The 49,467-nt window shown below is 64.9% G+C and carries 40 protein-coding genes (1 of these 40 only partly in view); 28 read left to right on the plus strand and 12 right to left on the minus strand.

Annotated elements, in window-relative coordinates; genetic code table 11:
• The 6 genes from MUB52_RS17100 to MUB52_RS17125 form a co-directional block, all read left to right on the plus strand.
• On the plus strand, nucleotides 1-383 hold the final stretch of the coding sequence (locus tag MUB52_RS17100) for a carbohydrate ABC transporter permease (RefSeq protein ID WP_263845458.1). The gene continues 511 nt to the left of window position 1, outside the view; 383 of the gene's 894 nt are visible here — the last part of the coding sequence; its start codon lies beyond the left edge, outside the window; it ends in the stop codon at nucleotides 381-383.
• Nucleotides 384-539: 156 nt separating this feature from the next.
• Nucleotides 540-830: a GIY-YIG nuclease family protein gene (locus MUB52_RS17105; RefSeq protein ID WP_263845459.1), complete on the plus strand. Its 291-nt coding sequence runs from the start codon at nucleotides 540-542 to the stop codon at nucleotides 828-830.
• Between the two features lie 105 nt (nucleotides 831-935).
• Nucleotides 936-1,208 carry a DUF2160 domain-containing protein gene (locus MUB52_RS17110; protein ID WP_263845460.1) on the plus strand — a complete coding sequence of 91 codons (273 nt, stop codon included), beginning with the start codon at nucleotides 936-938 and terminating at the stop codon, nucleotides 1,206-1,208.
• Between the two features lie 74 nt (nucleotides 1,209-1,282).
• Nucleotides 1,283-3,010, plus strand: coding sequence for an ABC transporter substrate-binding protein (locus MUB52_RS17115; protein ID WP_263845461.1), 1,728 nt, complete (start codon nucleotides 1,283-1,285; stop codon nucleotides 3,008-3,010).
• Nucleotides 3,011-3,104: 94 nt separating this feature from the next.
• A complete protein-coding gene (gene glpK, locus MUB52_RS17120; protein WP_263845462.1) occupies nucleotides 3,105-4,592 on the plus strand; it encodes a glycerol kinase GlpK in 1,488 nt (495 codons plus the stop codon).
• A gap of 2 nt (nucleotides 4,593-4,594) precedes the next feature.
• Entirely contained in the window at nucleotides 4,595-5,740 is a 1,146-nt protein-coding gene (locus tag MUB52_RS17125) for an iron-containing alcohol dehydrogenase (protein WP_404818248.1), read from the plus strand.
• Between the two features lie 120 nt (nucleotides 5,741-5,860).
• On the opposite strand, the gene MUB52_RS17130 is transcribed toward MUB52_RS17125, so the two are convergent.
• Nucleotides 5,861-7,060 carry an ROK family transcriptional regulator gene (locus MUB52_RS17130; protein ID WP_263845496.1) on the minus strand — a complete coding sequence of 400 codons (1,200 nt, stop codon included), beginning with the start codon at nucleotides 7,058-7,060 and terminating at the stop codon, nucleotides 5,861-5,863.
• A gap of 191 nt (nucleotides 7,061-7,251) precedes the next feature.
• Here MUB52_RS17130 and MUB52_RS17135 point away from each other — a divergent pair, with 191 nt between their 5' ends.
• From MUB52_RS17135 to MUB52_RS17210, 16 genes are all read left to right on the plus strand, one after another.
• Nucleotides 7,252-8,274 (plus strand): sugar ABC transporter substrate-binding protein, encoded by a 1,023-nt coding sequence (locus MUB52_RS17135; RefSeq protein ID WP_263845464.1) that lies wholly within the window; start codon nucleotides 7,252-7,254, stop codon nucleotides 8,272-8,274.
• Between the two features lie 121 nt (nucleotides 8,275-8,395).
• A complete protein-coding gene (locus tag MUB52_RS17140; RefSeq protein WP_263845465.1) occupies nucleotides 8,396-9,469 on the plus strand; it encodes an ABC transporter permease in 1,074 nt (357 codons plus the stop codon).
• Nucleotides 9,469-10,245 (plus strand): ATP-binding cassette domain-containing protein, encoded by a 777-nt coding sequence (locus MUB52_RS17145; RefSeq protein ID WP_263845497.1) that lies wholly within the window; start codon nucleotides 9,469-9,471, stop codon nucleotides 10,243-10,245. The genes MUB52_RS17140 and MUB52_RS17145 overlap by 1 nt, the downstream gene beginning before the upstream one ends.
• The gene (locus MUB52_RS17150; RefSeq protein ID WP_263845466.1) at nucleotides 10,242-10,880 is read left to right on the plus strand and encodes a nucleoside/nucleotide kinase family protein; all 639 of its coding nucleotides are present in this window, start codon (nucleotides 10,242-10,244) and stop codon (nucleotides 10,878-10,880) included. The genes MUB52_RS17145 and MUB52_RS17150 overlap by 4 nt, the downstream gene beginning before the upstream one ends.
• Nucleotides 10,881-11,025: 145 nt before the next feature.
• The gene (gene gap, locus MUB52_RS17155; protein ID WP_263845467.1) at nucleotides 11,026-12,033 is read left to right on the plus strand and encodes a type I glyceraldehyde-3-phosphate dehydrogenase; all 1,008 of its coding nucleotides are present in this window, start codon (nucleotides 11,026-11,028) and stop codon (nucleotides 12,031-12,033) included.
• A 40-nt stretch (nucleotides 12,034-12,073) separates the two neighbouring features.
• A complete protein-coding gene (gene edd / locus MUB52_RS17160) occupies nucleotides 12,074-13,879 on the plus strand; it encodes a phosphogluconate dehydratase (RefSeq protein WP_263845468.1) in 1,806 nt (601 codons plus the stop codon).
• Between the two features lie 9 nt (nucleotides 13,880-13,888).
• Nucleotides 13,889-14,536, plus strand: a complete 648-nt coding sequence (gene eda / locus MUB52_RS17165) for a bifunctional 4-hydroxy-2-oxoglutarate aldolase/2-dehydro-3-deoxy-phosphogluconate aldolase (protein ID WP_263845469.1) — start codon at nucleotides 13,889-13,891, stop codon at nucleotides 14,534-14,536.
• A 36-nt stretch (nucleotides 14,537-14,572) separates the two neighbouring features.
• On the plus strand, nucleotides 14,573-15,499 hold the full coding sequence (locus MUB52_RS17170) for a carbohydrate kinase family protein (protein ID WP_263845470.1): 927 nt from the start codon (nucleotides 14,573-14,575) through the stop codon (nucleotides 15,497-15,499).
• Between the two features lie 100 nt (nucleotides 15,500-15,599).
• The gene (locus MUB52_RS17175) at nucleotides 15,600-18,023 is read left to right on the plus strand and encodes a glycogen/starch/alpha-glucan phosphorylase (protein WP_263845471.1); all 2,424 of its coding nucleotides are present in this window, start codon (nucleotides 15,600-15,602) and stop codon (nucleotides 18,021-18,023) included.
• A 12-nt stretch (nucleotides 18,024-18,035) separates the two neighbouring features.
• A complete protein-coding gene (gene glgB, locus MUB52_RS17180; RefSeq protein ID WP_263845472.1) occupies nucleotides 18,036-20,234 on the plus strand; it encodes a 1,4-alpha-glucan branching protein GlgB in 2,199 nt (732 codons plus the stop codon).
• A gap of 41 nt (nucleotides 20,235-20,275) precedes the next feature.
• Complete coding sequence (gene glgC, locus MUB52_RS17185; protein ID WP_263845473.1) at nucleotides 20,276-21,535, plus strand: glucose-1-phosphate adenylyltransferase; 1,260 nt, start codon at nucleotides 20,276-20,278, stop codon at nucleotides 21,533-21,535.
• 1 nt (nucleotide 21,536) lies between these two features.
• Nucleotides 21,537-22,991 carry a glycogen synthase GlgA gene (gene glgA / locus MUB52_RS17190; protein ID WP_263845474.1) on the plus strand — a complete coding sequence of 485 codons (1,455 nt, stop codon included), beginning with the start codon at nucleotides 21,537-21,539 and terminating at the stop codon, nucleotides 22,989-22,991.
• 5 nt (nucleotides 22,992-22,996) lie between these two features.
• Entirely contained in the window at nucleotides 22,997-25,090 is a 2,094-nt protein-coding gene (glgX, locus tag MUB52_RS17195; protein WP_263845475.1) for a glycogen debranching protein GlgX, read from the plus strand.
• The gene (malQ, locus tag MUB52_RS17200; RefSeq protein WP_263845476.1) at nucleotides 25,087-27,081 is read left to right on the plus strand and encodes a 4-alpha-glucanotransferase; all 1,995 of its coding nucleotides are present in this window, start codon (nucleotides 25,087-25,089) and stop codon (nucleotides 27,079-27,081) included. Before glgX ends, malQ begins: the two co-directional genes overlap by 4 nt.
• Nucleotides 27,082-27,092: 11 nt before the next feature.
• The gene (locus MUB52_RS17205) at nucleotides 27,093-28,724 is read left to right on the plus strand and encodes an alpha-D-glucose phosphate-specific phosphoglucomutase (RefSeq protein ID WP_263845477.1); all 1,632 of its coding nucleotides are present in this window, start codon (nucleotides 27,093-27,095) and stop codon (nucleotides 28,722-28,724) included.
• A gap of 90 nt (nucleotides 28,725-28,814) precedes the next feature.
• On the plus strand, nucleotides 28,815-30,125 hold the full coding sequence (locus tag MUB52_RS17210; RefSeq protein WP_263845498.1) for a cytochrome-c peroxidase: 1,311 nt from the start codon (nucleotides 28,815-28,817) through the stop codon (nucleotides 30,123-30,125).
• On the opposite strand, the gene MUB52_RS17215 is transcribed toward MUB52_RS17210, so the two are convergent.
• Nucleotides 30,122-31,582, minus strand: coding sequence for a CRTAC1 family protein (locus MUB52_RS17215; RefSeq protein WP_263845499.1), 1,461 nt, complete (start codon nucleotides 31,580-31,582; stop codon nucleotides 30,122-30,124). The two genes, MUB52_RS17210 and MUB52_RS17215, sit on opposite strands and share 4 nt — an antisense overlap.
• A gap of 11 nt (nucleotides 31,583-31,593) precedes the next feature.
• Nucleotides 31,594-32,853 carry an ROK family transcriptional regulator gene (locus tag MUB52_RS17220; RefSeq protein ID WP_263845478.1) on the minus strand — a complete coding sequence of 420 codons (1,260 nt, stop codon included), beginning with the start codon at nucleotides 32,851-32,853 and terminating at the stop codon, nucleotides 31,594-31,596.
• A 203-nt stretch (nucleotides 32,854-33,056) separates the two neighbouring features.
• Between MUB52_RS17220 and MUB52_RS17225 the strand changes: the two genes are divergently transcribed.
• The 6 genes from MUB52_RS17225 to MUB52_RS17250 all read left to right on the plus strand — a co-directional run bounded on the left by MUB52_RS17225 (nucleotide 33,057) and on the right by MUB52_RS17250 (nucleotide 40,001).
• A complete protein-coding gene (locus MUB52_RS17225) occupies nucleotides 33,057-34,079 on the plus strand; it encodes a substrate-binding domain-containing protein (RefSeq protein WP_263845479.1) in 1,023 nt (340 codons plus the stop codon).
• Nucleotides 34,080-34,213: 134 nt separating this feature from the next.
• Complete coding sequence (locus tag MUB52_RS17230; RefSeq protein WP_263845480.1) at nucleotides 34,214-35,536, plus strand: sugar ABC transporter permease; 1,323 nt, start codon at nucleotides 34,214-34,216, stop codon at nucleotides 35,534-35,536.
• Between the two features lie 11 nt (nucleotides 35,537-35,547).
• Nucleotides 35,548-36,309 (plus strand): ATP-binding cassette domain-containing protein, encoded by a 762-nt coding sequence (locus MUB52_RS17235; RefSeq protein WP_263845481.1) that lies wholly within the window; start codon nucleotides 35,548-35,550, stop codon nucleotides 36,307-36,309.
• A 3-nt stretch (nucleotides 36,310-36,312) separates the two neighbouring features.
• Nucleotides 36,313-37,752: a xylulokinase gene (xylB, locus tag MUB52_RS17240; protein WP_263845482.1), complete on the plus strand. Its 1,440-nt coding sequence runs from the start codon at nucleotides 36,313-36,315 to the stop codon at nucleotides 37,750-37,752.
• A complete protein-coding gene (gene xylA / locus MUB52_RS17245) occupies nucleotides 37,749-39,053 on the plus strand; it encodes a xylose isomerase (RefSeq protein ID WP_263845483.1) in 1,305 nt (434 codons plus the stop codon). Before xylB ends, xylA begins: the two co-directional genes overlap by 4 nt.
• Nucleotides 39,054-39,065: 12 nt before the next feature.
• Nucleotides 39,066-40,001, plus strand: a complete 936-nt coding sequence (locus MUB52_RS17250) for a glucokinase (protein WP_263845484.1) — start codon at nucleotides 39,066-39,068, stop codon at nucleotides 39,999-40,001.
• Between the two features lie 19 nt (nucleotides 40,002-40,020).
• On the opposite strand, the gene MUB52_RS17255 is transcribed toward MUB52_RS17250, so the two are convergent.
• The 9 genes from MUB52_RS17255 to MUB52_RS17295 all read right to left on the minus strand — a co-directional run bounded on the left by MUB52_RS17255 (nucleotide 40,021) and on the right by MUB52_RS17295 (nucleotide 49,385).
• Nucleotides 40,021-41,928 carry a beta-galactosidase gene (locus tag MUB52_RS17255; RefSeq protein WP_263845485.1) on the minus strand — a complete coding sequence of 636 codons (1,908 nt, stop codon included), beginning with the start codon at nucleotides 41,926-41,928 and terminating at the stop codon, nucleotides 40,021-40,023.
• Nucleotides 41,925-42,785 carry an SMP-30/gluconolactonase/LRE family protein gene (locus MUB52_RS17260; RefSeq protein ID WP_263845486.1) on the minus strand — a complete coding sequence of 287 codons (861 nt, stop codon included), beginning with the start codon at nucleotides 42,783-42,785 and terminating at the stop codon, nucleotides 41,925-41,927. The genes MUB52_RS17255 and MUB52_RS17260 overlap by 4 nt, the downstream gene beginning before the upstream one ends.
• Entirely contained in the window at nucleotides 42,782-43,387 is a 606-nt protein-coding gene (locus MUB52_RS17265) for a 2-dehydro-3-deoxy-6-phosphogalactonate aldolase (RefSeq protein ID WP_263845487.1), read from the minus strand. The genes MUB52_RS17260 and MUB52_RS17265 overlap by 4 nt, the downstream gene beginning before the upstream one ends.
• Nucleotides 43,384-44,289 carry a 2-dehydro-3-deoxygalactonokinase gene (locus MUB52_RS17270; RefSeq protein ID WP_263845488.1) on the minus strand — a complete coding sequence of 302 codons (906 nt, stop codon included), beginning with the start codon at nucleotides 44,287-44,289 and terminating at the stop codon, nucleotides 43,384-43,386. Before MUB52_RS17270 ends, MUB52_RS17265 begins: the two co-directional genes overlap by 4 nt.
• A gap of 3 nt (nucleotides 44,290-44,292) precedes the next feature.
• On the minus strand, nucleotides 44,293-45,063 hold the full coding sequence (locus tag MUB52_RS17275; RefSeq protein ID WP_263845489.1) for an SDR family NAD(P)-dependent oxidoreductase: 771 nt from the start codon (nucleotides 45,061-45,063) through the stop codon (nucleotides 44,293-44,295).
• Nucleotides 45,064-45,094: 31 nt separating this feature from the next.
• On the minus strand, nucleotides 45,095-47,179 hold the full coding sequence (locus MUB52_RS17280; RefSeq protein WP_263845490.1) for an alpha-galactosidase: 2,085 nt from the start codon (nucleotides 47,177-47,179) through the stop codon (nucleotides 45,095-45,097).
• Complete coding sequence (locus tag MUB52_RS17285) at nucleotides 47,176-48,024, minus strand: carbohydrate ABC transporter permease (RefSeq protein WP_263845491.1); 849 nt, start codon at nucleotides 48,022-48,024, stop codon at nucleotides 47,176-47,178. The genes MUB52_RS17280 and MUB52_RS17285 overlap by 4 nt, the downstream gene beginning before the upstream one ends.
• A 1-nt stretch (nucleotide 48,025) precedes the next feature.
• Nucleotides 48,026-48,394, minus strand: a complete 369-nt coding sequence (locus MUB52_RS17290) for an MmcQ/YjbR family DNA-binding protein (RefSeq protein WP_263845492.1) — start codon at nucleotides 48,392-48,394, stop codon at nucleotides 48,026-48,028.
• A 64-nt stretch (nucleotides 48,395-48,458) separates the two neighbouring features.
• A complete protein-coding gene (locus tag MUB52_RS17295) occupies nucleotides 48,459-49,385 on the minus strand; it encodes a carbohydrate ABC transporter permease (RefSeq protein WP_263845493.1) in 927 nt (308 codons plus the stop codon).
• Nucleotides 49,386-49,467 lie beyond the last annotated feature (82 nt).

A 49,467-nucleotide genomic window follows, 5' to 3' on the forward strand; every position in this document is an offset into this window, starting at 1 on the left:
TCTTCAACGTGCCGCTGGCGGTCTGGATCCTCGAAGGCTTCATGCGCGGCGTGCCCAAGGAGATCGACGAGACGGCCTATCTCGACGGCTATTCCTTTCCGAAATTCTTCGTGAAGATCTTCATGCCGCTGATCTCCTCCGGTATTGGTGTGGCAGCCTTCTTCTGCTTCATGTTTAGCTGGGTGGAACTGCTCTTGAGCCGAACGCTGACGACCGTGGATGCCAAGCCCATCGCGGCGATTATGACTCGGACCCAAGGGGCCGCAGGCATCGACTGGGGTGTGCTGGCGGCGGCAGGTGTGCTGACCATCGTGCCGGGGGCGCTGGTGATCTATTTCGTGCGCAATTACATCGCCAAGGGCTTCGCCTTGGGGAGGGTGTGATGCAACGTTTTGTTAACCAAGAAAACGTCATCCTCGGGCTTGACCCGAGGATCTTTGTGGCCGGAGCTCCTCGGGTCAAGCCCGAGGATGACGGTGGCAGTTTAACCGTCGCGGGAGGTCCTTGGGTCAAGCCCAAGGACGAGGGTGGTGGAACACATGGCGCAGAACCCCGCAGTTTACATCGTCACCAACCGCCCGGGTGGGACCCTCTATATCGGCATGACCGGAAACCTGCGTCATCGCGTGTGGCAGCATCGCACGCATGCGCTTCCGGGCTTCACCGATCGCTACAACCTCGAACGTCTGGTGTGGTTCGAACTGCATTCCGAGATGCGGGTTGCCATTCAACGGGAGAAGTCGCTCAAACGATGGCGACGGGCCTGGAAAGTCGCACTAATCCAGGAGAGCAATCCTGGCTGGCGCGATCTATGGCCGGAACTCTTTTAAGGATGCGCCGCGTCGTCCTCGGGCTTGACCCGAGGACCTCTGTGGCTGGAGATCCTCAGGTCAAGCCCGAGGACGACATCACTCTTACGGACGGAGTCTGCTGACATGGCCTGGATGGCATGGACGATACCCACTGCAATCTTCTTTGGCGTGATTGCTTGTCTGTTGATCATCTTCACGATCCTCGCCATCAAATACCCGGAGACGCCCCGCGTGGGCATTCTCCGCATCGAAACAACGCGGGGTGATCGTCTGTTCATCACGCTGTTGGGCTCAGCCTTCATCAATCTGATCTGGCTGGGTCTGGAGGTCGCACCGCAGCCCTATGCGCTGCTCGCGTGCCTTGTCTATGCCGTGGCGGTGTTCCGCTGGGTGTAGGGTCAGGAAGACGGGGTCGTCCGAATATCGGGCGGCTCCGAAAAATAGTTCAATAACGTCTTGGGAGGACACACATGAACTTTTCTTTGAAATCAACCACAGCCGTGGGAGCGTTGGTCACATCGCTTCTGGCGGTGCCGGCCTGGGCGGACATGGACGCCGCCATGGAGTTTCTCGACAATGAGATTGCCGGCCTCTCGGTACTGAGCCGGGAAGAGCAGGAAGCCGAGATGCAGTTCTTCATCGACGCGGCCGAGCCGTTCCAGGGCATGGAGATCAAGGTCGTCTCCGAGACCATTACGACGCACGAGTATGAAAGCCAGGTGCTGGCTCCGGCCTTCACGGCGATCACCGGTATTCAGGTCACGCACGACCTCATCGGCGAAGGTGACGTGGTCGAGAAGCTGCAGACACAGATGCAGTCGGGCGAGAACATCTATGACGCCTACATCAACGATAGCGACCTGATCGGCACCCACTGGCGCTACCAGCAGGTGCGCAACCTGACCGACTGGATGGCGGGCGAGGGCGCGGATGTGACCCTGCCGACGCTCGATGTGGACGATTTCATCGGCACCAGCTTCACCACTGGCCCCGATGGCAAGCTCTACCAGCTGCCCAGCCAGCAGTTCGCCAACCTCTACTGGTTCCGCTATGACTGGTTCAACGACGAGAAGAATAAGGCCGACTTCCAGGAGGCCTATGGCTATGAGCTGGGTGTTCCGGTCAACTGGTCGGCATATGAGGACATTGCGGAGTTCTTCACGGGACGTGATCTGAGCCACCTCGGTGTCGAGGGCGAAGTCTTCGGCAACATGGACTACGGCAAGAAAGACCCCTCGCTCGGCTGGCGGTACACCGACGCGTGGATGTCCATGGCGGGCATGGGCGACGTGGGTGAGCCGAACGGTCTGCCGGTCGATGAGTGGGGCATCCGTGTGAACGAGAACTCGCAGCCCACGGGCTCCTGCGTGGCGCGCGGGGGTGCGACCAACTCGCCAGCGGCTGTCTACGCTGTGACCAAGGCCATCGAATGGCTTCAGAAGTACTCGCCGCCTGCTGCTGCTGGCATGACCTTCTCCGAAGCCGGTCCGATCCCCGCACAGGGCAACGTGGCCCAGCAGATGTTCTGGTACACTGCCTTCACTGCCGCCACGGTCGAGCCCGGCCTGCCGGTGATGAATGAGGACGGCACGCCCAAGTGGCGCATGGCGCCGAGCCCGCATGGCGTTTACTGGAAAGAAGGCCAGAAGATCGGCTATCAGGACGCAGGCTCCTGGACGCTGATGGAAAGCACGCCGGTGGACCGTGCCAAGGCTGCATGGCTTTATGCGCAGTTCGTGGTCTCCAAGACGGTGGATCTGAAGAAGTCCGACGTCGGTCTGACCTTCATCCGTGAAAGCACCATCGACAGCGATCACTTCACCGAGCGTGCCGACAAGCTGGGCGGTCTGGTGGAATTCTACCGCTCGCCTGCGCGGGTCGCTTGGTCGCCGACCGGCACCAACGTGCCGGACTATCCGAAGCTGGCGCAGCTCTGGTGGCAGAACATCGGGGATGCGATGTCCGGTGCGAAGACACCTCAGGAAGCCCTCGATGCGCTCTGCGCCGACCAGGAGCGTGTGCTGGAGCGCCTTGAGCGGGCCGGCGTCCAGGGTGATCTGGGCCCGGTCATGAACGAGGAGCAGGATGCGGAGTACTGGTTCGCCCAGCCCGGCGCACCCTATCCGAAGCTCGAGAACGAAGACGAAGAGCCCATGACCGTCAGCTATGACGAGCTGATCAAGTCCTGGGAAAACTAAGTCTCTGACCCATCAGCCGGGGCGCACCAGTTGCGCCCCGGTTTTTTTTGTGGGCAGATTGCCCGCCACAGTTCAATGACATCCGGGGGGAGCCATGACCCATATTCTCGCCATCGATCAGGGAACCACCTCGTCGCGTGCGATCCTCTTCGACGCGGAGATGAAGATCACATCCAGTGCGCAGGAGGAGTTCCCGCAGCACTTCCCCAACAGCGGCTGGGTCGAGCATGACCCCGGTGATTTGTGGGCCACCACGGCGGGCACCTGCCGCGCCGCGATCGAGAAGGCGGGCCTCGGCCCCGATGACATCGCCGCCATTGGCATCACCAACCAGCGCGAAACCGTCGTCGTCTGGGAGAAGGAGACCGGCAAGCCCATTCACAACGCCATCGTCTGGCAGGACCGGCGCACCGCCGAGTACTGCCGTGAACTGCGCGAGGCGGGCCATGACACCATGATCACGGAGAAGACGGGCCTGCTGGCGGACCCTTATTTTTCGGGCACGAAACTGAAGTGGATCCTCGATCATGTGGAGGGCGCGCGGGATCGCGCGAAAGCGGGCGCGCTGCTGTTCGGAACCGTCGACAGTTTCCTGATCTGGAAGCTGACCGGTGGGGCATCCCATGTGACCGATGCCACGAATGCCGCACGGACGCTGCTCTATGATATCCACAAGGGCAGCTGGAGCACCTCGATCTGCGCGCTGTTCGACATCCCCATGGAGATGCTGCCCGAGGTGCGCGACTGCGCCTCCGACTTCGGACTGACCCGGCCGGATCTCTTCGGTCGCCCCATCCCGATCCTGGGCGTGGCGGGCGACCAGCAGGCTGCGACAATTGGGCAGGCCTGCTTTGAGCCGGGCATGCTGAAATCGACATACGGTACCGGATGTTTTGCGCTGCTCAACACCGGCGAGACCGCGGTCGCCTCGAAGAACCGCCTGCTGACGACCATTGCCTATCAGTTCGACGGCACGCCGACCTATGCGCTCGAAGGGTCGATCTTCGTTGCCGGGGCCGTTGTGCAGTGGCTGCGCGACGGTCTGCAGATCATCCGTGAGGCGGGAGAAACCCAGCCGCTTGCGAAACTGGCAGACCCGAAGCAGACCGTGGTGCTGGTGCCCGCTTTCGTGGGGCTCGGGGCGCCTTACTGGAACGCGGAATGTCGTGGCGCCATCTTTGGCCTCACGCGCAACTCGGGGCGGCAAGAGCTGGCCAGGGCGGCGCTGGAAAGCGTGGGCTACCAGACCCGCGATCTGCTGGAGGCGATGCAGGCCGATTGGCAAAGCGAGGGCGCCGGGCAGACGCTCCGGGTTGATGGGGGGATGTCGGCCTCGGATTGGGCGATGCAGTTTCTCGCCGACATCATCGGTGCGCCGGTGGATCGCCCCGAGGTGCTGGAGACGACGGCGCTCGGCGCGGCCTGGCTCGCGGGCCAGCGCGCGGGCCTCTATCCGGATATGACCGGCTTTTCCAAGATCTGGGCCCTGGAGCAGCAGTTCACGCCGGCGATGGAGCCGAGCGAGAGGGACGAGAAATACGCCGCCTGGAAACGCGCGGTTGATGCAACGATGCGCTTTTGAGTATCGCAGCATTCAGCTTCGCTACCGCCGGCCGCATCATCTTCGGGCGTGGCACCGCGGATCGCGTCTGCGCCGAAGCCTGTGCGCTCGGCCGCTCCATTCTTCTGATCCGCGGCCGGTCGGTGGCTTGGGTCGACGGCCTGACCGATGACTTTAGAGCAAGCGGCGCAGAGGTCACGACGGTGGTTTGTACGGGAGAGCCCACCGTCGAGATGGTTGAGGCTGCTGTGACACAGGGGCGCGCGGCAGGTGTCGAGGTGGTCGTCGCCGTGGGCGGCGGGTCGGCGATCGACCTTGGCAAGGCGGTCGCAGCGCTTCTGCCCGGCAAGAGCGGCACCATGGCGCATCTCGAAAGCGTCGGGGCCGGCCGGCCACTCACGGCGCAGCCCTTGCCGTTTGTCGCCGTGCCGACAACCGCGGGGACGGGCGCGGAGGTCACCAAGAACGCCGTGATTGCTGTGCCGGAGGCGAGGCGCAAGGTCAGTCTGCGCGACGACCGGATGCTGCCCGATATCGCCATCATCGACCCGGCGCTGACCGATGGCGCGCCGCGCGCGCAGACGCTGGCCTCCGGGCTCGATGCGCTGACGCAGGTGATCGAGCCCTACCTGTCACACCGGGCCAACCCTCTGACGGATGCCCTCTGCCAAGCGGCCATTCGGCGCGGTACGCGGGCGCTGGTGCGCCTTGCCGAGGCAGAGGAAGCTGCCGCGCGCGACGAGATGGCCTTTACAAGTCTTGCAGGAGGGCTCGCGCTGGCCAATGCGGGTCTGGGCGCGGTGCACGGTCTTGCCGGTGTTCTCGGCGGGCGCCTCGGCGCGCCGCACGGGCTGATCTGCGGCCGGTTGCTGGGGCCGGTCCTCGTCGCGAATGCGCGCCAGATGCGGGCCGAGAGGGAAGATCTTGGCCGGTTCGGTGAGGTGGCGTCCTGGCTGGGAGAGGCCTTGGGGCAGGATGCGGGTGAGGTGTTCGAGGCGCTGCCCGATGTTCTCGATCGCTGGGAGGTGCCACGGCTCGGGCCCTGGTTCACAGCCGAGACGGATATGGACGCCATTGCTGCCGAAGCGGCGGACGCCTCCTCGATGAAGGCCAACCCTTGCGTCTTGCCGCCGGAGGCTCTGGTCGATGTTTTGCGACAAGCTGTCTAGAGCGCTTCGCCTTTGACGCGGGACAGCGTGCATCACCTATTGCGGTGATTTCATTGAAACCAGACAGCGATAGGTGATGCAGGTTCAAGGCGAATTGCTTTAGATCCGTGCTCCGCCGGGTCAGATCGCAGAGAGGCCCGCATTCGTATTGAGAAAGAACTGCGAGAAGATCGGGCCGCTTGCCGCACCTATGGCGCGGGCATTGAAGCCGATGCCGCCCGCTTCGATACGGGGCGTCAGAAGGCCGCGCGTGTCCTGATTGACAAGATAGCGGCGGACCCGCTCGACCAGCTGGCTGCGCACCGTTTCGGGAAAGGCGCCGTCGATCAGGATTGCCTCGAAATCGATGACCGAGCAGATCGACAGCGCTGCCTTTGCGAGCTCCTGCGCGGTCTCGCCGATCCAGGGGTCGACATACCGACCGAGCGCGCTCCAGTCCTGCGGCAGTTGCCACAGCTGTTTGGGGTCCAGCCCGACCTCAACAAGCCGCGCTTCGAGCAGATGCAGCGATGCCACGTCGATCAACTGACGGCTTTCACCCAGGGGCCCGGTGCTGCGCAGCGACCCCAGCGCGCCTGCGTTGCCCTGATTGCCCTCGAAAACGGTGTGGTTCAGCACCACGCCGCCGCCGATGAAGGAGCCGATGTAGAAATAGGCGTAATCCCGGTATTCCTTGCCGAGACCGTAGAGGTGCTCTGCGCGGCAGGCGGCAGTGGCATCGTTGCAGACGAAGATCGGCAAGGTGCTGAACTTGGCGACCTCATCGGCGAACTGGATGTTTTTCCATGACCGGAAATCCTCTGCTGCCGCACCCGACAGGTCGTGCCACTTCCAAAGCTCGAAAGGCGAGGCGACGCCGATCCCGCAAAGGCGCTCTTGCTGCGCCGCCGTCATCTCTTCCATCAACGTGTCGATGCCATCGGCGAGAAAGCCGAAGATGACCTCGGGCAAGGGGTAGGCGTAGGACATGTGAAGTTGCTTGATCACGGTGCCCTTGAAGGCGAGCAGAAGCAGCTCGGCGCTGCGCCGACCGATCTTGAGACCGAAGGAAAAGACCCCCTGGGCTGCGAGATCCATCGGTATGGAGGGCTTGCCGACCCTGCCGCGCTGCGGCTCTCCGCGCGCGAGCAGCCCGTCGCTTTCCAGCTTGCGCAGGATCACCGAGACGGTCTGAGGCGACAGCCCCGCCATCCGTGCAAGATCACTTCCCGGCATCGCGCCATGGCGCAGGACCATCGACAGCAGAAGGCGCTCATTGTAGTTGCGCACCCCGCGTTGATTCACGCCGATGCTCAAACCCTTGACCTTATCGCCATCCATCGGGCTGCTCATGTCCCTTGTTTCCTTGGGTATTTTGACGTCACGCAATTAATAAATCAAGTTTATTTATTTATTGACACTTGGTTTGAAATGATGTGTCTTGGGCAAGACCTGCAGGGGGAGAAATCCGCAGGCCGAGGCGCGCTGCCCGCGCCTTACCAAAGACAACACCGTTTCCGTGGGAGGAAAACATGAAGAAACTTCTCGCCAGTACGATTCTGGGTCTGGGCGCTTTGGGCGCGACCAGTGGCATAGCCGCTGCCGACGACATCACCGCCTGCCTGATCACCAAGACCGATACCAACCCGTTCTTCGTGAAGATGAAAGAGGGCGCCGAAGCCAAGGCGGCGGAGCTTGGCATGACGCTGAAGTCCTTCGCGGGCAAGGTCGACGGGGATCATGAAACGCAAGTGCAGGCGATCGAGACCTGCATTCTGGACGGTGCCAAGGGCATCCTGATCACCGCCTCCGATACGTCCTCCATCGTCTCGGCGGTCACGCAGGCGCGCGATGCCGGTCTGCTGGTGATCGCGCTCGACACGCCGCTTGAGCCGATTGACGCCGCCGATGCCACCTTTGCCACCGACAACTACAAGGCGGGTGTTCTGATCGGCGAATGGGCGCGCGCGCAGCTCGGTGATGCCGCCGAGGACGCGAAGATCGCGACGCTGGATCTGAACGTCAGCCAACCCACCGTGGATGTGTTGCGCAACCAGGGGTTTCTGGACGGGTTCGGCATTGATCTGGCCGATCCAAATGTCATCGGAGACGAAAGCGATGCGCGTATCGTCGGCAGCGATGTGACGGACGGCAATGAAGAGGGCGGGCGCCGGGCCATGGAGAACCTGCTGGCCAAGGACCCCACCATCAACGTCGTGCACACGATCAACGAGCCGGCTGCAGCAGGGGCCTATGAGGCTCTCAAGGCCATCGGGCGCGAGAATGACGTGCTGATCGTCTCTGTCGATGGCGGCTGCCCGGGCGTTCAGAACGTGGCCGACGGTGTGATCGGTGCGACCTCGCAGCAGTACCCGCTGCTCATGGCATCGCTGGGTGTCGAGGCCATCAAAAAGTGGGCCGACGAAGGTGTGAAGCCCGAGCCGACACCGGGTAAGGAGTTCTTCGACACCGGCGTGGCGCTGGTGACCGATGCGCCAGCGGATGGGGTCGAGTCGATCTCCGTCGCGGAAGGCAAGGATCTCTGCTGGGGCTGAGACCTCACCTCGAACCGTGGCGCGCGCACTCCGCGCGCCACGGTCTTCCGGGACTTTGCGACCCGGTGTGACAAGTTGACAGTGGCGCAGGTAACGTGGCCCATGGATAGGGGGGAGATCCGTGTCCGAGACATCCGGTGAATCGCAGGACTACGAGCGCGAGGTGGCGCGGCGAGCCGAGGCGGTGGCTGAATTCGAAGAGCCGAGGCGCGGGCTCCTTGGCGCCGTACAGCATATGCTGCACGTCAATCCGTCGCTGGTGCCGCTGATCGTTCTGATCGCCTCGATCATCATCTTTGGCATACTCCGCGGGACGACCTTCTTTTCACCCTTTGCACTGACGCTCATTTTGCAACAGGTGCAGATCGTCGGGATTGTTGCGGCGGCGCAAAGCCTGGTGATCCTGACGGCCGGGATCGACCTCAGCGTTGGCGCCATCATGGTGATGTCCTCGGTCGTGATGGGGCAGTTCACCTTTCGCTACGGTATCCCGGTTGAGGTCTCGGTGGCTTGCGGGTTGCTCTGCGGCACGCTCATCGGCTTCATCAACGGCTGGCTGGTGGCAAAGGTGAAACTGCCGCCCTTCATTGTCACGCTGGGGATGTGGCAGATCGTATTGGCCACGAATTTCCTCTATTCCGCGAATGAGACCATCCGCTCGCAAGAGATCGAAGCAGAAGCGCCCTTGCTTCAGTTCTTCGGCAACACCATCGCATTCGGCGGTGCGCGGCTCACCTACGGCGTGATTTTCATGCTCGCGCTTGTGTTCGTTCTGGCCTATGCGCTCAAACACACCGCCTGGGGCCGACACGTCTATGCCGTTGGAGACGATCCGGAGGCTGCCGAGCTGTCGGGCGTCAATGTCAAGCGCACGCTTATTTCGGTCTACATGCTGGCAGGCCTGATCTGCGCCTTCGCGGGCTGGGCCCTCATCGGGCGCATCGGATCAGTCTCGCCGACCTCGGGCCAGCTTGCCAATATCGAGAGCATTACCGCTGTGGTGATCGGAGGTATCTCGCTCTTTGGCGGGCGCGGCTCGATCATGGGCACGCTTTTCGGCGCGCTGATCGTTGGGGTGTTTACGCTCGGACTACGCCTGATGGGGGCCGATGCGCAGTGGACCTATCTGCTCATCGGTGTGCTGATCATCGCCGCCGTCGGCGTGGATCAATGGATCAGAAAGGTATCGGTGTGATGGAACCCATTCTCAAAGCGCGCAACCTCGTGAAGCGCTATGGCAAGGTCACCGCGCTGGATCACTGCGACTTTGACTTGATGCCGGGCGAGATCCTCGCCGTCATCGGCGACAATGGTGCGGGGAAGTCATCGCTGATCAAGGCGGTGTCCGGCGCTGTGCTCCCTGACGAGGGGGAAGTTTTCCTCGAAGGCCGGAGGGTGCATTTCACCTCACCCATCGACGCGCGCAACGAAGGGATCGAGACGGTCTACCAAACCCTTGCCATGTCACCCGCCCTGTCGATCGCCGACAACATGTTCATGGGCCGCGAGATCCGCAAACCCGGTTTTCGGGGCAGATGGCTGCGCCAGCTGGACCGCGCCGAGATGGAGCGGATCGCGCGCGACAAGCTGTCCGAGCTTGGGCTCATGACGATCCAGAACATCAACCAGGCGGTCGAAACGCTTTCGGGCGGCCAGCGGCAGGGGGTCGCGGTGGCCCGCGCCGCCGCCTTCGGGTCCAAGGTGATCATTCTCGACGAGCCGACGGCGGCCCTTGGTGTCAAGGAATCCCGCCGGGTGCTGGAGCTCATTCTGGACGTGAAATCGCGGGGCATCCCGATCATTCTGATCAGCCACAACATGCCGCATGTCTTCGAGGTGGCCGACCGCATCCACGTGCACCGGCTGGGCAAGCGGCTCTGCGTGATCGACCCCAAGGATTACACCATGTCCGATGCGGTGGCCTTCATGACCGGGGCCAAGGAACCGCCGGCGGCAGATATCGCCGCGTGACGCAGCCGCTTGAGAGCTTCGACGCGCTGGTCGCCGCGGTTCTTGCCGCCCCGCGACAGGCGCGGCGCCGTCTGGTGGCGGTGGCGGGCGCGCCGGGCAGTGGCAAGTCGACGCTGGCCGCGCGCCTCGCCGATGCCTTGGCGCAAGCCGGTTGCAGAACCCAGGTGGTGCCGATGGATGGGTTTCACCTGGACAATCGCCTGCTCATCGCGATGAACCTGCTCGGCCGCAAGGGCGCGCCCGAGACCTTCGACGTGGGCGGCTTTCGCCGCCTGATGGCCGCGCTGGGTGCCGATACGCCGGTGTACTACCCGCTCTTCGACCGGACCCGCGACATCGCCATTGCCAGCGCGGGCTGTCTTGATGAGGCCTGCGATACGGTGATCGTCGAAGGCAACTACCTGCTGCTGGATGCACCGGACTGGCGCGCGCTCCATCCGCTCTGGGATCTGCGCGTCCGGCTCGACGTCCCGATGGAAACCCTGCGCAGCCGCCTGATCGACCGCTGGCTGGACGAGGGACTGGCCGAGGATGCCGCCATCGCGCGGGCCGAGGGAAACGACCTGCGCAATGCCCGGTTGGTCGACGCGCAGGCGCTGGCGGCGGATATGGTGTTTGATGGGGCCGCGTCATAGGTCTGCAAAATGGCGGGTCTATGCTAGTCTGAGACGTATCCCGCACATTCGGCCATTGATGTTTGGCGGGAAATGTGATCGTTAGCGCTAACAAGGCCGATTGTGCCAGACCGGCGCATGACAGAAGAAGTTCTGGAGGAAGAAGATGTCTCACTCAGTTGCAATCAACGGTTTTGGTCGGATCGGTCGGGGCGTCCTGCGCGCGCTGGTCGAGAACAAGGTGTCTGATGTGGAAGTCACCGCGATCAACGACCTGTCGACCCCTGAGACCCTGGCGCATCTTCTCAAATACGACAGTGTGCATGGCCGCTTCGACGCCGAGGTCTCGGTCTCCGGTGACTCGCTGGTCGTGAACGGCAAGAGCATCGCGGTGACGGCCATCCGCAACCCGGCGGAGTTGCCGTGGGACGGCGTTGACGTCGCTATGGAGTGCACCGGTCTCTTCACCGCGCGTGAGAAAGCCGTGCAGCATCTGGAGAACGGCTCGCGCCGCGTGCTGATCTCGGCACCCGGGGCTGGGGCCGACCGCACCGTGGTTTACGGTGTGAACCACACCGACATGACCAAGGATGATATCGTCATCTCCAACGCCTCCTGCACGACGAACTGCCTCGCACCGGTGGCCTACGTGCTCGACAAGGCCTTCGGCATCAAGACAGGCTACATGACCACGATCCACGCCTATACCGGCGACCAGCCCTCGCACGACGCGCCGCACAAGGATCTTTATCGCGGGCGGGCGGCGGCGCTGTCGATGGTGCCGACTTCGACGGGGGCGGCCAAGGCGATCTCGCTGGTGCTGCCGCATCTGGAGGGCAAGCTCGAAGGTTCCGCCGTGCGCGTGCCCACGCCGAATGTCTCGCTGGTCGATCTGACCTGCACGACCGACAAACCTGCCACCAAGGATGCGATCAACGCCGCCATGAAGGCCGCCGCCGAGGGCGAGTTGAAGGGCATTCTGGCCTATGAGACCGACCCGACCGTCTCTATCGACTACAACCACGACCCGCATTCATCGAGTTTTGCCGCCCCGCAGACCAGCGTCACCGCCGATGGTCTGGTGCGCGTGGTCAGCTGGTACGACAACGAATGGGGCTTTGCGAACCGTATGATCGACACCGGGCGCAGGCTGGCGGAGCTCTCCAAGACCTGAGCTGCCGTCCGCGTCCTCAAGGGACCGAGAGGAACCGCTGATGACATTGAACGACACTGTGGCCCGCGTCACCGACCGGATCATCGCCCGCAGTGAGGGCCCGCGCGGAGACTACCTCGCGCGGATGCAGGCGGCGCGCGTGAAAGGGCCCGCCCGCGGGCATCTCAGCTGCAGCGGGCAGGCGCACGCCTATGCGGGGGCCGGGACCGATCAGGCCGCGCTGGCCACCGAAAAGGCGCCGAATCTGGCGATTGTGACGACCTACAACGACATGCTCTCGGCGCATCAGCCGTTTGAGCGTTTCCCGCCGCTCATCCGCGAAGCTGCACGTGAGGTCGGGGCCACGGCACAGGTCGCCGGCGGTGTGCCCGCCATGTGCGATGGCGTCACGCAAGGCGAGCCGGGCATGGAGCTCAGCCTCTTCTCCCGCGACCTCATCGCGATGGCCACGGGCATCGCGATGACCCACAACACCTTCGATGCGGCGGTCTATCTCGGCGTCTGCGACAAGATCGTGCCCGGGCTGATCATCGCGGCGCAGACCTTCGGGCACATCCCAACCGTGTTTCTGCCGGCGGGTCCGATGACCTCAGGCCTCTCGAATGAAGAGAAGTCGCAGATCCGCCAGAAGTTCGCCGCAGGCGAGGTGGGCCGCGAGGAGTTGATGAAGGCCGAGATGGGCGCTTACCACGGCCCCGGCACCTGCACCTTCTACGGCACGGCCAACACGAACCAGATGCTCATGGAATTCATGGGTATGCACCTGCCCGGCACCAGTTTCGTGACGCCCAACACCGAGATCCGCGATGCGCTGACCAAAGCCGGTGCGCAGCGGGCGCTGGCGCATTCGGATCTGGGCGATAACTACCTACCGGTCTGCGATGTGCTCGACGAAAAAGCCTTTGTGAACGGTATCATCGGGCTGAACGCCACGGGCGGTTCCACGAACCTTCTGATCCATCTGGTGGCGATGGCGCGGGCGGGCGGCATCCTCCTCGACTGGCAGGATTTCTCGGATCTCTCAGAAGTCACGCCGCTTTTGGCGCGGGTCTACCCAAACGGTCTGGCCGATGTGAACCATTTCCACGCCGCGGGCGGTCTTGGCTATATGATCCGCGAACTGCTGGGCGCGGGGCTGCTGCATGCCGATACCAAGACCGTCGCGGGCGGCGGTCTGGAACTCTATACGCAAGAGCCCAAGCTCAAGGACGGCGCGCTGGTCTGGGAAGAGGGCACGCGCCACAGCCTCAACGAGAAGATCCTGCGCCCCGCGGCGGACCCCTTCCAGCCCACCGGCGGGCTGAAACGCATGAGCGGCAGCCTGGGCAATGCGGTGATGAAGGTCTCGGCGGTGAAACCCGAACACCAGATCGTCGAAGCGCCCGTGCGGGTCTTCCACGATCAGGAAGAGGTCAAGGCCGCCTGCCGCGCGCAGGAGATCACCGAGGATACGGTTGTCGTGGTCCGATTTCAGGGTCCCAAGGCCAATGGGATGCCCGAGTTGCACAGCCTCACGCCGCTGCTGAAGAACCTGCAGGCGCGCGGGATCAACGTGGCGCTGGTGACGGATGGGCGCATGTCGGGTGCCTCGGGCTCGGTGCCCGCGGCGATCCATGTCAGCCCGGAAGCGCTGGATGGCGGGCCGATCTCCAAGCTTGAGGACGGCGATGTCCTGCGCGTCGATGCAACGGCCGGGGAGCTCGAGATCAAGACGCCGGGCGTGCTCGAGCGCGACTCGGTGCGGGTCAACCTCGGTGCGAATGAATATGGGCTTGGCCGCGAGCTCTTTGCACAATTCCGCCGCTCTGTCGGAACCGCCGACACCGGCGCCAGCGTGCTCTTCTAGGGAAAGGACATGCCCATGACACCGCAAGAGGCCAGCACCCGCGCCCGCGAGATTTGCTCCCTGGCGCCCATTGTCCCGGTGCTTGTGGTCAAGAACACCGCCCACGCCCGCCCGCTGGCCGAGGCGCTGGTGGCGGGCGGACTGCCCGCGCTGGAGGTGACCCTGCGCACGCCGGCCGCACTCGATGTGATCCGGGAGATGTCGCAGGTGCCGGGCGGGGTCGTCGGTGCGGGCACGCTGGTCACGCCGGAAGACGTGCGCAACGCCAAGGTGGCAGGGGCAACCTTCGGCGTCTCTCCCGGCGCCACCGACGCGCTGATCGCCGCCTGCGAAGCCGAAGACCTGCCCTTGCTGGCCGGGGCGGCGACGGCGTCGGAGGCGATGCGGCTGCTGGAACGTGGCTATGACATGCTCAAGTTCTTCCCGGCCGAGGCCTCGGGCGGTGCGCCGGCCCTGAAGGCCATCGGGGCGCCCTTGCCGCAGATCGCCTTCTGCCCGACTGGCGGGGTCAGCCCCCAGAACGCGCAAACCTATCTGGAGCTGCCGAATGTCCTCTGTGCGGGCGGAAGCTGGGTGGCGCCCGCTGATCTGGTGGAGGCAGGGGATTGGGCCGGCATCGAGGCCCTGGCGCGCGATGCGGCGCGGCTCAAGGCGTGATCCGGCGGGTCGGCGAGGAACGAGGGGAGCGGGACAATGATCATCTGTTGCGGTGAAGCCCTGATCGATATGATCCCCTCCGCCACAGCCGACGCGCGCACCGGGTTCGTGCCGCACGCCGGGGGTGCCGTGTTCAACACGGCAATTGCGCTGGGGCGCCTGGGGCACGAGACCGGCTTCGTGACCGGCCTGTCCGACGATCTCTTCGGTCAGCAGCTGGCCGCGGCACTTGATCAGAGCCAGGTGGATTACAGCCACGCGATCCGGTCGTCCTTGCCCACGACCCTCGCCTTTGTGGAGCTCTCCGAAGGTCAGGCGCGCTACACCTTCTACGACGAAAACACTGCCGGGCGCAGCCTCAGCCCCACCCAGCTGCCGGACCTGCCGGAGGCGGCTCAGGCGCTCTATTTCGGCGGGATCAGCCTGATCAGCGAGCCCTGTGCCGAATTCTATGCGGCCCTCGCGGAACGGGAGGCGCAAGACCGGCTGATCATGATCGACCCCAACATCCGCGCCAGCTTCGTACAGGACGAGGCGCGGTATCGCGCGCGTCTGGAGCGCATGATCGCCGTCGCCGATATCGTCAAGGTGTCCGATGAGGACCTCGACTGGATCATCGGCGGTGACACCGGTCTGGACGCAAAGGCAGGGCAGCTTTGCGCTGCCGGGCCGCATGCGGTGATCGTCACCCGCGGCGCCGAGGGCGCAACGGCCGTTCTGAAGAGCGGCGCGGTGCTCGATGCGCCGGCGCACCCCGCGCAGGTGGTCGACACCGTCGGCGCTGGCGATACTTTCAACGCAGGTGTGCTGGCCCGTCTGGCGCAAGATGGGTTTCTGTCGAAGTCGCGGTTTCCGCAGATCGATGCGAACACGTTACGCAACGCGCTTGTTCTTGGCGCTAGGGTGGCCGCCGTCACGGTGTCGCGCGCGGGGGCCAACCCGCCCTGGGCGCATGAGCTTTGAACAATCACGGCTGTTGTCTTCCGTGCAAAACCGCTATCACCAAGAGCACAACTGTTTCCAGCACCCCCTGCGCGCCGGTGGGCGCCCCCGATGAGATGTGATGCCTGACATGAGTATTCCCCCCGTTACCCCGCAAGACTTTGGCGCCGAGATCCTGCGCCATCTGAAGCACTCGCTCGGCAAGGATGAAAGCCACGCCGCGCTCTATGACTGGCGTATGTCGCTTTCGCTTGCACTGCGCGACCGGGTTGTGGACCCCTGGTTCGAAAGCACCCGCAAGACCTATGAGGCGAGAGGAAAGCGGGTCTATTACCTTTCGATGGAATTCCTGATCGGTCGGCTGATCGAGGATGTCGCGATCAATCTCGGCATGGAAGAGGTGGCGCAGGCGGCCCTGGCCGAGCTTGGCCAGGACTATGCGAAGATCGTGGCGGACGAACCGGATGCCGCCCTCGGCAACGGCGGGTTGGGGCGTCTGGCGGCCTGTTTCATGGATTCGCTTTCGACCTTAGGCATTCCGGCCTACGGCTATGGCATCCGTTACGAGCATGGGCTTTTCGAGCAGCACTTCGAGAATGGCGCGCAGATGGAGACGGCGGAGACCTGGCTGGCCCAACGGCACGCCTGGGAGTTCGAGCGCCCGGAAGTGAGCTACCCGATCCATTTCGGTGGCCACGTCGATGAGGCGGAGGGATCGCCGGTCTGGCATCCCGAGGAGACGGTCATGGCCTCGGCCTATGACACCCCGGTGATCGGCTGGCAGGGGCGATGGGCCAACACGCTGCGGCTGTGGTCGGCAAAGCCGATCACCGCTTTCGATCTGGCCAGCTTCAATCGCGGTGACTACATGGCCGCAAGCGCGCCCGAGGCGCTGGCGCGGACCATCAGCCGCGTGCTCTACCCGGACGACACGACCAAGACCGGCAAGGAGCTGCGGCTCAAGCAGGAGTACTTCTTCACCTCGGCCTCGATCCAGGACCTGCTGCGGCGGTTTCTCAGCGAAGGCGGCGATCTGGCGGAGCTCGCCGACCATGTGGCGATCCAGCTCAATGACACGCATCCCGCTATCGCCGGCCCGGAGCTGGTACGGCTGCTGATGGACGAGCATGGGCTGGATGTGGCACGCGCGATCAGCACCGCGCGGCGCTGTCTCGCCTACACCAACCATACGCTGCTGCCCGAGGCGCTGGAGCGGTGGCCGGAAGAGCTCTTCCAGAGCATCCTGCCGCGCCATCACCGGATTATCCAGTTGATCGAGGCGGCGCATCTGGCGGACTCGGGCAGTGCTGTGCGCATCATCGAGCATGGCGAGGTCAAGATGGGTGAGCTCGCCTTCGTGATGGCGCATAAGGTGAACGGCGTCTCTGCCCTGCATTCCGATCTGGTCAAGGAGACGGTCTTTGCCGATCTCAATCGCGACTACCCGGGCCGGATCATCAACCAGACCAACGGGATCACGCCGCGCCGCTGGCTCTATTCCTGCAACCCGCCCCTGCGCGCGCTGATCAACGAGACCATCGGCACCGCCTGGCCTGACGATCTGCAACAGCTCGAGGGGCTGAGCGCCCATGCGGGCGATGCCGCCTTCCTCGACCGCTTCCAGGCGGCGAAAGATGCCAACAAGGCACGGCTTGCGGATTGGCTGAAAGCGCGCGATGGCGTCGTGCTCGATCCTGCGGCGATGTTCGACGTGCAGATCAAGCGCATCCACGAATACAAGCGCCAGCTGATGAATCTGCTGGAGACCATCGCGCTCTGGAACGAGATCCGAGAAAACCCGAACGGCGACTGGACCCCGCGGGTCAAGATCTTCGGCGGCAAGGCGGCCCCCGGCTATGTGGTCGCCAAAGAGATCATTCACCTGATCAACGACACGGCCAAACTGATCAACGCGGACCCGGCGACGCGCGACCTTTTGCAGATCGTCTATCCGGAGAACTACAACGTCTCCATGGCGGAAATCCTGATCCCGGCGGCGGATCTGTCGGAACAGATCTCAACCGCCGGCAAGGAGGCCTCGGGCACCGGCAATATGAAGTTCGCGCTGAACGGCGCGCCGACCATTGGCACGCTGGATGGCGCGAATGTCGAGATCCGCGAGTGCGTGGGCGCCGAGAACTTCTTCCTCTTCGGGCTCACGGCGGCCGAGGTGACCGCACGCCGGGCCGAGCCGAACTATGCCCGCCGCGCGGTCGAGGCGAGCCCGCGTCTGGCGCGCGTGCTGAAACAGATCGAGAGCGGCGTGTTCTCGCCCTCCGACAAGGGGCGGTACAGCGGGCTGATTCAGGGCCTGCTCGATCACGATTATTTCCTCGTGACCTGCGATTTCGACAGCTACTTTGAGGCGCAGCGCCGGGTCGACACGGTCTTTGCCGATCAAGCGGCTTGGACCCGCATGGCGGCGCTCAACACCGCGCGCGTCGGCTGGTTCTCGTCCGATCGGACGATCACCGGTTATGCCCGCGACATCTGGACCGCCTCCAGCCTGATTGCCTCCCGCAGCTCGCGGAAGGACGTCGCCTAGAAAGGAGCCGCCTTGGGACTTGCCGCAGAGGATGTCGACGCCATTGTCGCGGGTCGCCACGCAGATCCCTTCGCCGTTCTGGGTCTGCATCAGGTGGCCGGCAAATGGGTGGTGCGCGCCTTCGTGCCCGGCGCCGAGAGCATCGAGGCGGTCGATCCCAAGACGGGGCGGCGCATCCTGGCGCTGGGGCCCGTTGCCGGTGCAGCGGGCTTCTTTGAAGGCACGGCATCCCGGCGCAAGACCCGGTTTGCCTATCATCTGAGCATCACGCGCGCGGGCCACCACTGGGTCGCGGATGACCCCTACCGTTTTGGTCCGGTGATGGGCGACTGGGACGAATACCTGATCGGGGAAGGGACGCATCGGCAGCTCTGGCGGGTTCTCGGCGCCCATGTGATGACCCACGAGGGCGTTGCGGGGACCCATTTCGCGGTCTGGGCGCCCAATGCGGCGCGGGTTTCCGTTGTGGGCGATTTCAACACCTGGGACGGGCGGCGGCATATCCTGCGCCGCCGTGGGCAGACCGGCGTGTGGGAGACGTTCATTCCGGGCATCGGCGACGGTGACGTCTACAAGTTCGAGGTGCTGGACCGCGACGGCCATCTCTTGCCGCAGAAGGCCGATCCGGTGGGATTTGGGGCGGAACATCCACCGCGCACCGGCTCGGTCGTGCGCGACATACGCGATCATGCCTGGGGCGATGAGGGCTGGATGGGCAGGCGCGCCGCGCTGCACCGCGTCGACCAGCCGATCTCGATCTACGAGGTGCATTTGGGGTCCTGGCGTCGGGTGCCGGAGGAGGGCAACCGCCCGCTGAGCTACCTCGAGCATGCCGAGCAGCTGGTGGCCTACGTGAAGGACATGGGCTTCACCCATATCGAACTGATGCCGATTTCGGAGTTCCCCTTCGACGGCTCCTGGGGCTACCAGCCCGTGGGCCTTTTCGCCCCCACGATCCGGCACGGCACACCTGCCGAGTTCCGCGCCTTCATCGATGCTGCGCATAACGCCGACCTCGGCGTGATCCTCGACTGGGTACCGGGGCACTTCCCCGAAGACCCGCACGGGCTCGCAAAATTCGACGGCACGGCACTTTACGAACACGCCGATCCGAAGGAGGGCTTCCATCCGGACTGGAACACGATGGTCTTCAACTACGGCCGTGCCGAGGTCTCCAACTACCTGATCGCAAACGCGCTCTATTGGCTGCAGGAGCATCACGTGGACGGGCTGCGCGTGGATGCCGTGGCCTCGATGCTCTACCGCGACTACTCCCGCAAGGAGGGGGAGTGGATCCCAAACAAGGACGGCGGGCGCGAGAACCTTGAGGCCATCGCCTTCCTGCAGAATATGAACACCACCACCTATGGTGAGGTCGAGGGCATCATGACGGTCGCGGAGGAGAGCACCGCCTTTCCGGGTGTCAGCGCGCCCACCGATGCGGGCGGCCTTGGCTTCGGCTTCAAGTGGAACATGGGCTGGATGAACGACACGCTCAGCTACATGTCCGAAGACCCGATCCACCGCAAATACCACCACTCCAAGATGACCTTCGGGCTGCACTATGCGTTCTCGGAGAATTTCATCCTGCCGCTCAGCCACGACGAAGTGGTGCACGGCAAGGGTTCGCTCTTGGACAAGATGCCGGGGCGGGGGGGCGACAAGTTCGCCAACCTGCGGGCGTATTATGGTTTCATGTGGGGGCATCCGGGCAAGAAGCTGCTCTTCATGGGGTCCGAGTTCGCGCAAGGGGCCGAGTGGAACCACGACAGCAGCCTCGACTGGCACCTGCTCGACATCGACCTGCACAAGGGCATGCAGGTGCTGATCCGCGATCTCAACAGGCTCTACCGCGATCACCCCGCGCTCTACACGCGCGATACGAAGCCCGACGGGTTCGAGTGGATCGAGGAGAACAATGGCGACGAATCCGTCTTTGCTTGGGTGCGCCGTGGCATGGATGGTGCCGCACCTGTGCTCGTGCTGTCCAACTTCACCCCGGTTGAGCGGGCCGAGCGTCGCATCGGCGTGCCGGAACAGGGTCGCTGGGTGGAGCGTTTGAACACCAATTCGGAGTTCTACGGTGGCGATGGCCGGGGCAACTTCGGGGGTGTGCAAAGTGAGGATGTGGCCGCGTCAGGGAGGGCGCAGTCGATCAAGATCACCTTGCCGCCTTTGACGACACTCTTCTTTGAATTGGAGCGTGACTGACGCTCCGGTGGGGGAGCAAAGACAACATGGGGAGGACAGACATGGACAGAGAAACGCAGCGCCTGGCGCAGCAGACGATGGCCTTCGTGCTTGCGGGCGGGCGGGGCAGCCGACTCTACGAGCTGACGGACCGGCGCGCCAAACCGGCGATGTATTTCGGCGGCAAGAGCCGGATCATCGACTTTCCCCTCTCCAACGCGGTCAACTCCGGCATCCGACGCATCGGTGTGGCCACACAGTACAAGGCGCATTCGCTGATCCGGCATTTGCAGCGCGGCTGGAGCTTCTTCCGCGCCGAGCGCAACGAGTCGCTCGATATTCTGCCGGCGTCCCAGCAGATGGACAATGAGAATTGGTACAAGGGCACCGCGGATGCGGTCGCGCAGAACAAGGACATCATCCAGGGCTACGGGCCTAAGTACATCGTGATCCTCGCGGGCGATCACATCTACAAGCAGGACTATGCCCAGATGATCCGCCACCATGTGGAGAGCGGCGCGGATGTGACCGTGGGTTGCATCGAAGTGCCGCGCATGGAGGCCACCGGCTTCGGTGTGATGAAGGTGGACACCGAGGACAAGATCCTCGATTTCGTCGAAAAACCCGCCGATCCACCCGCGATGCCCGGCGACCCGGATCATGCGCTTGCGAGCATGGGGATCTATGTCTTTGAGACGGATTACCTCTTTGACGTGCTGGCGGACTGCGCGGAAGATCCCGACTACAACCACGATTTCGGCGGTGATGTGATCCCCCGAATCGTGAAAAACGGCAAGGCAGTCGCCCACGCGTTCAGCCGCTCCTGCGTGCGCTCCAGCCTGGAAAAGAAAGCCTATTGGCGGGATGTCGGTACGATCGACGCCTTCTGGCAGGCCAATATCGACCTTACGGATTTCACGCCCGAGCTGGATCTTTACGACAACGAATGGCCGATCTGGACCTATTCGGAGCTGACCGCACCGGCAAAGTTCATCCACAATGAAGAGGGCCGCCGGGGTCACGCGGTGTCGTCGATGGTGTCGGGCGGCTGTATCATCTCGGGCTCCAGCCTCGATCAATGCCTGCTGTTCACCGGAGTGCGGACGCATTCCTTCTCTCAGCTGAACGGCGTCGTGGCACTGCCTTACGTGGAGATCAACCGCAATGCCCAGCTGAGCAATGTTGTGATTGACAGGGGCGTCGTGATCCCGCAAGGCCTCGTCGTGGGCGAAGACCCGGAAGACGACGCGCGCCGGTTCCGCCGGACCGCGACTGGCACCTGCCTGATTACGCAACCGATGATCGACAAGCTGGATCTCTGATGTGAATTTGCTCTTCGTGGCCTCGGAGTGCGCGCCTTTCGTCAAGACGGGCGGTCTGGCGGATGTGGTCGGCGCCCTGCCGAAGGCGCTCGCCCCGCTCGGGGTATCGGTTCGGGTGATGTTGCCCGCCTACCCGGCCTTGGCGGATGGTGCGGCGGAGGGCACGGAGGTCTGGCGGCGGGCGGATCTGCAGGGCGGGCCCGCGCGCCTCCTGGCCATCGACGCAGACGGCATTGACCTTTTGCTCCTCGAGGCGCCGCATCTCTACGACCGGCCGGGCAATATCTACCTCGGTGCGGATGGTCAGGACTGGCCCGATAACGCCGAGCGCTTCGCGGCGCTCTCCCTTGCCGCCGCCGAGGTGGCGATGGGCGCGCTGGAGGGCTGGCAACCGGACATCGTGCATGCGCATGACTGGCAGGCCGGGCTTGTGCCGGCCTATCTGCATCAGGCGGACGGGCCCACGCCGCCCTGCGTGATGACCATCCACAACATTGCGTTTCAGGGGCTTTTCGACGCCTCCCTGATGACGTCCCTGGGGCTGTCGTCGTCTCTCTACACGCCGGACGGCATCGAGTATTTCGGCCGCATCGGGTTTCTGAAAGCCGGCCTGGCTTTTGCGCAGAAGATCACGACGGTCAGCCCGACCTATGCGCGCGAGCTGATGCTGCCCGACTTCGGCATGGGGCTCGACGGGCTTCTGCGCGCCCGCCAGGCCGACCTGACCGGCATTCTCAACGGGATCGACCTCGACATCTGGGACCCTGAGCGGGACGCGGCACTCACCGCCCCCTATTCTGCGAAACGTCTCAAAGCGAAGGTGGAGAACCGGGCCCAGGTGCTGAAACGGTTCGGATTGACCGCAGAGGGCGATGGCCCGCTCTTCTGCGTGATCAGCCGGCTGACCACACAGAAAGGGCTCGACCTGCTGCTGGAGGTGTTGCCCGCCCTGGTGGCGCGTGGCGCAAAGCTGGCCGTGCTTGGCAGCGGCGACAAGGCGCTTGAAGCTGGATATGTCGCGGTCTCCCACGCGCACCCCGGCGCAGTTGGTGTGATCATCGGCTATGACGAACCGCTTTCGCATCTGATGCAGGGCGGCAGCGACGCGATCCTGATCCCCTCGCGGTTCGAGCCCTGCGGGCTGACACAGCTCTATGGCTTGCGCTACGGCACCGTGCCGGTGGTGGCCCGCACGGGCGGACTGGCCGACACGGTGATCGACGCCAATGAGGCAGCGCTCAGCGCCAAATGCGCCACCGGTGTGCAATTCGCGCCCGTCACCGCGGCCGCCCTGGAACAGGCGATCCACCGCACCTGTGATCTCTATGCACAAACCACCACATGGTCCGGCATGATCCGGCGGGCGATGCGCCATCCTGTCGGCTGGGACGTCTCGGCCCAAGCCTATCACGACATCTACGTCGAACTTCTTTCGCCCGGTGCACAGCGAGGCTGACTGCGATGGCTCATGCGATCTCATCCGGCAGCCCGGTGCGACTGGGGGCGCAATTCGACGGCGAGGGGGTGAACTTCGCACTGTTCTCGGCCCATGCCAACCGGATCGAGCTTTGCCTCTTCAACCCCGACGGCAATCGCGAGGCAGCGCGGCTGACGCTGCCGGAGCGAACAGGCGACATCTGGCACGGCTATGTGCCTGGGCTGCAGCCGGGCACGCTATACGGCTACCGCGCACACGGCGTCTATGCGCCGGAGCGGGGGCATCGCTTCAACCCCCACAAGCTGCTGCTGGATCCCTACACGCGCGAGCTGCGGGGCGGCTGGCGCAACACCGACGCGACACTGGGCTATGACCGCGGCTCGAGCGCGGGGGATCTGTCTTTCGACCGACGCGACTCCGGCCCTTTCGTGCCGAAATCGGTGGTGTCCGATCCCGCGCTCTTCGCGCCGATCACCCAGCCCATCAGCACCCCTTGGGACGAAACGCTGATCTACGAAGCGCATGTCAAGGGGCTGACACAGCGCCACCCCGACGTGGCCGAGGCGCTGCGCGGCACCTACGAGGGGCTGGCCTCCGACGCGATCCTCGAGCATCTGCACAAGATCGGCGTCACCGCGGTTGAGCTCATGCCTGTGCACGCCTTTCTCAATGACGGGTTTTTGCTTGAGAAAGGCCTCACAAACTACTGGGGTTACAACACAATCGGCTTCTTTGCGCCCGAGCCGCGCTATTTCGGGCCGGAGGGTATCCTCGGGTTCCGCCAGATGGTCCGCCGCTTTCACGAGGCGGGCATCGAGGTGCTGCTCGACGTGGTCTACAACCACACGGCGGAGGGTGACCACCGCGGCCCGACGCTGTGCTTCCGCGGGCTCGACAACGCATCCTACTACCGGCTGATCAGCGGCCAGCCCCGCTACTATGTGAACGACACCGGCACCGGCAACACGCTCAATGTCTCGCACCCGCATGTGCTGCGGATGGTCATGGATTCGCTGCGATTCTGGGTCGAGTGCATGGGGGTTGACGGCTTCCGTTTCGATCTGGCGACGACCGTGGCGCGCGAGGATCACGGGTTTGACGCGCATGGCGGGTTCCTCGGTGCGTTGCGCCAAGACCCGGTGCTCGCCGGCGTGAAGCTGATCGCGGAGCCGTGGGATATCGGCCCGGGCGGCTACAGGCTCGGGCAGTTTCCGCCCAAGTTCGCCGAATGGAATGACGCCTACCGGGATGCGGTTCGCCGCTTCTGGCGCGGCGACGCCCACAGCGCGCAGGACCTCGGCGCGCGCCTGCTGGGCTCGGCGGGCGAGTTCGACCGGGGCGGGCGGCGCGCCTGGTCGTCGGTGAACTTCGTGGCGGCCCATGATGGCTTCACCTTGGCGGATATCACCCGCTACAGCCGCCGCCACAACGAGACCAATGGCGAGAACAATCAGGACGGCCATCACGCCAATTACTCCGACAACTGCGGGGTCGAGGGTCCGACGGACGATCCTGCGATCGAAGCACGCCGTATCCAGCGGCAGCGCAACATGCTGGCCACCGTGTTCCTCTCGCAAGGCACGCCGATGCTGCTTGCGGGAGACGAGATGGGGCGCACGCAGGCCGGCAACAACAACGCCTACTGTCAGGACAATGAAGTGACCTGGCTCGACTGGGCGGCGGCCGACACCGAGTTGAGTGCCTTCGTGGCAGAGCTGTCGGCTCTGCGAAGGGCGCATCCGGCCTTGCGGCAGTCGCGGTTTCTGCATGCCGCACTGCGGCCGAAGGACGGCCTGCCGGATGTCGAATGGTCGGATTTCGACGGCCATCCGCTCAATTGGCGCGATCCCGGTCTGTCGAGCTTTTGCCTCACCCTGCGCGGATCCGCGGAGGTCGTACCGGAGCTTCAGACCGACGATGTGGTCTTTGCGGTCTTCAATCGGTCGGAAGAGCAGGCGCAGGTCCGATGCCCCGCAGCACCCGAGGGCGCCGCCTGGGTCTGCGCCTTCGACAGCACGCTGGGTGCCCCGCAAGCCACCCTTGCGGATGGGGTGGTGACCGTCTCCGGGCCATCGGTTGTTGTGCTGACGCTTGCGCCGGAGGGCGCGACCGCATGAGCGCCGATGCAGAGCTTGCGATGCTCGCGGATATCTGTGGCATATTCGACAGATTCCGCGATCTGGAAGGGGTCAGCCGGCCCACCTCGCCGGACACGCAGCGCGCCTTGCTGCATGCCTGCGGGCAGGAAGTGGGCTCTGCGGCGGAGGTCCGCGACACGCTTGCGGCACTTCGGGCCGAGCGGCAGGCGCGCGTGGTGCCCGAGGAGCTTGTGCTTGTCTCCGGCGCGCCACGCGCCATACCCGTTGCAGCGCCGACCGACTGGCATTTGGTGCTGGAGGAGACCGCCGAAGCCCACGCCGAAGGCCGCGGCGAGACCGAGATCTCGCTGCCCGGGCTGCCGATGGGCGTTCACCATCTGCATGCAAAGCAGGGCAAACGGTCATCGGTGACCCGGGTAATCGCGGCGCCGGCGCGAACTCCATCGCTGAAAGACGTGGTAGGCGCTGAGCGACTTTGGGGGGTTGTGGCCGCACTCTACGGCCTGCGCTCGGATCGTAACGCAGGGATCGGTGATTTTGAGGACCTTGCGCAGCTTGCAGAGGTGCTCGGGCCACATGGCGCGAGCTTTCTCGGCCTGAACCCGGTCCATGCGCTGGGTTGGGCCGCACCCGAGGTGATCAGCCCCTACTCGCCCACCCACCGTGGCTTTCTGAATGCCAATCACCTGGCTCTGGACGCCGCCAGCGCGCGCGGCGCCGATGCAACAGATGATCTGATCGACTATGCAGCCCACGCCGAGTCGCATCGCGCCGCATTGCAGGCGGCCTTTGCTGCGTTTCAGGGCACCGCGCCGGAGGGTGCGCGGGCGGAGCTCGCGGCGTTTGCCCAAAACGGAGGCAAGATGCTGCGGGACTTCGCGCGCTTCGAATGCCTCAGCACCCGTCACGGGCCGGATTGGCGGCGCTGGCCTGCGCCTCTTCGCAGCCCGGACACCGCCGGCCCCGCGGTCCCGCCCGACGCCTTGGCGTTTCACATCTGGCTGCAATGGCAGGCGGACCTGCAGCTTGGCCAGGCGCAGGCGCGGGCGCAGGCGGCTGGGCTCTCGCTTGGCCTCTACCTCGACCTCGCGATCGGAGCCCGGCGCGACGGTGCCGAGGCCTGGAGTGGTGGGGACGCCATTGCGCGGGCGGTCTCGCTCGGCGCCCCGCCTGACCATCTCAGCCCTGCGGGCCAGAACTGGCAGCTTGCGGCCTATGCCCCGCGCGGGCTGGCAGCGCAGGATTACGCACCTCTGCGGCAGATCCTCCGGCACGTGATGCGCCACTGCGGCATCCTGAGGATCGATCATGCTCTGGGGCTGAATCGCAGCTACTGGATACCCGACAACGGTGCGCCCGGCGGCTACATACGCCAGCCGTTCGAGGCGCTCATGGCGATTATCGCCATCGAGGCGCAGCGCGCCGGCACCGTGATCGTGGGCGAGGATCTGGGGCTTGTGCCCGACGGGTTCCGCGACAGGATGGCCGATCAGGGGGTCTACGGCTACACGGTGCTGCAGTATGAGAAGACCGATGACGGCAGCTTTCGCAGCGCAGATGACCTTCGGGTGCAGTCGCTCGCCTGTTTCGGCACCCACGACACGCCCACCATCGCCGGGTTCCACACCGGGCGGGATATCGACTGGTGGCACCATCTCGACTGGATCGATGCGAACGGCCACAGCCGCGCGCGGCGGCAGCGGGCACGTGAGACGGCCGAGTTGCTGGGATCGTCGGAGGGGGGCTCCGACACCGGCACCGCTGCCGATCTCGCCGTCGCCGTCCACCGCGCGCTGGCCACCGCGCCCACCGCGCTCGCAGCGGTTCAACTCGACGACATCATCGGGGCCCAGGAGGCACAGAACCTTCCGGGCACCGTCGACGCGCATCCCAATTGGCGGCGCAGATGCCCGGTTGCAGTCGCTGATCTCGCGCGCCATGAAGGTCTGGCCAGGACAGCGCAAATCATGACCCGGGCGGGCCGCAGCCTCGACACGAGAGAGATTTGAAAGGAGAGTTCATGACCGTTCAAACCGTATCCAAGGGGCCCTTCGACGGGCAAAAGCCCGGCACCTCAGGTCTGCGCAAGAAGACCCGCGTCTTCATGGAGCCGGGCTATCTGGAATGCTTCGTGCAGGCGACCTTCAACGCCATTGGCGGTGCGGCGGGCAAAACCTTCGTGATCGGCGGCGATGGGCGGTATTTCAATCGCGAGGCCATTCAGACGATGCTCAAAATGGCGGCGGCCAATGGCGCGGCCAAGGCGATTGTGGGGCAGGGCGGGCTGTTGTCGACGCCGGCGGTTTCGAACCTCATCCGTCAGCGCAGTACGGACGGTGGTTTTGTACTCTCGGCCAGCCACAACCCCGGCGGGCCCGACGCGGATTTCGGCGTGAAATACAACGTCAGCAACGGTGGCCCGGCGCCCGAGGCGATCACTCAAGCGATGTTCGAGCAGACACAGAGCATCTCGGAATACAGAACGCTCGACGCGCCGGATGTGGATCTGTCTGTCTGCGGTGACGGGCAAGTCGGGGGCATGCAGCTCGAGATCATCGATCCGGTCGAAGACTACCAGGCCCTGATGCAGACGCTCTTTGATTTCGACAAGATCAGCGCGCTCTTTGCGGGCGGGTTCACCATGCGCTTCGACGCGATGCACGCGGTGACAGGCCCCTACGCCAAGTCCATCCTCGAAGGGGCGCTGGGTGCGCCGGAGGGCGCGGTGATCAACGCGGTGCCGTCGGAAGACTTTGGCGGCGGCCACCCGGACCCGAACCCGGTCTGGGCCAAGACGCTGATGGACGAGATGATGTCCGACGCGGCCCCCGATTTCGGCGCGGCCTCGGACGGGGACGGGGATCGCAACATGATCGTCGGGCGCGGCCTCTACGTCACTCCCTCCGACAGCCTTGCCGTGCTGGCGGCCAACGCGCAACTGGCGCCCGGCTACAAGGCGGGGCTTGCGGGTGTGGCGCGGTCGATGCCCACCAGCGGGGCCAGCGACAAGGTGGCCGAAAAACTCGGGCTTGCCTGCTTTGAAACCCCCACAGGCTGGAAATTCTTCGGCAACCTGCTCGATGCCGGGAAGGTCACCCTCTGCGGCGAGGAAAGCGCGGGCACCGGCTCGGATCATGTGCGCGAGAAAGACGGGCTCTGGGCGGTGCTGCTGTGGCTGAACATTCTGGCAGAACGCGGCCAGTCGGTGGCCGAGATCCTGACGGATCACTGGGCCACGTACGGGCGCAACTACTACTCGCGGCATGACTACGAGGCGGTCCCGACCGAGGCGGCCGACGCGCTGATGCAGGCGTTGCGGGACAAGCTGGGCCGCCTTTCGGGCCAAACCATTGCCGGTGTCGAGGTCACCGCCGCCGACGAGTTCTCCTACCACGATCCGGTCGATGGGTCGGTCAGCCACAATCAGGGCCTGCGCATCTGGTTTGCAGGTGAGGGCCGCGCGGTGCTGCGCCTGTCCGGCACGGGCACCGAAGGCGCCACGCTGCGGGTATACCTTGAGCAATACGCCGCACCGGACGCCGATCACGGGCTGTCGCCGGATGCTGCCCTCAAGGCTGTGCGCGATGCAGTCATCGAGATCACCGAGATGCAGCGGCGGATCGGACGGACCGAACCGGACGTGAAAACCTGATCGCGTCGCGCAGAGGTTGAGTGGCCTTGCGGCTGATGCGCCGGGCTGGCAATCCTGTGCAGGTGCGAAGGAACGAGGTGCGCCCCCGTGTTGGTAAGAGCACTTGCAACAGCGATGATGATCGGGCTCGGGCCCGCGATGGCGGGCGATCTGCCGGCGCCCGTGACGGATGCGGACTACATGCCCGTCGACGCCGCACAGGTCCGCCTTGGGCACCTGCTCTTCTACGACCCGATCCTCTCGGGCAATCGCAACATCTCCTGCGCGACCTGTCACCATCCGAAGTTTGCCACCGCGGATGGCGTGGCCCTCTCGCTCGGCGAGGGGGGCATTGGCCTTGGACCGGAGCGGCGCGCCACGGCTGACAACACGCCGGAACAGCGCATCCCGCGCAATGCGCCGGCGCTCTTCAACCTCGGGGCGCATGAGTTCACGGTCATGTTCCATGACGGCCGCATCGAAGTGGATGAGAGCAAACCCGGCGGGCTGCGCACGCCCATGGGCGCGGAGATGACCGAAGGGTTTGCCAATCTGCTGTCGGCGCAGACGATGTTTCCGGTGCTCAGCGCGGACGAGATGGCCGGGCACTACAGCGAGAACGATGTCAGCGAAGCGGTGCGTCAGGGCCGCATCACGGGTGAGGGGGGCGCATGGGACCTGCTCAGCCGCCGCGTGGCCGAGACGCCCGGGTACGCGCCGCTGATCGAAGCGGCTTTCCCGGACAGCGAAAGGCTGAGTTTTACGGAGATCTCGGACGCCATCGCCGCCTTCGTGGCCTTCGAATGGCGCTCGGACAGCAGCCTCTTTGATGCCTATCTGCGCGGGCAGGCAGATCTGCCCCCGGAGGCAGAGCTTGGGCGCCAGCTGTTCTACGGCGAAGCGGGCTGCAGCACCTGCCACGCGGGCGCCTTCCAGACCGACCACGCGTTCCACGCGATGGGTGTGCCCCAGTTCGGGCCGGGCAAGGCCGCGCGCTTCGAAAGCCACGTGCGGGATGTGGGTCGGATGCGGGTCACCGGTCAGGCGTCGGATGCCTATGCGTTCCGCACGCCCTCCCTGCGCAATGTGACGCGGACGGGACCCTACGGGCATACGGGGAGCCATTCGGATCTGGCCGCCTTCATTGCGGATCACATCGACCCGAAATCCGCACTGGACCGGTTCGATCCGGCACAGGTGGATTTGCCTGGCCTGCCGGGCGTCGAGGATTGGCAGCACCTGCAGGATCCGGCGGAGCAGAATGCGCTCCGCGCCGCGATTAATGTGGAACCACGCCGTCTGAGCACAACCGACATCACAGCCCTCGTCGCATTCCTAGATACATTGGATGATGCCGAGGCCTTGGCAGGCCGGCTCGGCATCCCCGATAGCGTTCCAAGCGGCTTGCCTGTCGACCGCTAGGGCCCAAGGGTCAAATGTTGGTTTGCGGCAACATCCGTGTGCGACGTGACGCGCCCATCCGGCCAGATCACACGGATCTGCGCGCTCTCGGCCTCACCCAGCCCGAAGTGCAGCGGCCCCGCTTGGCCGCCGGCATGGCCGCCGCCCACCGTGACCTCCTGCACTTGGGACACATCCCCGGCAGTGACCTCCAGAAGTGCGCCGACGGCGCGGGTATTTGCGCCCTCCATGCGCAGCTCGATTGCCAGCCAATGGCCCGTTTCCGGTGTGACATTGCGGTAGAGCTCAATCGGCGCACGACGGTTCATCACCACAAGATCGAGCCGACCGTCCCCGTCGAGGTCCGCCAGCGCCGCCCCCCGCGAGCGCGCCACCGTCGCCACCCCGGCCTCGACCGAGCGTTCGGCGAATGTCCCGTCGGGCTGTTGGATCAGCAGCGTGTTCGGATCTTCCATCGCAAGGCCGGGCATCTGATCCACATTGCCCTTGGCAATGAAAAGATCGGGCCGCGCGTCGTTGTTCACATCGCCGAACTCCGCGTGCCAGCCGGTCGAAGGACGCCCGTCGTCACCCACGTGAGGGCGCTGCGCGTAAGTCCCGAGACTGTAGGGCGCGCGGCTGTAGAGCCCGTCGTCGCCCGCGATCTGCATCAGCTGATCCCCCATCGAGGTGAGCATCACCTCGGCGCGGCCGTCGCCCGTGATGTCACGGCTTGCGATGCCCATGCCCCAGAGGCGGACGGTCTCCCAGCCGTCCTCCGGCCCCAGGAACCGGCGCGCGCTGAGGTCGTACATCTGCTCCGCCCCGTCGCGCACGTAGTAATGCCTGTCGTTCGAAAGCCGCAGCCGGGTCTCGCCGGTCGCGTCGCGTGCAAAGAGGATCGAGAGCGCGCAGAACCCCGGCGACAGCGGCTCCGCGACGAAGTGCTGCCCGTTCCAGCGGTGCAGACTGTTGTCGTCACAGGCCTCGAAAGGGCCGTCCGGATCCTTGCGGTCGACATAGTTGCCAATGGCGAAGACAGCTCCATCGCCGGTCCATGTGGCAGAAAAGCCGGTCGACCAGGCGTCGCCACCCTCGAACCCCAGATCGGCGTTTGCACTGCTGAACCCGCAGGCCCCGTCGCCGCGCAAGAGCTGGTTCTCGCCCACCCGCAGCAGCATCACGTCGAGGTGCCCGTCGCCATCGGCATCGAGCGGGTAGGCGCCTGTGCTGCCGGTGAATCGGGGCAGGGGGCCGGCCTCGAACCGCATCCCGCCCTGGTTGATCATCAGCACCGCCGGGCTCTCGCCGCCTGCGGCCAGCAGGTCGGGCAGCGCGTCGCCATTGCAATCGAAGACCGCGACCCCGCCGCCGACGAAATGCTCCCACCCGCCCGAATAGACGTGGTGCGGCAGGTTTGCCGAGAGGTCCTCGAACAGCACCTCGGCCTGGGCGGTGGGCGCCAGCAGACAGGCCATCGCGACCGCTCTCACCCGCGCCCCTCCGCCATGGCATCGGCAATCTCGGACAGGGCCAGCGCCGCCGCGCCATGCGCCCACATCAGGTCGCCCCAGGCGTGGGTTTGGACCTGCTGCGGGGTCGTCACGCGGTTCAGGGTCAAGGCGTGCATCTCGCGCAGCACCTCGTCAGCGTAGAGATAGTCGTACTGCATCCGCGCACCCGCCAGGATGATGAGCGGCGGGTCAAAGAGGTTCACCACATTCGCGAGCCCAAGCGCCAGGAAACGCCCCGCACGCCGAAAGATCACGCGCGCGGCCTCGTTCCCGGCCTTCGCCTGCTCATAGAGCTGCTGCAGCATCACGTCCGGCGCAGTGGTATCCGAATTCGCCGGATCGAGTGCCGTCGAGGCCTCGCGCACCAGCGCGTAATCCGCGATATAGGCCTCGAGGCAGCCGCGCTGCCCGCATTGGCACAGGGCCCCGTCCAGCTGCACCTTGGTGTGGCCGATCTCCATGCCCAGCGAGCCTGCGCCGCGATAGAGCCGATGATTGATCACCAACCCCATGCCGACCCCCTGTTCGATCGTCACAACCGCGAAATCGGCCATCGCCCGGCCCTTGCCGAACCAGAGCTCGGCCAGGGTCACGAGATTGGCGTCATTGTCGACGGCCACGGGCACGCCAAAGGCGTCTTCGGCAAGCCGCCGCAAGGGGCGGTCGGTTTCGGTCAGCAGGGGGGACCACACCATTTGACCCGCGTTGTGATCGATCATGCCGGGCAGGCCGAGCCCGATGCAGGCGACGTCGGTGCGGACAAGCTTGGCCTCCTTGAGCAGGGCGTCGAGCACCTGCCCGGTTTCGTCCAGCACTTGCTCCAGCGAGCGGCGCCGCGGCTGACAGGCGAGGCTTGCCTGCGCCAGCGGCCGGCCTGCGGCATCGACCAGCAGGGCCGTGTGCTGCGCCCGCGACAGCTTGATGCCCACCACATAACCAGCATCGGGCTGAACGGAGAGCGCGACCGGCGGCCTGCCGCGCGTTGTACTGCGTGTAGGGTCGCTGCTCTCCCGCAACAGACCAAGATCGAGCAACTCACCGACCAGAGATGTGATCGACGCGGGGCTGACTTTCAGCTGCTTGGCCAGATCGATCCGCGAGATCTGACCGGCGGACCGCACGCATTCGAACACCCGGTAGCGCAGGGACCGTCCCGAGACGTCGGCTTCCGGACGAATCGGGCCGCACCCGGCTGGCGTATCTCCAAGATCAGGCTGCGAGATCTCGACATTCATTTATTCAGACCTCGAAAATAAAAGGCTAATGTGGGCCAAAATCGGCTGAGATTCCGCTGATAATTCAGGAAACGCCCGATATTTTAGCTCAAGATCCATAAATTTATTTTGACAGCTGAATTAAAACAGTCAATCCTTTTGCGCATGCCGATCTTGAAAACAGGCATGAACAGTCAACAGAACTGTCCCTACGGGAGGATACAATGAAGAAGATGATGATTACGGGCCTGGCCATCTCGGCAGCCCTCAGCACAGCGGCGTTCGCCCAGGACCTCACGGTTGGCGTGAGCTGGTCGAACTTCCAGGAAGAGCGTTGGAAAACCGATGAAGCGGCGATCAAGGCAGCTCTCGAAGAAGCGGGTGCCAGCTATATCTCCGCCGATGCCCAGGCCTCCGCGGCCAAGCAGCTGACGGATGTGGAGGCGCTGATCGCCCAGGGCGCCGACGCGCTGATCATTCTTGCCATGGATAAGGACGCCATCGGCCCCGCCGTGGACAAGGCCGATGCAGAAGGCATCCCGGTTGTGGGCTATGACCGTCTGATCGAGGACGACCGCACCTTCTATCTGACCTTCGACAACAAGGGCGTGGGCCGGATCATCGCCGAGACCGTGGTGGCCGCACAGCCCTCGGGCAACTTCGCGATCATCAAGGGCGACAAGGGTGACCCGAACGCGGGCTTCCTGCTCGAAGGCATGATGGAAGTGATCGGCGACAAGGTCGACGGCGGCGAGATCAAGATCGTCGGTGAAGCCTTCAGCGATGGCTGGAAGCCCGACAACGCCCAGAAGAACATGGAGCAGATCCTGACCGCGAACAACAACGAGATCGACGCGGTTCTGTCGCAGAACGACGGTATGGCGGGTGGCGTGATTGCCGCGCTCTCCGCGCAGGGCCTCAACGTGCCGGTTGGCGGCCAGGACGGTGACCACGCTGCACTGAACCGCGTGGCCCGTGGCGAGCAGACCGTCTCGGTCTGGAAGAACTCGCGCGAGCTTGGGGCCGCTGCGGCTGAAATTGCCGTGGCGCTGGCCAACGGGACCGCGATGGACGAGATCGACGGCGCCGTGAAATGGTCCGGCGGTGAGAAAGGCGTCGAGATGACCGCCATCTTCCTCGAGCCGACACCGATCACCAAGGACAACCTCGGTGACGCGATCGCGGCCGGTCACATTGATCAGGCCAAGGCCTGTGCGGGCGCCCTGGACGGCGTCAACGGCTGCTGACCTGAAGCGATCTGCCGGGCGCCCGAGGTGGCGCCCGGCCCATTTTCGAACTTTCTAAACGGCCAGATGTGCAGACGCCCGCGTGATCTCGACGCGGCTCGCAGACGCACATCTCGTGAGGGGCGCGCTGAACCATGACCGATCAAACGACGCAATCACCCGGCACCAGCACATCGAGCGGCGGCGTGATCGCCCGCTTTATCCGCGAAACCGAGCTCGACACCCGCCTTCTCGGCATGCTCGGCGCCCTGGCGATCATCTGGATCGGTTTTCACCTCTACGGGCAGATCGTCAACGGCTTCGGTGCGTTCCTGACACCGCGCAACCTGTGGAACCTCTCGGTCCAAACCGCCTCGATCGGGATCATGGCCACGGGCATGGTGCTAGTGATCATCACCCGCCACATCGATCTCTCGGTGGGCTCCATGCTGGGCTTCTGCGCCATCATCATGGGGGTCGTGCAGGTCAACATCCTGCCGCAGTTCCTGGGCCTGGGTCACCCGATGATCTGGGTCATCGCCGTCATCGTCGGCATCCTCTGCGGCAGCTTCATCGGCGCGTTCCACGGCGCGCTGATCGCCTACGGCAAGATCCCCGCCTTCATCGTGACCCTGGGCGGTCTGCTGGTCTGGCGCGGCGCCGCCTTCCTCGTGGCCCGCGGCGAGACGATCTCGCCGGTCGATCCCACCTTTGCCCTGATGGGCGGCGGGCCTTACGGCGCCATCGGCGCCACCGGCAGCTGGATTGTCGGGCTGCTCGGCTGCGCCGCCGTCCTGGGCCTCATCGTGATGGGTCGGCGCAAACGCAAGATCTTTCACATCGCGCAGCGTCCGATCTGGGCCGAGAGTTTTCTGGCCCTTGTCGGCTGCGGCGCCGTCATCGGGGCCGTGTTGCTGGTCAACGCTTACCCCTGGCCGCGGGGCATCGTGCGCCGCTACGCCGAAGCCGAAGGGATCACCGTGCCCGAGGGCGGGCTTTTCATCAGCCACGGCTTTGCCATCCCGGTGCTGATCCTCGTGGGGGTCGCGATCTTCATGACCATCCTGATGTCGCGCACGCGCTTCGGCCGCTATGTCTATGCCATCGGCGGCAACCCCGAGGCGGCGGAGCTTGCGGGCATCAACACCCGCTGGATGACGGTGAAGATATTCGCGCTGATGGGCGCGCTTACCGGCCTCTCGGCTGTGGTGGCCTCCGCGCGTCTGGGCTCGGCCACCAACGCGCTTGGCACGCTGGATGAGCTCTACGTGATTGCCGCCGCCGTCATCGGGGGCACCTCGCTCGCCGGCGGCGTGGGCACGATCTATGGCGCCATCCTCGGTGCGCTGGTCATGCAATCGTTACAAACGGGTATGGTGCTCATCGGCTTTGACGCCGCCATCCAGCAGGTTGTCGTCGGCTCGGTGCTCGTGCTGGCCGTCTACCTCGACATCCTCTATCGTCGCAAATCCAAGTGAGGGGCCGGACCATGACAGACACATCGCAAACCCCGCTCGTCCAGCTCAAGGACATCTCGATCTCCTTCGGTGGCATCCGCGCCGTGGACCACGTGAGCCTCGATCTCTATCCCGGCGAAGTCGTGGGCCTTCTGGGGCACAACGGGGCGGGCAAGTCCACGCTGATCAAGATCCTGTCGGGTGCCTATCAGAAAGATGGCGGCGAGATCTGGATCGAAGGCAAGAAGGTGGACATCACCAGCCCGCGCGATGCGCGGGACTACAACATCGAGACGATCTACCAGACGCTTGCGCTGGCCGACAATCTCGATGCGGCCTCGAACCTCTTTCTGGGGCGCGAGCTGGTGACAGCAACCGGCTTCGTGGACGATGCGAAAATGGAGAGCGAGACCGCCAAGATCATGGCGCGGCTCAATCCCAACTTCCGCAAGCTGAAGGAGCCGGTGAGCGCGCTCTCGGGCGGTCAGCGCCAATCGGTCGCCATTGCCCGCGCGGTCTATTTCAATGCCAAGATCCTGATCATGGACGAGCCAACTGCGGCGCTTGGCGTGCACGAAACCCAGATGGTCGCGGACCTCATTCAGGAGCTGAAGAAACAGGGCCTCGGCATCTTCCTGATCAGCCATGACACCCGCGAGATGCTGGAGCTGTGCGACCGCGTCTCGGTGATGAAGAACGGCAAGCTGGTGGGCACCGAGCGGGTCGAGGATGTGACCGAGGACGACATCCTGAGCATGATCATCATGGGTAAGAAGCCCGACAAAGCGGCCTAGGCGATGTATCTCGGGCTCGATCTTGGGACCTCCGGCCTGAAGGCCGTGCTGATCGATGCGGATCAGCGGCTGGTGGCGGAAGCCACCGCGCCGCTGACGGTGCAGCGGCCGCACAGCGGTTGGTCCGAGCAGAATCCGGCAGAGTGGCTGGCGGCGACGGAAACGGCGATGACCGCGCTGGCGGGGCAACACACCCTCGATGCCGTACAGGGCATCGGGCTCAGCGGCCAGATGCACGGCGCCACGCTGCTGAATGCAGCGGGCGATGTGCTGCGACCCTGCATGCTGTGGAACGACACGCGCAGCCATGTGGAGGCCGCCGCCTTCGACGCCGACCCGCAGTGGCGTAGGGTCACCGGCAATATCGTCTTCCCCGGATTCACCGCGCCGAAGGTGGATTGGGTGCGTGTGAACGAGCCGGAGATATGGGGCAAGACCGCCAAGATCCTGTTACCCAAGGACTATCTGCGGCTCTGGCTCACGGGTGAGGCTGTCTCCGAGATGTCCGATGCCGCCGGAACCAGTTGGCTCGACACGGGCGCACGCGACTGGTCCGACGTGCTGCTCGGGGCCTCGGGGCTCGACCGGGATCACATGCCGCGCCTTGTGGAAGGCGCCGCACCGTCGGGGCAGCTGCGCGATGCGCTGGCCGACCGCTGGAGCCTGCCGAAAGGCGTCGTGGTTGCGGGTGGGGCAGGGGACAACGCCGCCTCTGCCGTCGGCATGGGGGTCGTGAAACCGGGGCAGGCCTTCCTGTCACTCGGCACCTCGGGCGTGCTCTTTGCCGCCAGTGCGGCTTACCAGCCCGATGCGCCCTCTGCCGTGCACACCTTCTGCCACGCGCTGCCCGACACCTGGCACCAGATGGGCGTGATCCTCGCCTGCACCGATGCGCTGAACTGGTACGCCAGCCTCGTGCAATCCGACGCGGGCAGCCTGACCGCCGATCTCGGTACGCTGCAGGCGCCGGGCGAGACGCTGTTCCTGCCCTATCTCGGCGGCGAACGCACCCCGCACAATGATGCCGCTGCACGCGGCGCCTTCCTCGGCCTTGGCCACGCAACCGATCGCGCGGCCGGCACCCGCGCCGTGCTCGAAGGGGTCAGCTTCGCCTTCCGCGACAGCCTCGATGCGCTGCGCAGCACCGGCACCGAGATCGACACGCTGGTCGCCGTCGGCGGTGGCAGCAAATCCGACTATTGGCTGCAGGCCTTGGCAACACTGCTGGAGATGCCGATTGACCTGCCAGAAGCAGGGGATTTCGGCGGTGCCTTCGGGGCGGCGCGGCTGGGGCTGATGGCCGCGACCGGCGCGGGCACCGAGATCGCCACGCCCCCGGCCACCGCCCGCAGCATCGCGCCTGATCCGGCCCTGACGCCGGCATTCCTCGACAAGCACCAAAAGTACCGCGCCGCCTATGCGGCCCTCAAGGAGGCTCTATGACCGACTTCTTCGCTGGCATCTCGCCCGTCAAATACGCTCCGGACGCGCCGGCGGAAGACCTGGCCTTTCGCCACTACAACGCCGATGAGATGATCGCGGGCAAGCGCATGGAAGATCATCTGCGGTTTGCCGTCGCCTGGTGGCACAGCTTTGCCTGGCCGGGTGGCGACCCCTTCGGCGGGCAGACCTTCGAGCGCCCGTGGTTCGGCGACACCATGGAATTGGCACGGCTCAAGGCGGACGTCGCCTTTGAGATGTTCGCGATCCTCGGCCAGCCTTACTATTGCTGGCACGACGCCGACGTCCGCCCGGAGGGCGCCACATTCGCCGAGAGCAAGCGCAATTTCGAAGAGATCATCGACTATATTGGCGAGAAGATGGAAGGGCAGGGCACCAAGCTGCTCTGGGGCACCGCGAACCTCTTTTCGCACCGCCGTTTCATGGCCGGAGCCGCGACCAACCCCGACCCGGAGGTCTTTGCCTGGTCCGCCGCCACGGTGAAGAACTGCATCGACGCGACCCACAAGCTCGGCGGTGAAAACTACGTGCTCTGGGGCGGGCGCGAGGGGTACGAGACCCTGCTCAACACCGACCTGAAACGTGAGCGCGCGCAGGCCGGGCGCTTTTTGCAGATGGTGGTCGACTACAAGCACAAGATCGGTTTCAAGGGCGCGATCCTGATCGAGCCCAAGCCGCAGGAGCCCACCAAGCACCAGTACGACTACGACGTTGCCACGGTCTATAGCTTCCTCAAGGAGTTCGGCCTTGAGACCGAGGTGCAGATGAACATCGAACAGGGCCACGCCATCCTCGCAGGCCACAGCTTCGAGCACGAGTTGGCCATGGCCGCCGCGCTTGGCATCTTCGGCTCCATCGACATGAACCGCAATGACTATCAGTCCGGCTGGGACACCGACCAGTTCCCCAACAACGTGCCCGAGGTCGCGCTGGCCTATTACGAAGTGCTGAAGGCGGGCGGATTCACCACGGGTGGCACAAACTTCGACGCCAAGCTGCGCCGCCAGAGCCTCGACCCGAAAGACCTGATCGCGGCCCATGTGGGTGCTATGGACATCTGCGCGCGTGGCCTCAAGGCGGCCGCGGCGATGCTGGAGGACGGCGGCCTTGAAGCGGCCCGCGCTGCACGTTATGCGGGTTGGGACGATGCGACCGCCCAGACCTGGCTGACCTCGGCGTCGCTCGATCAGATCGAAGCGCAGGTGGCCGGTGGCGGCATCGATCCGCAGCCGCGCTCCGGTCAGCAGGAGATTCTGGAGAATTACGTCAGCCGCTTTGTCTGAGGGCACCGATCCATGGCCTTAATCCTCGCCGATGTCGGAGGCACCAACGTCCGCTTCGCCAGCGTTGCGGAGCGGTCCGCCGTGCCGGCGCAGATCCATCGGTTTCAGAACGATGATTATGCAAGCTTCGACGCCGCGCTGGAGGCCTATCGCGCGCAGATCGGGCTGGGTGCGGCCTCGGCGCTGAGCGTGGCTGTTGCCGGCCCCGTAACCGACCGCAAGGCCCGGCTCACCAACCGCAACTGGGAACTCTGCACCGAGGCGCTGGCCCGCGCGCATGGTTTTGAACGGGTCTATCTGCTGAACGATCTCAGTGCGCTGGGCTATGCGCTCGACAGTCTCGATGCGGACGGTCTGGCGCCGGTTCTGGACAGTGGCGCACCGCCCAACGGTGCAGATCAGCGTCTTGTCGTGGGTGTTGGGACCGGGTTCAACGTCAGCCCGGTGCTGAGCTTTGGGGGCACATCGGTCTGCCTGCGGGCAGAGGCGGGGCTCGGCAGCCTGCCCTCACGCGTGGTGCGCCTTCTGGAAGACTATGTGGGGGGCGCCGCACCGTGGGTCCGCTGCGCCGAGGATGCGGTCCGCGGTCCCGGGCTCGCTGAGCTGCATGCCGCGGCAACGGGCCAGCCGAAGATCGACGCGCGCGATGTCATCGCCGCCGCCAACACCGGAGACGCGGCGGCCGAGGCCTCGGTCAAGGTCTATGCACGGATGTTGGGCGAGCTCGTGCTGGATTTGCGGCTGCTCTACATGCCGCAGGGTGGGATCTTCATGGCAGGGTCGGTGGTGCGCGGCTTGCTCGACAGCCCCGCGCGCGACACCTTCATTGACACCTTGCGGGCGCCCGCCTCGGTGAAATCGTCGCTGGCCCCGGTGCCGGTCTCCCTGATCACCCAGGACGAGGCGGCGTTGCGCGGCTGCCTGGCCTTCGCGAGAGCTTTGGGCTGATCAGCGCAGCCGCGCGCCGTCAGCTCTCTGAAATCACCCACCAGTCGACGCCGGCTGCCGGAATGGTTTTCCCTTGGAATTCAATGAGCTCTGGCCCGTAGTTGAACGCGAACCGATGCGTGGCCGTATCCCGAAGCCGTAGCCCTTCAGGCAAGGTCTGCGCCGGCAGGCCCGCCTCTTTCGCCAGCCCGTGCACGACCCGCTCCCACAGCTCCGCATCGGGCCAGGCGCCAAGGTAGTGCATCCGGCCGTTGCCCACCAGCACAGGCTGCCCGGTGTCCGCCTCGAGCAGCGTATCGGCGCTGCCATCAAGGTCTTCGACCCAGTGCTGCACCGCTCCGCCCCCCAGAACCGCCCGCGCCACATAGGGCGGCAGGCTTTCCACGCGTGTCGCCGTTACATCGAGGCCGGGCAGCGCGGGGCCCATGGGGTTTGGTATGCGCAGCTCCTCCGTCACGGCATTGCTGCGCGGCCCGACCAGCGCCACCGTCTCTTGCAATGCGGCCGCAAGCGCCGGAGGCAGAGTGGCCAGCCCCGGTGCCAGCACCAAGGCGTAGCCCGAGAGATCGGTTGTGGTCGAGGGCACGATATCAATCGACAGGCCACAGCGCCGCAGGGCGCGGTAGGCATCGAGCATCAGTCGGAAATAGCTGAAGTCCGCACCTTGCGGCAGTGTCGCCCAGGCCCAGTCGGAGGGGTAGTCGAAGACCAGTGCTACCGGCGCCTGCTGCGGCGCAATGTCCGGCATCTGGGCAATCTCGCGGCCGACTTGCGCGGCTTCGGCGAGCCCCGGTGCGGGGGCATTGTCGGGGCGTTTCAGCCCGGCGTGCATCTGCTCCTGTGCGAAAGGCGCTTGCCGCCAGCGGAAGTAGCTCACCACTTCGGCCCCATGCGCAAAGGCCTCCCAGCTCCAGAGCCGCACCATGCCGGGCAGCGGGGCGGGGTTGTGGGGCGCCCAGTTCACCGGTCCGGGCTGCTGTTCCATCACCCACCAGCGGCCGTCGCGACCGACGGCGCGGTAGAGGTCATGGTGGAACGCCTGCATGTCCGGGTCGCCCTGCTGCAGGTAGCGCGCCTTGTGCTCTGCCGTGCCTTCCAGCCGGTCCGAGAGGAAGCCAATCGGGTAGCTGTCCCAGCTGGCGATATCGATCGAGGCGCCCACCTCGAAATGGTCGAAATCCAGCACCCGACCCATGTAGTTGTGTATCAGCGGCGCCTCGGTGCGGGCACGGAGCGCCGCCACCTGGACCTCGTGATAGGCGACAACCTGATCGGAGGAGAAGCGTCGGAAGGCCAACTCGTGGCTGGGGTTCGGCTGCGTTACGGTGAGGTTGGGCAGGTCGATCTCGTCGAAACTCCGGTACTCCATCGACCAGAAGACATTGCCCCAGGCCTCATTCAGGGCTTCGATGTCGCCATAGCGCTGCGCCAGCCACGCGCGGAACGCGACGCGGGCGGCGTCGGAGTACGACAGGATCGTGTCGTGGCACCCATATTCATTGTCGATTTGCCAGCCGTGGATGCGCGGATCACGCCCATAGCGGTCGCCCAGCACCTCTGCAATCGCGCCGCTGGCCTCCCGATAACCTGCATGGCTGAAGCAATAGTGCCGCCGTGAGCCGAACCCGCGCGGGTGGCCCTGTGCATCCACGGCCAGCATGTCGGGGAAGCGGTCGAGCATCCAGCGCGGCGGGGTGCAGGTGGGTGTACCGAGCACGATCTTGAGCCCTGCGCTGCTGAGCACGTCAATCGCGCGATCCAGCCAGTCGAAGTCGAAGCGTCCCGGCTCGGGTTCGATCCGGCTCCAGGCAAACTCACCGATCCGCACCCAGGAGATACCCGTTGCAACCATCTCGGCAGCATCCTCAGCCCACATCTCCTCGGGCCAGTGTTCGGGATAGTAGCAGGCACCCAACGCGCGGTTCATAAGATCACCTGTGGCTCCGGGAGGCCCTGTGCGATGTTCGGCACCGCAAAGGTTTGACCGTTTGGGCTTTGATCATGCGCCACGTCTGCGGGCAAGCCCTGCCGCGCGCTGGTGACGTAAAGCGTGCGGAATTCCGCACCGCCAAAGGCGGGGCAGGTGGCATGCAGCGCCGGCACCGCAACGTCCCGCAGGAAAGTCCCATCCGGCGCATAAGCGGTCACGCGCGCCGCCCCCCATTGCGCGATCCAGATCGTGCCATCCTTGTCCACCACTGCGCCATCCGGGTGCAACGCGTCGGCCGAGAGGTCAAGAAACACCTGCGGGTCGCCGTCTGGCCAGCCGTTGCGGTCAAGCGCTGCGCGCATCACCCGCTGTGTCGCGGTATCGGTGAAATAGGCGCAGCTTCGATTGGGCGCAAAGCAAATCGCATTCGAAATGGTGATGCCCGGCACCAGCTTGCGCAACTGCCCCTGATAGAAGCGATAGATCGCACCGGCGCCCGGTTCGGCGTTGCGCCCCATCGTGCCGATCCAGAACCCGCCCCAGGGGTCTGCGCGCCCATCGTTAGAACGGGTCACGGCGTTGTTCCGCTCCAGCCCGCAGATCTGTGTCTTGCTGCCGTTTCGCAGGTCAAACCGCCAGAGCCCGCTCGCGGAGGCGATGAGCAGTGTGTTGTCATCGACCCAACCTGCAGCGGAGACGGGCTCGTCAAACCGCCACTCCAGCGGACCCGAGGCATCACGGCTCAGAAGCCGGTGCCGCATGATGTCGAACCAGAAAAGCTGCTGTCGCTCCGGGTGCCAGAGCGGGCCTTCGCCCAGGATACAGCGTCGGTCGTCGAAGACCTCAGCGCTCATCCGACCGCCTGTTGGTAGGCCTCGACGATCTTGGCGGCGCGCGTGGCCACATCCGCAGCGCTCATACCCGGTTGGTAGAGGGCTGAGCCGATGCCAAAACCGTCAGCGCTGGCCGCGATCCATTCGCCGAAATTCTCCGGCCCCGCGCCGCCCACGGCATAGACCAGCGTGCCGCTGGGCAAGATCGGGCGCATCGCAGCAAGCCCGGCAGTACCCGCCATTGCGCCGGGAAAGAGCTTGAGCCCATCGGCCCCGGCCTGCAGGGCGGTGAAGGCTTCGGAGGGCGTGAAGACGCCCGGCCAGCTCTGCAACCCGTGCGCCTTGGTGGCTTTGATCACCTCTGCATCGCAATTGGGTGAGACGATGAGCTTGCCGCCGACCTCCGCGACGGCGTTCACTTCGTCCACGGTCAGCACCGTACCCGCGCCGATCAGTGCCTGGTCGCCGAAGTCGCGGGCCAGTGCGCCGATGCTCTCCAGCGGATCGGGCGAGTTCAGCGGCACTTCGATTTGGCGAATCCCAGCGGCGATCAACGCCTCGCAGACGGCGGGCGCTTCGGCGGGCATGATCCCGCGCAGAATGGCGATGAGGGGCAGGGTCATGTCAGGGCCTTTGCGTTGCGATAGGCGGCCGTGAGCCCGGCCAGCGTTGCTTTTTCCGTGTCGACGAGCATCGCCTCGATGCCCTGTTGGCGCAGGGCCTGTCCGTAGGCGCGCGCCTGATCGCCCATGCCGAGAATGGCGATGTTTTGGCCCAGCCAATAGGGGCGCGCCGCGGCAAGCTCCGCACCGATCAGCAGGCCGGAGAGCGTGGCGCGTGTCACCGGTGCCCCGGTGCCGTGCAGCAGGTTGCCCGCACGCAGGCCAAAGAGCCGGGCAGCGAGCGCTTCGGGTTTGGACATCGCATCGCTCACGGCGGCGGCAAAGGCCTCTGCATCCCAACCGTCGCCACCCAACGAATGCCGCAGAACCGAGTGCGCGCTGATCAGAGCGAAGAGCTCCCCACTCATGAAGGTCTGGAAGCTGACGACTTCGCCGGCGCTCAGATGCACCCATTTGGTGTGGGTACCGGGCATGCAAAGCACCCCGTCCCAGCCGGGGTTGAGCGCAAGAAAGCCCGCCACCTGCGTCTCTTCCCCGCGCATCACGTCGGCGGGGGCACTCTGGGAGAGGCCCGAGACGACACGGACGCTTAGATCACCGGTCGTGGGGGCCGTGGTCAACTTTTCGGCCAGCGGGGTGCAGGGCACGCTGCGATAGGGCGCTTCGACCCAGCCCTGGCGCGAGCCGACCATGCCGCAGGCGATCACGGGCACCGGCCCGGCCTCCAGCCAGCCTGAGATCAGCGCCATCAGCGCTGGCTCAAACCCGTCGGAGGCCAGCTTGCCCATGCCGTCATCAGAGTCCGCGCGGGCCAGAACCGTAGCGCCCTGCATCGCATAGGCGCGCAAATTGGTGGTGCCCCAATCCACTGCGATCCAGTCCGGTGTCACGCGCTCTGCCATAGCCTATCCCGTGGTCACGACGCCGCCGTCGACGACCATGCATTGCCCCGTCATCATCTTGCTGGTGTTCGAGGCGAGAAACAGCACCGCATCGACCACGTCCTGCGGTTCCAGATGGGTCTTCAGGCACTGCCGCTCCAGATGGGCCGCGAGCCCCTCGGGCGTGGCCCATTTGTCGAGTTGCTTTTCGGTGAGCACCCAACCTGGGGCCAGTGCATTCACGCGAATGCCGTCGGGGCCCAACTCGCGCGCGAGGCTTCGGGTCATCGCGGTGATGCCACCATTCGCCGCCGTATAGGCTGGATAGCCTGCGTTGCCCATCATGTAGCTGATCGAGCTGAAGTTGATGATTGAGCCCGAACCACGCGCCTGCATGGCCGGTGCCACGGCCTGGGCGGCGAAGAAATAGGCCTTCAGGTTCACCGCCATGAGGAAATCCCATTCCTCCGGTGTGACGTCCTTCCAGCTGTGGCGTTTGTCATTGGCAGCATTGGAGACCAGCGTGTGGATCGGCCCGTGCGCCTCGGCGGCCTCAGCGATGCTGCGCTGAAGGCCTTCGGTATCGGTGATGTCGCCCTGAAAGAACAGCGGGCGCACCCCGTGCTTCGCCTCCATCTCATCGACAAAACCGCTGGCGTCCGAACGCCCGATGAAGGCGACCTTGGCGCCCTGCGCCAGAAACCCGTCCGTCAGGTCCGCCCCGATGCCGGAGCCGCCGCCGGTGATGTAGATCGAGGCCCCGTCGAGGTCGTGGAACGTTGCTGTCTTGGTCATGAGGACACCTCTTCTGCCGTGTGCGAAAGGGTCATAGCCGTTTGCCCTCCAGCACCCATAGGGTTTCGGGATAACTCCAGGGCAGGGCGATCCCATTGTGCATCAGCGCCGCCCCGGTCAGCGTAAGCGGCCCTTGTTTCAGGGCCGGGCTGCCACGCGACAGCTCGGTGGCCTCATGCCGGTTGCGCAGGCTGATCTCGTAACGCGCGTCCGGGTCCAGCCGGGTGAGCCGCAAGGGGCGCGGCGCGATCTGGCGCGAGGAGCCAGATTTGCCCGCAAAGATCACGAACTGGCTGCCATCACGGGTCATCTGCTGCTCGGCGATCACCGACGTATCTGTCGCATCGAGCCGCAGGATATCGGCGCCGTACATCCAGTCGCGGTTGGCCTTCCACCAAGTCGTGACATCGCGCAGCACCGCGGCCTCGTGCTCGGTCAACTCGCGCGGGTCCATCTCGAAGCCCAGGTGCCGCTGCGCGGCAACCCAGGCGCGGAAAGAAATGTCCAGAATCCGCCCCGAAGTATGGCATTTGCGCGGCCCCACGTGGCTGCCGGTCACGGCGGCGGGCAGGAAGAGGGCCGCATTGTGCTGCATATGCAGTCGCTCCAGCGCGTCGTTGCTGTCGCTGAGCCAGACCCGCTGGGTGCGGCTGAGGATGCCGAAATCGATGCGCCCGCCGCCGGAGGCACAGCTTTCGATCTCCACATCCGGGAAATCGGCGCGCAGCCGGTCGATCAGCGCGTAGGAGCCGCGCGTCTGTGTCGCATCCGGCGCGGGCAGCACGCGGTTGTGGTCCCATTTGATGTAGTCGATGGGATGCGCATGCAGCAGCGCAGAGATTCGCCCGTAGAGGAACTCGCGCACCTCCGCCAACCCCATGTTCAGCGCCTTCTGCTGCCGTCCGAGGATCTGGTCTTCAGCCCCCAGCGCCCAGTCGGGATGGGCGCGGTGGATGTTGCTGTCGGGGTTGATCATTTCCGGCTCGAACCAGATGCCGAACGCCATGCCTTGCCCATGCACATGGTCGATCAGCGGCCCCAGCCCGTCGGGATACTTGCGCGGGTCCACCTCCCAATCGCTGAGCGACGAGGTATCGTCGTCCCGCTGCCCGAACCAGCCGTCATCCAGCACGAAGCGCTCCGCTCCGAGGTCTGCGGCCCGCGTTGCGATATCTTTCAGCACCGGCAGGTCGTGGGCGAAATAGACGGCTTCCCAGCAGTTGTAATGCACCGGGCGCGGGCGGCCCGGCTTCGTCCAGGTCACGATCCGGTCGCGCAAGTGGCGCTGGAACGACACCGCGCAGCCGTTGAAGCCATCCGACGAATAGACCGCATAGAGCGGCGCTGTGCGGAACTCCGTGCTGGGGGCGGTCTCCATTCGGGCCGCGTGCCCGAACTGAATCTGCCGGCGGCCATCGGGCAGCTCTTCGGCGATCATCCGGTGCCCGCCGGACCAGCCGTAGTGGAAGGCAAATGCCTCACCGCTCGCATTCGTCGCCCCGCGGCAGGGCACGATCAGCCCCGGGAAATGCTCATGCCCTGTCCGCCCTGTGCGGTTCTCGCGATAGCGGATGCCAGGCGACCAGGCCGTGCGGTTGAGCTGGAACTCTCCGCACCAGCGCCCGGCCACATCGATCATCTCGTCCGATTGCTGCGGCGCGGGCAGCACGGGAGCCGCGAGCCAGTGCAGGTGCAACGGCCGGTCGGAATTCACCCGCGCCGAGAGCGCAATCACATGGGTGTCCGGGTCCAGAGCGAACTCCGCCGTATAGGTCAGCCGGTTCGCCGTGTCCTCGCAGATCACGGTCAGATGCTGCTCCGCCTCAACGACGTCTTTCAGCTTGAATGCGGGCAGCAGCGGCGCACCATCGCTGTCGCGCACGATCAGCCCCGGTTGGCCGGGGAAGGTGTGCGAGGCTTCCGGACAGATCGAGAGGTCCGGGTTCTCGTCCAGCATGCCACCGGTGACATCCAGAGCCACCGCCGCCGTCAACTGCCCCAGATCCTCCCCCTCGGGCAGCGGAGGCCCCCAGTAGATCACCTGGGGGCTGCGTCCGCCTGTCGAGGCAAGAACCATGGTCTGGCGATCATCGTCCAGACGCCAGTGTGTTGTCACTTTACGGCCCCCAGGGTCAGACCGGCAATGAAGTGTTTCTGCATCAGGAAGAACATCAGCACAGGGGGCAGGGCGGCCACGATCGAGCCCGCGCTCATCAGGTGATAGGCGGCGCGGAACTGTGCATTGAAACTTGTAATCCCAGCAGTGACCGGCTGGCTCTCTGGCCCTTGGGTCAGCACCACAGCCCAGAAATAGTCGTTCCAGATGAAAGTGAAGATCAGCACGCTGAGCGCGGCAATCGCGGGCTTCATCAGCGGGATGACCACATACCAGAAGATCTTCCACTCGGCGATGCCCTCGACCCGTGCCGCCTCGATCAGCTCATGCGGCAGGGCGCGGATAAAGTTGCGCATGAAGAGCGTGCAGAACCCGGTCTGAAACGCGATGTGAAAGAGCACAAGTCCGGTCTTGGTGTTGTAAAGCCCCATGTCGAGCGTCAGGTCGCGCACCGGCACCATGAGGATCTGGAAGGGCACGAAGTTACCCGCGACGAACATGAAGAAAATCCAGATGTTCGACTTGAACTTGTAGACGCCGAGCGCAAAACCCGCGAGGCAGCTGAGCGCCACCGCGCCGATTACCGTCGGTACCGTGATCAGGACCGAATTCAGCATGTAGCGCGGCATGTCGGAGTTGAAGAACACCTGCCCGTAGTTGTTGAACATCTCGAAGGAGGAGGGCAGGCCCCAATAGTTGCCTTGGGTGAAATCCACCGCCGGCTTGATCGAGAAGACCGCAACGGCGATCAGTGGCAAGAGCCACATGATCAGGGCAAGAGGCAGAAGCGACTGATAGGTCAGCTGCCAGGAGCGCGGGGTTTTTTCAATCGGTGTCGGAAACATCTCAGCACTCCTCGGGCAGCGGCGGCAGGGCGGCCTGCGCCTTCTTCGTCAGCCCGCTTCGAATGGTTGTGTAGGAGACGGCCACGCGATGCTTGGCCTCATCCGGATCCAGCGTTGGCAGGTCCAGCCGCACCCAGGCCCCCCGGAAATAGGCGGGCTTGCCGGCGGCCCCGCTTTCGATCAGCATCTGCGCCATCTCGGTATCCGCGCAGCGCACCACAACGTGGTCGTCATTGGTGGCCCGCTGATCGGTATGCCCGAAACAGGCGAACATCTTGCCGCCGACCTTCCAGGCATCGAGTTCGCCGGGCCCGGAGAGCACGGCGCCCGGATGCACCGCGCAAAGCGCATCGAAATCCGTCCGGGTCATGCGTACACCCCCGTCACCCGTCCGAAAATACTCCCGCCGGAGGCGGCCGCACATCTCGACACGCTCATCGGCCCTTCTCCTCGGACCACATGGACCACAGGAAGTAGGCGATGAAGACCAGCATGATCAGGAAGAGCACCACGGCGATCGCCGCACCGTACCCCATGCGGAAGCCGTATTCAGACAGCGCCTTTTCGAACATGTAGAAGCTGAGCACCCGCGTCTGGCCGAAAGGCCCGCCGTTGGTCATGATTGAGATGAGGTCAAAGCTCCGCAGGGCGCCGATGATGGTCACGACAAAGGCGATGAAGGTGGCAGGGCGAAGCTGCGGGATGATGATGTACCACAGCATCCGCCAGCCCTTGGCGCCATCCAGCCGCCCCGCTTCGATCTGCTCGGGGTCCACGGCGTTGAGACCGGTCAGATAGAGGATCATGCAATAGGCCGTCTGTGGCCAAAGCCCGGCGGCGATGATGCCATAGGTCGCCAGCGTCGGGTCGCCCAGCACGTTGACCGGGCCGAGCCCGAAGACGCCCAGAAGCCCGTTCAGCAGCCCCTCATTCGGCAGGTAGAACCAGGAAAACACCAGGCCGACAACGACTTGAGACAGCACGAATGGGAAGAAGAACAAAGACTTGTAGATGCGAATGCCCGTAACAGTCTGATTCAGGAAGAGCGCGATGAACAGGCCGCCCGGAATCGCCAGCAGATAGAAAAGCAGCCACTTGAGGTTGTTCCACAGCGAGACCTCGAAGGCGCTGTCGTCCATCAGCTCGACGTAATTGGCCATGCCCACGTAGCGCGCCTCGCCCAGACCGTCCCAGTCGTAGAAGGAAATCTGGATCGACTGGAAGATCGGCGAGATCACGTAGACCAGGAAGAACAGGATCGCGGGCGCCAGGAACAGCCAGGGGGTCACGGCGATCTCGTTGCGCTTGTACCAGCCGCGGGCCGGTGCGGCGGTCTGGGGAACAGCTGGGGCGTTGGTCATGATCGGCCTCCTGAGGAGCGTGCCGCTGCGGCGGCATCATGGGCCCTCGCGAAACGCTCGGGCGGGGGCTCGGGGGGGCGGG

Source organism: Roseobacter sinensis (assembly GCF_025755255.1).
GTDB lineage: Bacteria > Pseudomonadota > Alphaproteobacteria > Rhodobacterales > Rhodobacteraceae > Roseobacter > Roseobacter sinensis.

Excerpts from the sequence above, each read along its gene's own strand:
- MUB52_RS17130 (WP_263845496.1), bottom strand. The coding sequence starts at position 7,060 with ATGGATGGCGATAAGGTCAAGGGTTTGAGCATCGGCGTGAATCAACGC.
- MUB52_RS17175 (WP_263845471.1), top strand. The coding sequence starts at position 15,600 with ATGCCTGACATGAGTATTCCCCCCGTTACCCCGCAAGACTTTGGCGCC.
- glgX (WP_263845475.1), top strand. The coding sequence starts at position 22,997 with ATGGCTCATGCGATCTCATCCGGCAGCCCGGTGCGACTGGGGGCGCAA.
- glgC (WP_263845473.1), top strand. The coding sequence starts at position 20,276 with ATGGACAGAGAAACGCAGCGCCTGGCGCAGCAGACGATGGCCTTCGTG.
- edd (WP_263845468.1), top strand. The coding sequence starts at position 12,074 with ATGACATTGAACGACACTGTGGCCCGCGTCACCGACCGGATCATCGCC.
- MUB52_RS17275 (WP_263845489.1), bottom strand. The coding sequence starts at position 45,063 with ATGACCAAGACAGCAACGTTCCACGACCTCGACGGGGCCTCGATCTAC.
- MUB52_RS17225 (WP_263845479.1), top strand. The coding sequence starts at position 33,057 with ATGAAGAAGATGATGATTACGGGCCTGGCCATCTCGGCAGCCCTCAGC.
- MUB52_RS17235 (WP_263845481.1), top strand. The coding sequence starts at position 35,548 with ATGACAGACACATCGCAAACCCCGCTCGTCCAGCTCAAGGACATCTCG.
- xylA (WP_263845483.1), top strand. The coding sequence starts at position 37,749 with ATGACCGACTTCTTCGCTGGCATCTCGCCCGTCAAATACGCTCCGGAC.
- MUB52_RS17105 (WP_263845459.1), top strand. The coding sequence starts at position 540 with ATGGCGCAGAACCCCGCAGTTTACATCGTCACCAACCGCCCGGGTGGG.
- MUB52_RS17110 (WP_263845460.1), top strand. The coding sequence starts at position 936 with ATGGCCTGGATGGCATGGACGATACCCACTGCAATCTTCTTTGGCGTG.
- xylB (WP_263845482.1), top strand. The coding sequence starts at position 36,313 with ATGTATCTCGGGCTCGATCTTGGGACCTCCGGCCTGAAGGCCGTGCTG.
- MUB52_RS17135 (WP_263845464.1), top strand. The coding sequence starts at position 7,252 with ATGAAGAAACTTCTCGCCAGTACGATTCTGGGTCTGGGCGCTTTGGGC.
- eda (WP_263845469.1), top strand. The coding sequence starts at position 13,889 with ATGCCCATGACACCGCAAGAGGCCAGCACCCGCGCCCGCGAGATTTGC.
- MUB52_RS17255 (WP_263845485.1), bottom strand. The coding sequence starts at position 41,928 with ATGAACCGCGCGTTGGGTGCCTGCTACTATCCCGAACACTGGCCCGAG.
- MUB52_RS17220 (WP_263845478.1), bottom strand. The coding sequence starts at position 32,853 with ATGAATGTCGAGATCTCGCAGCCTGATCTTGGAGATACGCCAGCCGGG.
- glpK (WP_263845462.1), top strand. The coding sequence starts at position 3,105 with ATGACCCATATTCTCGCCATCGATCAGGGAACCACCTCGTCGCGTGCG.
- MUB52_RS17295 (WP_263845493.1), bottom strand. The coding sequence starts at position 49,385 with ATGACCAACGCCCCAGCTGTTCCCCAGACCGCCGCACCGGCCCGCGGC.
- MUB52_RS17230 (WP_263845480.1), top strand. The coding sequence starts at position 34,214 with ATGACCGATCAAACGACGCAATCACCCGGCACCAGCACATCGAGCGGC.
- MUB52_RS17170 (WP_263845470.1), top strand. The coding sequence starts at position 14,573 with ATGATCATCTGTTGCGGTGAAGCCCTGATCGATATGATCCCCTCCGCC.
- MUB52_RS17250 (WP_263845484.1), top strand. The coding sequence starts at position 39,066 with ATGGCCTTAATCCTCGCCGATGTCGGAGGCACCAACGTCCGCTTCGCC.
- MUB52_RS17260 (WP_263845486.1), bottom strand. The coding sequence starts at position 42,785 with ATGAGCGCTGAGGTCTTCGACGACCGACGCTGTATCCTGGGCGAAGGC.
- MUB52_RS17205 (WP_263845477.1), top strand. The coding sequence starts at position 27,093 with ATGACCGTTCAAACCGTATCCAAGGGGCCCTTCGACGGGCAAAAGCCC.
- MUB52_RS17285 (WP_263845491.1), bottom strand. The coding sequence starts at position 48,024 with ATGTTTCCGACACCGATTGAAAAAACCCCGCGCTCCTGGCAGCTGACC.
- MUB52_RS17290 (WP_263845492.1), bottom strand. The coding sequence starts at position 48,394 with ATGACCCGGACGGATTTCGATGCGCTTTGCGCGGTGCATCCGGGCGCC.
- malQ (WP_263845476.1), top strand. The coding sequence starts at position 25,087 with ATGAGCGCCGATGCAGAGCTTGCGATGCTCGCGGATATCTGTGGCATA.
- MUB52_RS17265 (WP_263845487.1), bottom strand. The coding sequence starts at position 43,387 with ATGACCCTGCCCCTCATCGCCATTCTGCGCGGGATCATGCCCGCCGAA.
- gap (WP_263845467.1), top strand. The coding sequence starts at position 11,026 with ATGTCTCACTCAGTTGCAATCAACGGTTTTGGTCGGATCGGTCGGGGC.
- MUB52_RS17215 (WP_263845499.1), bottom strand. The coding sequence starts at position 31,582 with ATGGCCTGTCTGCTGGCGCCCACCGCCCAGGCCGAGGTGCTGTTCGAG.
- MUB52_RS17270 (WP_263845488.1), bottom strand. The coding sequence starts at position 44,289 with ATGGCAGAGCGCGTGACACCGGACTGGATCGCAGTGGATTGGGGCACC.
- MUB52_RS17145 (WP_263845497.1), top strand. The coding sequence starts at position 9,469 with ATGGAACCCATTCTCAAAGCGCGCAACCTCGTGAAGCGCTATGGCAAG.
- MUB52_RS17115 (WP_263845461.1), top strand. The coding sequence starts at position 1,283 with ATGAACTTTTCTTTGAAATCAACCACAGCCGTGGGAGCGTTGGTCACA.